Raw genomic sequence first — 57,671 nt, 5'->3', positions numbered from 1 at the left:
CGTGAACCCCTGCATGACTTCGGCTCGGTCGCTGAACGTGATCAACATCGCCGATTCGTGATCCTGCATCGACTCGACCCGTTCACCGATGCGTCTGCGGGCTTGCTCAAATCGAGTTTCGGAATGCCCATTGTCGGCATCTGCCGCAGGCGCCTGCATGCTCGCCGACGTATCAAGCAAGAACACAATCCGGCCGAGTGAACTGGTTTGACCGCGGACGCCTGGACGAAACAACGCCGCTGCCGCCAACAACACGGCCAACAATTGAAGCAACAACAGGATGCTGTTGCGAAGTCGCTGCAATAAACTATTGACGTGCAGATCTTCAATGGTCCGAGACCACAAATAGGTACTCGGGACCTCGATAGGTTCCCGCCGCAGTTTCAGAAAGTACATCAAGATGATGCCGATCGGGACGGCCGCCAGCAGCGCCCATGGCCACACACCCGTCAGGGCAGGAATCCAACTCAGAGCGGCGAGAGCACGGGGTACCGCGATCATCGGACAACTCCCCGGGAACGGAGATATCGTGTCATCACCGTTTCAACGGGCGTGTCGGTCGGTACCAAGACATGCATGATCGACCGCTGCGCACAATACTGCCGAGCGTCGTGCAGGAATGCCTGAAGTGTTTCGTGATATTTATCGATCACGTATTGATTGACGGTGATCTCAGCGGCTTCACCGTCTTCGGCGTCGATCAAGCGTCGATCACCCCGTACCGGAGGATCGAGCTCCTCTTGCGATAACACCTGCAGCACAAATACATCCATCTGTCGACCGATGAGCATCCGCAGGGCAGATTCGTAACCCGCCTTGTCCATCAAATCTGTAATCAGCACCACCACCCCTGTCGACACCCCCCGGAGCACAAAATCCTTGACGCCATCATGGAGTGATGTATTGGCCGACGGATCATGAGCCGGTGCAGGCACGAGACCATCGAGATACTGCAGCATTTTCCACAAACCACTGCGAGACCGGACAACGGGGGCGGACCTGCCCGCCCCACCCAAAGCCTGGACGCAAACGCGATCACCGCGGCACAGACCAATGTACCCGAGCGCGGCGGCGAGCTGCTTAGCCACGCGTAGCTTATTCGGGGTACCGAAATTCATCGATGCGCTGGTGTCAACGAGTGCATAAAAATGTAAGTCCTCCTCTTCCTGGAACAGCTTGAGGAACAACTGGTCCAATCTCGCATACAGATTCCAATCAATCAGTCGCAGGTCGTCGCCAGGCACGTAGTTGCGAAAATCGGCAAACTCGACGCTCTGCCCCTTTCGCCGACTGATCCGCTCTCCCTTCATCCTTCCGCGGAAAATTTTTCGCGACACGAGCTCGAGCCGTTCGAGTCGGTGCAAAAGTGCTGGAGACAACAACGGCTCAGCCCGGCCGGCAGAAACGCCTGGTGGTCCCGCCGCGGGGGAATCGGTCGTGAGATCGCTGGTATCAGACATGTTCAATAGGATAGCGGAAACTGCCGCCGCAGCGGCGCTGGCTGGAGCGTGAATGTCGCTGTGCTCCATCGGTGGGTGCGTCGTCCACGGCCGCGCCGGCTGAACGAGGAATGTGGGGCTACATCTCTGACCGCGCTGCCGCCGCCACGAACCCTGGCAGGGTGACCAGCTTCAAGTCGACGTTCATCATGAAGGACGAGTATGCCAGCGACGCGGCAAGCCTGCCAACGTCACGTGCCCAGGGCGGAACATAGCGGGGGCGCTGAAGAAACCCCGAATCGAAGTAGGGGCCTAGTGTGATCGTGTCGCTTAATGTCAGACGCCCGCGTGGCTAGTTCTGCGAAAACCGCGATCCCCTCCTGAGTCCGCGTCGTCCGAGGGGCTCCCAGTCCCAAGCTCCGGAGGTTGGTTTGTCGGCGACCATTGATTGCCGTCGCCACGTGAACGAGTGCCTCATGATGATAGAGTTGGTCGAAATCAAGGTCTGAAAATACTGCGGAACCCCGTATGCGAATTCTTGTAGTTCCGGCAATCGCCTTCGACGACAGCTCGTTGTCGACGACGACATCGATCGCATCGTCGACGAAATAGGCATCGATGGCCTGTTGCAGTCGTCCAGCAAACTGTTCGGCAGTCAAATTCGCGTCAGTGGGCTCGATACTGGCACCTCGGAGAAGATGATCGGTCTTCTCCAGCAGAAACGTCGCCGCGTCAACACCTGTGAATGACTGCGTGGCATACGCGTCGTCGGGCCGCCCGTACAAATGAATCGACCGCTCCGCAAATTCTGGCGTTCCCGCTGCCATGAGCATGCGTCCTGCCTCGGCATAGCTCCATGCCGTCCGCTGTAAAAACTGCATGATGGGATCGTCATCGTCACATTTCGCCACGAAATCGTCCAACGCTGCAATTTCATTGCCCCACTCTGGTACACGGAAGTCCACAACGGGCAACGTCGGATGTCCCATCCGCCAACCTTCGAGAAAGGTCTCTTCAATCGAATCCGGCCAATTCAGGAATTGGAGGACACGAATTGGCTTGACCAATTTGATCAAGCGGGAATCGAGTTCGGCAATCCGGCATTTCAGATCAGGTGACATTAGCGTGTTCTTCAGGGTGAGGACGAGTAGACTAAAATGCCCGCGTGCAGGCGTTTCAAAGCTGCGTTAATTCAATTAGGGACAGGCTGCCTCGTGGCGAGACCCACTGGCTGGCGAGATAGATTTTAATCCACTAGATTCTTGGGCAAGCCGTGCCGTGCCTCAGGTACTCAAGCTCACCAAGGAAATCGAATTGATTAGCGCTATCGCTGGGAAACTCAGCCACGTCGACGAAACAAGTGTCACGATCCAAGCGGGCCCGTTTGACTACGAGGTTTTTGTCGGCGATTTTACGCGTCGGCAATTGCAGCCGAAGATCAATGAAGAGGTTCGGTTGCACACCCTCGACTATATTGAGGGCAACACAGCGGGCGGCCGACTGACGCCTCGGTTGATCGGATTTCTGACCCTGCCGGAGCGACAGTTTTTTGATTTGTTCTGCAGCGTTGACGGGGTGGGTGCAAAAAAGGCGTTACGAGCGATGGTACGCCCGGTGCGGGAACTTGCCGTTCTGATTGAGGAACAGGACAGCAAAGCGCTGTCGGCGCTCCCAGGAATTGGTCCCGCGACGAGCGAACGAATCATTGCTAAGTTACGTCGAAAAATGCCCCGTTTCGCGCTGATGGTGGCCGGCGATGAGTTCAGTGGCGGGGCCGCGGAAACGTCACCTGTGATCGAGGAAACTTACGAGGCACTCGTGATGCTCGGCCACAGCGAAGCGGACGCACGACAGTTGATTGATGACGCGGTCGCCAGTGGCAAGAAGTTCAAAGATACCGAGTCGCTGTTAACTGCGATTTACCAGAAATCCAAGTAGCCAACTTGACTCCAGCGAACCTGATACAATCGTAGGAAATATCCGTCGTACCAGCGATTTTTGAACAGGACTCTGCTCGTGTGGAGCCTCCGCTAGACGATGTCGGTTTTCTGACCAAGTCAACTGCCTAGAATCGAATATGACCGAACCCACACTTGTCCTCGCTGTCGACGATAGCATGACCCAGGTGACTGGCATGCAACTCCTGTTGCAGCAGCACGGCTATGAGGTGATGACAGCAGCCAACGGTCAGCTGGCACTTGAGGCAGTCCGCCAGCGTCGTCCAGACTTGGTCGTCACGGATTTGCAGATGCCAGAGATGGATGGTTTGCAACTTGTCGCGGCGTTGAGGCAAGAATTCTCAGGCTTGCCAATCATCCTGACGACGGGGAAAGGCAGCGAGGAAATTGCTGCCAAGGCGCTGCGTTTAGGTGCCTCGAGCTACGTACCTAAACGAACACTCAACGAGGATTTGGTCCCTACGATCGAACGGATGATGTCGATGGTCGACGTCGCGGAGCACCGGACTCAGCAGTCCACGCTGCTGACGTCGATCCGACTCGAACTATCGCTAGGCAACGATGATATCCAGGTCCCTAACGTGATCGCGCGACTCGAGCAACCTCTGTCCGAACTGGGATTGCTCGACGACACGATGCAGATGCAGATTTCAACGGCCCTGGACGAAGCCCTGATCAATGCGATCATTCACGGTAATCTGGAGATCAGTACCGCCCAGCGTTACGAAGGCACCGACGAGCAGTTCCGCGAATTGGTTCGAGAGCGGCAGCGACAGGCACCATATCGCGACCGCAACGTCACCATTGCGATGGACGCCAATCGTGAGGAAGTGACCTTCAATATCCGCGATCAAGGTCCTGGATTCGACGTGAGCTCCCTGCCTGACCCCACCGATTTCAGCAACCTCGGCGAGTGTGGCGGTCGAGGTTTGCTGTTGATCAATGCCTTCATGGACAAAGTCATCCACCGAAACAACGGTAACGAGATTGTGATGTCTAAGAAGAAGGGGGACGCATCGCTGGAGAGTGATTGATTTCATCCAGATAACGCCGCGTGCAGCTATCAAGGTCATCGAGCATGGACGCGGCATTGCTGAGGTCACCGCTTTTCGCCTCCTGCTCAAGTCGTTGTCCCGCCTCGGCAACTCGCTCTGCCCCTAAACAGCCAGCTGCTCCCTTGAGAGTGTGAGCACTACGCTGCAGCAGTACCGCATCTTCGGCCTGGAGTTGATCTCGCATCGCCGGCAACAACTGCTCAGCCTCTTCCGCGAACGCCATGGCGAGTTGGGTCGCCATATCCTCGTCACCGCACGCCTTCCCCATGATGACTTCCCATGCGGAAACTGCCGCGTCACGATCGGGCTCGCGTTCGAGCTCGGGCTCACGATCGAGCTCGGGCTCGCTTTCGGGTTTCGACTCGCGCTCAGGTATTGACTCGCGCTCGGTCTCCGGCTCACCCGGCCCTGCCAGCGGAGCGGGACCTGGGTGCGTCGCGTCCTGAGTGGGTTCCTGCCCGTCCATGACTTTCTCGTGTTGGAGTTCGTGCTGCTCTGCGAAGGAGTTGAATTCGTCAGCCTCACTCGGGCTCGTTTTCTCCTCTGTCTCGAGCGTTTCAATCCCCTCGAGCTGGCATGCCGGCGATCGGTCGATGGCCCGCTGCAGATCGGCGGCATCGAATGGTTTGGACACGTAGTCATCCATGCCCGCAGCGATGCATGTTTCGCGATCGCCCTTCATTGCTTCCGCCGTCATGGCCACAATGAATTGATGTCGTTGCGTTCCCTGTTCTCGCTGGCGGATAATCTCCGTGGCTTCGTAGCCGTTCATCTCGGGCATTTGGATATCCATCAGCACCACATCAAACTCTTCGTGCTCAAGGATCTCGACCGCTTCGCGTCCGTTGAGAACGAGCGTGACTTGGTGCCCCCACTTGTGAAGAAATCCAAGTGCCACGCGTTGATTGACCAGACCATCTTCGACCAGCAATACTTTCCGTGGTTTGATTTTTGGAAGTGTGCTTCGCAAGGGCAGCTGAATTTTTTTCTCATGCTCGACCCCCATCACATCCAAGACAACGTCTCGCAGCTCGGACGCGATCACGGGTTTGGTTAGATAGCGATTGATACCGAGTTCTCGCATCTGCGGTGAACTCAATCCCGCGAAAGATGAGGAGAGCATCACGATGGGGCCGTGCTCAAGCTCGTCCTGCCGGGCAGCAAGCTGTTGGGCAAACCCAATCCCATCGAGGTAGGGCATGTGATAATCCAGAAGGATCAGTCCGAACGGGTCCTCATCTCGCATGGCTTGCGAGATCGTGTGAAGCGCCGCCTCACCGTCTTCGGCCATGACGGGTTTTAAATTCCAGAGTTGCAAGAGCTCTTGTAAGATTCGTCGATTGGTCGCATTGTCGTCAACGACCAAGACTCGCGTGCCGGCAATTTTGGAGAACGCCGCCGGACGACGTGGGGTTTGGTCCGGTGCAATCCCCAAGTGGACGTAGAAATGAAAAGTGGTGCCCACACCGAGCTCGCTCTCCACCCACACTCTCCCCTGCATCATCTGGATCAAGCGAGCGGAGATCGTTAGTCCCAGCCCGGTGCCACCGAATCGTCTTGTCGTGGATGCATCGGCTTGGGCAAACGCTTCAAAAATCTTCTGCTGTTTTTCCTTGGCAATGCCGATGCCGGTGTCGCGCACCGTGATATGAAGTACCGCCTCATCGCCTTCGAGCGTCTCCGGATTCACATCGACGACAACTTCGCCGCTGCTGGTGAATTTAATTGCGTTGCCGACGAAATTAACGACAATCTGCCGAAGACGTCCAGCATCCCCCATCAATTCGTTGGGGATTGCAGGATCAATCCGACCTGCTAACTCCAGTCCCTTCTCATTCGCTTTGAGGGTCAGCAGTTTAATGGCTTTGCCAATGCAGTCACGCAGGTTGAACGGCGCGTTGTCGAGTTCGAGACGACCGGCTTCGATCTTCGAAAAGTCGAGAATATCATTGAGCAGTCGCAGCAGCGAGTCGGCAGATTGTTGAACGAGACCCAAAAATTCCCGTTGCTCGCTTGTCATCTCCGTGCCCGCCAACAATTCGGTCATCCCCAGAATTCCGTTCATGGGCGTGCGGATTTCATGGCTCATGTTTGCCAAGAACTCGCTCTTAGCACGGTTGGCAGCATCAGCGAGTTCTTTGGCCGCCAGCAGTTCTTCGGCCGCCTGCTTGCGAGCCGTGATGTTGCGGCTGATCCCGACCATGCCCATCACTTTCCCATCGTTGCCATGCAGAGGGACCTTGGTCGTCAGCAACCAAATCGTTTTACCGTCAGCACGCTGGATGGTTTCTTCTTGGTCGATCAAGGGTTGCCCTGAGCGCATGACGTTTTGGTCATCAGCGACATAATTGCAGGCCATCTCGGGCGGTGAAAAGTCGTAGTCATTTTTGCCAACCACCTGTGACATTTCATCCACACCGAGCAGTCTCAACATCGATTCATTGGAGGTCAGGAATCGACTGTACCGATCCTTCACGTAGATGATGTCAGGAATGTTATTCATAATGGTTTTGAGCAGGTCACGCTCACGCGCCAATTCGGTTTCTGCCCGCACCTGCAACGTCACATCTCGCGAGATCCCAAAGGTGCCGATGATTTCACCACGATCATTTCGCAGCGGCATTTTAGTGGTGCTGCACCAAGTGTCGGGTTCTCCATCTCGGGTCTCCCGCTCAATTTTCCCGACGATCGATTCACCGGTACGGATGATCCTCCGCTCGTCCTCGAGTGCATCGCTAGCGTGCTCATCCCCGAAGAAATCTGCATCTGTTTTGCCGAGTGCATCCCGTGGATTGGACAATCCGAACATTCTCGCGTGAGCTTGACTGATGCGGACGAACCGGCTGCGGCGATCTTTGAAGTACACCGCATCGGGAATGTTGTTAAACCACGCATCCATGAGGAATCGAGCTTTCTTCAATTCCGCATCGGCGCGTTTCTGCTCCGTCACGTCCCAGCAAATCACTTCAACACCGACGACATCGCCATCGGGGCCGAAGGTGGGTAAGCGGATGACTTCGAGAAAGCAGGTGCCGTTGACGTCCCCTTTGAGCAGTTCGTCATCTTGCGCGTCGAGATCCCGAATGTCGCTGGCGAATGCCTCAATCACATGATCGGGCTGGCCGCAGGTCATCACGTGTTGTTCTAAAACCCAGTCCGCTTCGGCGACCTCGGAGGAGTACAACTCAAAATCGGTTTTTCCGACAACCTCCTCAGAACTCAACCCAACCGATTCGCAGAACATCTCATTGGCATAGAGAATATGCCCTTCGCGATCCTTGCGAACGACGCACAATTCGCGTCTTTCGTGCAGACTTTGTCGCGCACTGGCGGCTTTTTGATGCAGACTATGCGACACGCTTGGCTTGGACTTGTTCATAAATACCGGCTCAGGGGGATTCTTATCTACCCTTATTCTATCCTACGGATTGGGAAAAGACAGAAAACAATCCGCCACCGGCGTATTGTTCGGCAGGCCTCCAGCAACCCTAGTATCTTGAGCCAGGGGGTCTAGAATGGTGGCTCCGAACGATCTCAATCCGATGTGAACCACGACGATTGACCCTCGCCAAGTCCCTACTCACTTCGCTAGCCCCTACCTTCATCGCCATGCCTCTGCACCGACAAAAACTCGTCTCCGCATACCTCAGCTTCGCTGTCCTTTCGGGTGCCGTCGTTTCCCTGCCCGCGTCGGCTGACCAACCCAACGTGGCGACGGCCGTGGCCCAGCCGGCCGCGAACACGCCTGGAATCGCGAGCGACAAGCCGGCCACCGGCCCCTACGTCGCACTTGAGAATGGCACGTTCATGGTGCCGTACACCGAGCGCATCCCTGGAACGGACATTACCTTCGAAATGATTCCCGTCCCGGGCGGTGATTTCACCTTCGGAACGGCAGAAGATGCTCCCGACTTCGTCGAGGACGAAGGACCGGCGATCGCGATATCAACGAAGCCAATGTGGGTCGCCAAGACGGAGACTCGCTGGGAAATGTACAAAGAGTACATGCGGATGTACGGCGTCTTCAAAGACTTTGAATTCGAAGGCATTCGCCCCGTCAACGAGACCAATCTAGTCGATTCGGTGACCGCGCCAACCGAACTCTATGAGCCCTCCTATACGTTCGAATATGGTTCCGAACCGTCTCAGCCAGCCGTGACCATGACCCAGTATGCGGCTCAACAGTTCACCAAATGGTTATCCCGGATGACGAACACTCAATACCGTCTGCCCACCGAAGCGGAATGGGAATACGCTGCCCGGGGTGGCACGACGACTGCCTATAGCTGGGGTGACGACCCAGACGTCATCGACGACTACGCATGGCACTTCGACAACTCGCTCGAAGGCCCCGGTGACGTGGGCACGAAAAAGCCCAATCCCTTCGGTCTGTACGACATGCATGGCAACGCTGCAGAGTGGACGGTCAACGAGTATACCGAAGACGGTTATGGATGGATGCAAGACGAAGAGCCAAGCGATGCAACGGCGGCAACCCGGTGGCCTAAGAACCCCTATCCCTGTGTAGTCCGTGGAGGAAGCTGGGAAATGGAGCCACCGGAACTGCGGAGTGCTGCGAGATTGGCATCGGACGATGAAGAATGGAAAGCAGATGATCCGAATTTCCCACGCAGCCCTTGGTGGTTCACCAGTGACCCCGCCCGCGGAATTGGCTTTCGGCTGTTCCGCTCTCTCGAACCGCTGCCGCCGGCAACAATCTCTAAGTTCTGGGACACGTCCGTCGCCGAGACGCTCATGGACGTTGAAAGCCGCGTGAAAGAAGGCCGCGGCGGATATGGCTTCGTCGATGAGGGACTCGGTGAGGCGGCTAAGCAGAAATAGAATCCATGACCACTGATAAACCGTCCATCGGGTGGATTGGCACCGGTGTCATGGGCAGTTCCATGGCCGGTCACTTGCTCGATGCAGGCTTCCCGCTGACGCTAACCACGCGCACCCGAGAGAAAGCGAAGTCGCTGATCGAGCGGGGCGCGATATGGGCCGAGTCGCCCCGTGAGGTCGCCACGCAATCACAAATTGTCTTTGCGATTGTGGGGTATCCTGCCGACGTCCGCGAAGTGTTCCTCGATCCACAGCGCGGGGCTCTGGCGGGAATCGCCCGCGATGGAATCCTCGTTGATATGACCACCAGCGAACCAACGCTGGCGGTCGAAATCCAACGCCTTGCCAGCGAGCAGGGGGCCGATGCACTCGACGCGCCTGTCTCGGGTGGCGATTCCGGGGCCGCGGCCGGCACTCTGTCGATCATGATCGGCGGCAACGAAGAGACGGTACATCGGGTCATGCCCTGTCTTGAAATCATGGGCAAGACAATCGTACATCAAGGCGGGCCCGGCGCCGGACAGCACACCAAGATGGTTAACCAAACCCTGATTGCCAGCGGCATGATCGGTGTCTGTGAAGCGCTCGTCTACGCCGTCCGCGCGGGATTGGACCTACCGACCGTGTTGCAATCGGTCGGCTCGGGCGCAGCGGGCAGTTGGTCGTTGAGCAACCTGGGTCCTCGCATGATCGCGGGCGATTTTGAACCCGGTTTCTACGTCGAACACTTCGTGAAAGACATGGGCATCGCACTGGCCGAAGCGAAACAGATGAATCTTTGCTTGCCAGGATTAGCCCTGGCTGAACAACTCTACCAATCCGTGATCGCGAAGGGCGGCGGTCGCGCAGGGACGCAAGCACTCGTCAGCGCTGTCGCGGAGATGTCAGGGATGGAGTGGGATTGAACGGGCGAGCCCGCACTCGCCTCATTTTTTTGGCTTGCTTGGCTGCGGTCGTTCTCATCGTTCGTGGCGGCTTCATGCTGACCCATTACGAGTCACTTCAAGATGACCCCGATGCCTACCGAGTGATTGCCGAAACGCTGGCGAGAACGGGAGTGTTTGGTTTGCCCGTCGGAACCGAGGAAGCTCGGCCGACCGCATTTCGCCCTCCGCTATATCCCTGGCTACTTTCCTGGTTGGTCGACGGTGCAGGCACACTCTCGAATCCTTCGGTGGCCATCCTGCAGCTAGTCTTAGGGGGTCTGACGATCGGTTTTACGTGGGATATCGCCCGCCGCCTATTGTCGAAGTGGGCCGCCATCTGCGCGTCCGTGTTGGTATTGATCGATCCTATCCTGCTATGGCAATCGTCACTGGTGATGACCGAGACCATCGCGACGACGCTCGTGGTGGTGACGTGGTGGTGGTGGGTGGTGCGGATTGGTCGCACAGAAGATTGCGAGCCGAAAACAGCGAAGGGCGGCCTCACCCGGTCAGATGTTCTCGACGCCGTCGTTCTGGGCTCTCTGCTGACCCTGTGTATCCTTTGTCGACCGACCTTCCTCGTCTGGGCAGCAATGCTCGCAGCGTACCTGCCCGTCACTGGCCGGGTTACCAGCAGGGCCCGCGCGGCAATGTTCGTGATCACGCTCGCAATCATGGTAACGGGCGTGGGAGCGTGGACGATTCGCAATCTTTCCGCCGTCGGCCATCCCGTCTGGGGAACCACCCACGGCGGGTACACGCTCCTACTAGCCAACAATGATTCATTCTATGATTATTTAGAAAACAAGCCCACCGAGCCGCCCTGGCGTCGCCATGCGTGGGAGCCAGATGAGTTCTTTGCGGAGTACCAATCGCTGCCCCGGAGCGGCGATGAGTGGGCAGATGATCAAGTTGCCTATGCGGCGGCCAGGTCCACGATCGCGCGCCGTCCCGAGATGTTCTGGTATTCGTGTTGGGTGCGTATGACGCGACTATGGCAACCCTTCCCTCACGCGACCGCAGGGCGGTCGACGAGTCTGATTGTGATCGTCGGATTGCTACACAGTCTCGTGTATGCCCTGATCCTGGTTGCCGTCTGGCGACACGCTCGTCAACTTCATCCTCGTCATTGGCGACCTTGGATCGCGTGGTGGCCGGCTGTCGCGATCGTGATCACGCTCAGCGGCGTCCATGCGGTCTACTGGAGTAACCCACGAATGCGATCCCCCGCAATTCCCGTCCTTTCCATCGCCGCCGCAGCGGCGTTGGTGCGACGGCGCGATTGAGCGGCGCGCGGCCCACCTCCTTCAACGCATTCGAGGCGGAACACAACTCCGACCTCGCCATGGCAAACCCGACTTTCGATATTCACCCTTCAAAGACGACCACAGCATTTCATGGCTCAGCATTTTTCTCGTTGGGATCCCGAACAATGGGGACTCGTACGGAAAAGCCATCGCCTCGAAGAATAAACGCGGTTGGCGCTGACGACACCATATTCTGCAGCACATCTACGAAATAGATCTCGCCATCAGAAGTGACAACGATCAACTCGGCTGACTTGCCTTCCTCCGCTAACTGGCTCCACTTCTCAATCGGACCGGTTGCGGAAAACAATATCTCGGTGAATTTCGATGCGATGTTTCGAATGTCCCGCTCGGGTAGTTCTCGGCCGAGCTGACTGGATAAACTTTTGGACGGAAGTTCGGTCAGAACCACTCGCGAAACTGACTTGAGCGGAATGGCATCAGAAAGCTGGCGCCCCGTCCAACTGTTCCCTTTCGATATCGCGCGATAGTCAAACTGCTTCACACTGACCGAAGGCATGTCACTCGCCTCCGTCTCAGAGATCACGCACAAAGTGAGGCACATGGTCACAAGGAGGAATAAACGATTCACTACTGTCTCCCGAGGAAAAAATCTTTACAAGGCCTAGGTTACAGGGGTGGAAGGCCTCGGGTTAGAAACGGACGGCTCCGATCTGTGCTGGGAACCGTTCAGGGAGGCCTGCCACATCTCCTTTACCCCCAACTCAAGGGCAAACGTCCCTTGAGCATTTTCGCACTCAATCTGGGCAAATTCAACTCTGTGTGTGGTTACTTCATCACCAGCGACGGAAATTTATAAAAGAATCCATGTAAGTCCAAGGTTTGACGGGTGGGAGCCATTCGTTAAAAAACTGGCGACTCAAACCCGTGATCTGGGCAGCTTGCGGCTGCCCGTCACATTCGCTCCACCCACCAAACACATGGCGGACCGCTTTGAGCCGAGGAAGATAAAACAACCTCATCGAAAACATCATGACTACTTGCACGTTCACCGCCACGAAGCGAAACGCCAGATCCTGGCAGGACTTAGGAAATAACTACGTGCCATTCGCGGCCGACGCCGGAGTCACGGCAGTTCAACATTCTTACCGCGGATGGCGATTCACTGCGACCCGGTGATGCCTGTACGAATGCCGACTTCTTCATGACCCCAGCGATTGGGGACGCCGCTCATCAATCTGGACGTATTCGTTGCGGACGTGCGGCAAGCTTGGTTCAGGCCGGACGCTCGTCGACGCCCGACGTCTGTTGGTTTCGACGCGTGGCGTACATCCATTTTGGTGTTGAAGCATTTTTCTCGGGCAGCTGAGGCGCCGCTTGTCACACCGACAAACCCCAGCTCACTCGGATCTCGCGACTGCTCCGTCTTTTATTCCGCTAACAGGGCACGTCACGCGACGGCTCCGCACCTCAAGCTATCAGCAAGCGAGATTCAGGCGTTAGCCTTTGGGCCGGCTGGCGACCGAGTCCAGATTGGCAACTAAGAGTCGCGAAACTGCTCAGGCAGAAATGAAGTGTACCCAAAACTCTGGGTACACTTCAAAAGAAGAATCAACGTAAGTCGAGTACACCCGGAGGGATTCGAACCCCCAACCCTCGGTTCCGAAGACCGATGCGCTATCCAGTTGCGCCACGGGTGCGTATGTTGTTGGCGTGATGGTCGATATCGCCGACGTGCTCGTTGCCAAAACGGTATCATGAACTTTTTTGGGATGCTCGACAAGACCACCGGTTCGGAAATGAGGGCTTCGCTGGATATTTTCTATTTCGTGCGTGACGCGTACGGCCGTTGGCCGGAAGCTGGGGATTGGTTGTGAAGGTGATTCTCGCCGAAAAGCCCTCCGTGGGACGCGATCTCGCTTCGTTTTTGAAGGCGAACAGCCGGCGGGATGGATATCTCGAGGGCGGTGGGTATCAGGTCACGTGGGCTTTCGGGCACTTGGTCGAGCTCGTCGAACCGGGGGACTATGATCCGGCTCTGAAACGCTGGACGCTGGATTCACTGCCGTTCATTCCAGAAGAATTTGAGCTGCGGTTGCGTGGCGATGATGGTGCCAAGAAACAGTTCGCGATTATCAAACGGCTCTTCCGAGCAGCCGACTCGCTGATCTGTGCGACCGACGCAGGCCGCGAGGGCGAGCTGATTTTTCGCTACATCCTGTCGCTGACGCGTTGCGAGCGGAAACCGACTCAGCGACTGTGGCTCAGTTCGCTCACGCCCAGTGCGATCGGCGCGGCGTTTCGCTCGATCCGGCCACTGACCGATTATGACAACTTGTATGCGGCGGCCAAGTGTCGCAGCCAAGCGGACTGGGTCGTCGGACTCAATGCGACCCGTAACTACACGGTGCGCTACCGATCCCGCGGTGGAAACGCTGAGGGCGACTTATCCGGCGTGAAAGCCAAACGCGGCGTCAGGGGATTGCTGTGGAGTCTGGGACGCGTCCAGACCCCGGTGCTGGCCATGATCGTGCGGCGTGACGATGAGATCCGCACGTTCCGCCCAGAGCCGTTTTGGGAACTGCTGACGGCCTACCGAAAAGTTAACTTTCGCTACACCGGAGATCGGTTTACGAAACAAGCGGATGCGGAGCAACTGCGTTCCCGAGCCGCAGCCCACCCACTGCTGATTAAGCAGGTCCAGGGGCGGGGTGAGAAATCGCTGCCGCCGCAGTTGTACGACTTAACCGAGTTGCAGCGAGACATGAATCGTCGCTTTGGGATCTCCGCAGCCGATACGCTTGCGGCGGCTCAGTCGCTCTACGAATCCAAATTGATTACCTACCCACGGACTGATTCGCGTTACCTGACAGCGGACATGCGAAAAGAGGTCCCGTCCATTTTCCAGCAGCTCAGTAGTCTCAAACCGCACGAAATTGCTGAACTCGATCTCGGTGCGTTGCCGTTTTCAAACAGAATCGTTAACAGTGCAAAAGTCACCGATCACCATGCGATCATTCCCACAGGCTCACTACCGAGCGGTCTGAATGATCGCGCCGAGAAGGTATACGACGCCGTGGTGGTTCGCTTCATCGCCGCATTTTATCCCGCCTGTCAGAAAGAGGTGACCGTCGTCGATGCGGCCGCTGGTGATCTTCCGTTTCGGGCGCGAGGCGTGCGTGTCGTCGTACCGGGATGGACAGTGCTATACCCACGCAAACCGAAAAGTGCGGATGCCGACGAGACACAGACACTGCCCGCTTTCCAAACGGGTGAGAGCGGTCCGCACCAACCGTTCGTCAAAGCGGGCGAGACGGCCCCGCCGAAGCACTTCACTGAAAACACCTTGCTCGGGGCGATGGACACGGCGGGCAAGCTAGTTGACGAGGCTGAATTGCGTGAAGCTCTGAAGGAGAAAGGACTGGGCACGCCCGCGACGCGAGCGGCGACGATTGAAACGCTGCTGCAACGACAGTACATCGACCGGACCAAGAAAAACATAGTTGCCACAGATCTCGGCAGGTACCTCGTCGCGATCGTGAAGGATCGCAACTTAACCTCTCCCGAGTTGACGGGCGAATGGGAAGCGAAATTGAAACAGATCGAAGCCGGCCGGCTGTCACCCCATGTGTTCATGCAGGAGATCGCAGAGTACACCCGCGACATCGTGCGATCGGGCGATATCGATAGGCTCGATCACAGTACGTATGGCCCTTGCCCACGCTGTGGCCAGCCCGTCATCGCGGGCAAGCGGGCCTTTGGATGCTCGGGCTGGAAGGCGGGTTGCCCGTTTGTACTGCAACCGAATTACGGCGGTGAAGAACTATCGATGCACCAGATTCGGGAGCTTCTGCAACTTGGAGTCACCGAACAGCCGATCCAGCCAGCGGGCCGACAGCCATTTTTGCTGGGGATGTCGGCGTCGGGCGTCCTCGTCGAAATACCCGTCCCGCAAGGTGACGAACAGGAGCGAGAACGGGCGTCTAAGTCCAAGCCGGCTCGTCGCAAGTCGAGTCATGACGGAGAACCCGCAACCAGCGGAAAAACTCGCAGGTCGAAGGCCGCCCGCACAACCTCTGATGCTAAAGCCGACGGTGACCTGGGTGCTTGCCCGTTGTGCGGCAGCCCCGTCACCGAGACTGCCAAAGCCTACAGCTGCAGCCGCTGGCGAGAGGGCTGTAGTTTGACTATATGGAAAACGATCGCTGGCAAACGCATCAGCGCAGCGACGGCAAAGAAGCTGATACGTAACGGCCAAACCACGACGCTCAAGGGGTTCAAGTCCAAGGCGGGTAAAACGTTTGAGGCCAAGCTGAAGCTGGAGGGTGGGAAGGTTGGGTTTGAATTTTCGTAGGCTGTTCTACGGCAGGAATTCGTCTGTAAAGCAGTCCTCCGCCCGCACGGCATCTGGACCAATCACCTCGATCTCCTTCATCTGGTCTACGAGCTCTTGCCAGCGAGGTAGCGTCATTTCTCCGAGTTCGGTTGACTCGGTGGGGTACGCCAGCGGCCGCATCTGTTCGGCACCGAACTGCAGCACGTCAGCGGTCATGCCGTGCGTGTTGGCTTTCAAGATCGCTTCGTTGGCAAGCTGCGGCGAAGCTAGATAATCGGCCCAGCCGGTCTTCGTGGCGGCGACGAAGTCCCGCACCAGTTCTGGCGACTCTCGAATCAGGGTGCCCGTCGTCACCAACACGCTGGAATAGGGGTTCCATCCCAGGTCGCTGACCATGAGCGTGCGCACGTCCACACCTTGCTGGCGGGCGAGGATGGGCTCGGCAACTACGTACGCTTGAACGGCCATCTTCGGGTCGTCAACCATACCCGCGATGGAATTGAAGTAGGGTACCTCACGAACCTCGTCGAGGAATCCGCGTTTGCGTAGAAAGGGCAGGAACGCGCGGCCAGGTTGGCACTGCAGCGTGATGCCGGCCAGATCATCGAATCCCTCGACACCACTGTCAGCACGGACGAGCAGGCAACGGGGATTGTTTTGCGCCGCAGCGAATACGGCCACGATGTCTGCACCCTGCGCCCGGAACAGGACGACATCGTCCGCGTTCGTGATCGCGAACTGACTGCGACCGAGCAACAACTCCGGGGCAACGGGCGTCTCACGCCCACCAGGTTTGATCTCAACGGCCAGATTCCGGTCCTGGTAGGCACCATTGACGAGGGCTTCGTAGACACCTCCATGCTCAACCTCCGGGTACCAGTTCAGCTGCACACTGACAGGAGTCAACTGCAAACCGTCGGCACGTTCCAATTGCGTGTCGCTACGAGAGGAACATCCCTGGCCAGCCATCAGGAGAGCGGGGATTGCCAGTGCGAGGCGTGTTACTATTGAAAAATGAAAATTGAGCACGTCAGTAGTCATTGGGGAGAACGGTAGGTATTCGCTGCTGTGCTGGTGACGGCCTGCTGCGTTACTCATCCGACGCGACCGCCCGGGTCGTCCCTCGCTGGCGCGTCGGATCAGCATGTGCACAGCTTCACCGCGAAATTCAGTCGACCCGAGTGTAGCGACTCAAGAAGATTCGTCCGAGCCAGTCCACTGCGGAAAACAGCAACAGCCCTAAGAGTGTGGACATTCCCAAGGCGGCGATCAATGCGTCGGTTTGCAACAGACCTTGCCAGCGGGTCATCAACGCCCCCAGCCCCACGTAGTTAGCCCCATTGCTGACAAAAAACTCTGCGACGATTGCTCCAATTACCGCCAATCCGCTGCTAATTCGAGCCCCCAGCAGCAGATAGGGAATGGAATTGGGGATCTGTAACCGGACCAGCGTTTGCAAGCGGGAGGCACCATACAAGTGAAAGAGATCCTGATGTTCGACGCGCGTCGCTTGCAAGCCCATGGTCACGTTATTGACGATCGGAAACAGACAGATGATCACTGTCGCCATCACGGCTGTGCGAAACTCGTAGCCGCTCCAAATGATCAACAGCGGTGCGATGGCGACAATCGGAACGGTTTGCAGAAACACCACGTAAGGAAACAGTGCACGACGGAGCAATCGTGATTGGCTGAACAAGATTGACATTCCACTCCCCAGTAGAATTGCCACCAGCAGGCTCACCGCTGCGGTCATGAATGTCACGACGCTCGCTGAGATCAGTTCGTTTCGTCGCAACCAGCCCGCGCTGACGACTTGCCCGGGCGTCGGCAGCAGAATCTTAGGCAGTTCGAAAATCCGTACACTGAGATGCCAAATGAGCACGGCGAACACCGCGACCCCGACGACACTCAGGGCACTCACGATCGCTTCGTGGGTGGACTGTTTCATGGTCCCGCCGCCGCTCGCAAACGGTCAGTGATCACGCCGTAAAATTCGCCGAAGGCTGCGGTCCGTCGCACGTCGGACTCGCTGTCCGATGCCACATCGCTTGTCACGCTCGCGATCGGATTGTCAAAGACCGCCTCGATCCGGCCTGCGTGCATGATACAAATGCGATCACTCAGGGCGATTGCCTCGGCGATGTTGTGTGTCACCAGTACCATGGTGAACTGGTGGACGCGCCAGAGCTGGGTGACCAAGCTGCCCAGTTGCGTCCGCAGTAGGTCATCCAGCGCAGCGAATGGTTCATCGAGTAGCAGCAGATCAGGACGTGTCACAAGCGCCCGAGCGATGGAGACGCGCATTTTCATGCCCCCGGAGAGCTGATGAGGGAACCGATCGATGGCGTTACTCAGCTCCACCTCGGCGAGGGCGGCGAGGGCCAGTTGACGCGGTGACGGCGACGCCCCGCTATCTCGATGAGCAAGCCGCCTGCGAGCGTGGAGCTCCAGTGGGAGCGTGACGTTGTCGAGGACGCGCCGCCACGGTAATAACGCAGGTTGCTGAAATACGAAGGAGGTCGAATCGGTGCTGCGATGGCAATCGCCACTGGTGAGTCCTTGCAGCCCCGCGATCACTCTCAGCAGTGTCGTTTTGCCACAACCGCTTTGGCCCACGATCGCCAGTCGCTCCGCTCGCCGGACGTCCACATCGACCGATGCAACAGCCCGATGACCGCCCGCGAACTCGACGGTGCCGGAGCGAATCGATACGGCAGACTGGTGCGGCGTGGGAGCGATCGTGGTCGGCGTTGGGACTGGACTCACGGCGATGACGGGAGATACCGATTGATCAGGGCGTGGAAAAACATGAACACAACGAATCAGTGTAAATTGACGACTTCTACGGAATTCAACAACCTCCCTCGACCTCGCTACGCATGCAGCTTCATTGTCTCGGTACGGCCGGTTATCACCCCAACGAGACGCGGCACACGTCGTGTTACTTCCTCCCCGAATCAGGGCTGGTGCTCGATGCGGGGACAGGCATGTTTCGCCTGCCATCGCTGATCCAGACCGATACGATCGATATTCTGCTCTCACACGCCCATCTAGATCACATTGTGGGACTGACCTTTCTGCTCGGCATCGTATACCAACGCCCCGTCGAACGAGTCCGGGTGTGGGGGGAAGCCGAAAAACTCGCTGCGGTGCAAAACCTATTGGTCAATGAGTGCATTTTCCCAGCCCAGTTGCCGGTGACCTGGCATGCCATCGATGCGAATCAAGCCCTCGGCGAGCATCTGTCGTTGGATATTGCAGGAGCTCGGGTGACGTGGCGACCGCAAACTCACCCGGGTGGATCCGTCGCCTACCGCATCGATTGGCCCAGCCCCACGCCAGGCTCCGCGAGCGAACGCTCGCTCGTCTACGCGACCGATACCACGGGGGCCACCGATCCAGAGATTCTGCGGTGGATGCACGGCGCCGATGTTCTCCTGCATGAATGCAACTTCCACGATCACCAGCGGGATTGGGCAGTAAAAACGGGCCACAGCTACCCCGAGCGTGTCGCGGAAGTCAGTAGGTGTGTCCAGCCGTTACGGGTATTTTTAACCCACATCAGCCCAATTGACCCAATCTCCCTGGAGCAGCCTGACCCGCGGTTCTCGGTGCCCTGCGAAATTGTTGACGATAACCAGATCATCGAATTCTAAAGTGAAGCCACTGTGGGACGGGGTGGGGAAGCAATGCGGCGGGAGCGGGTCTCGATCACCCCGGGTTCGCAGCGTTTGACTCTCGCGGTGCGGTCCACTTTCCAATCATTCACGCACCGCGTATGATCTATAGACTCTTAGTCTCCTCGATCTATTTCTTTGTGAAAGTACCTATGTCCGTGTCTTCGCACTCGTCCGCACTCTCGCTTCGCGGAATTGTGCCGCCTTTGATCACTCCGCTGAGCGCCCGTGACGTGCTCGATCGTGAAGGGCTCGCCCGATTGCTCGACCACGTGATTGGCGGTGGGGCTGTGGGCGTGTTCATTTTGGGGACGACTGGCGAGGCACCGAGCTTGAGCTACCGACTGCGCCGCGAACTCATTGCGGAAACGATTCGTTTGGTAGACGGCCGAGTTCCCGTGCTGGTGGGCGTCACCGATACCGCTTTTGTCGAAACCGTGAACTTGGCGGAGTATGCCGCAGAGTGCGGTGCCGATGGGGCAGTTCTGACAACGCCATACTACTTTCCCGCTGGGCAGACCGAGTTGACGTCTTATGTGGAGAACATCCAACCGTTAATTCCGCTGCCGCTGATGCTTTACAACATGCCGCAGTTAACCAAGGTCTGGTTTGAGATCGAAACTCTGCGTCGACTTTCATCGCTCGAAGGTATCGTGGGGGTGAAGGATAGCAGCGGTGACATGGAATACTTCGCACGTCTGTGCGAGTTGAAGCAGGAGCGTCCGGATTGGTCCATTTTGCTCGGGCCGGAAGCCAAACTCGCCGAAGCTCACTCGCTCGGGGGCGATGGTGGCGTGTGTGGTGGTGCCAACGTCATGCCCGGTTTGTTCAACGATTGTTACGAGGCGTTGCGTGATGGCGATGCCGCCAAGCAGCAGTTGTCGCAGCGCAAGATCGATCGTTTCCAAGACATCTATGAGATTGGCAAATACGCCTCTCGGCATATCAAAGCGACCAAGGCGGCCGCGTCGTTAATCGGCATTTGCGGTGACCTACCGGCCGATCCGTTTCACGCTTTTGCTCAGCCCGAGCGAGACCGTGTGGCCGAAATCCTTCGCAGCGTGGAGAGCTTGTGATCGCCGCAACTTTTTTCACTGGCGTCGACTGGGCAGTCCTGCTGGGATACTTCGTTGGTATCCTTGGATTGGGACTGTATTTTTGGCGGCGTAACAACTCTGCGGAAGAGTTTAGTGCTGGCGGGCGAACGCTCTCGGGATGGCTGTGTGGCTTGTCGATCTTCGCCACCTATTTAAGCAGCATCAGCTATTTGGCACTGCCTGGCAAAGCCTTTGTCGATAACTGGAATGTGTTCGTGTATTCGCTGGCGTTGCCGTTGGCGGCGGCGATCGCGGTACGCTTTTTCGTGCCCCTGTATCGGCATTCTGGGGAGGTCTCGGCGTATTCGCTGTTGGAACGCCGCTTTGGATTGTGGGCTCGAATCTACGCGAGTTGTTTCTACCTGCTCTATCAGATCGCGCGGATTGGCGTCGTCATGTACCTGATGGCTCTCCCGATGGCGGTGCTATTTGGTTGGGACATTCGCACCGTCATTCTGTGTACCGGCGTGGCCGTGACGGTTTACTCGTTCGTCGGCGGCCTGGTCGCAGTCATCTGGGCTGACGCGATTCAGGCCGTGGTGTTATTAGCAGGGGCTTTGCTGGCTCTCGGAATTCTCCTGTGGGATATGCCGGGCGGACCATCCGAAGTCATCGAAGTTGCCGACGCCGCCAACAAATTCTCGCTATCCCCTGAAAACGCTACCTTTTGGGACATTTCAGAAAAGACGATCTGGGTGATCTTCGCCTATGGGATCTTTGATAACCTGCGAAATTTCGGTATCGACCAGAGTTATATCCAACGCTACATCGCAGCGCGAAGCGACCACGAAGCTGCGAAAAGCGTGTGGTTCGGCGCGCTGCTGTACGTTCCCGTGAGCGCTCTATTCCTATTCATCGGGTCGTCGTTGTACGCGTACTACGAAAGTCATCCGACTGATCTCCAGGAAGTCCGCGTCATTGTTGCTGAGCAGAAGCTGATGCAGGCGGGAATTCCTCTCGATGCACCGGATTATGATTTGCAGCTGTCCGAAACAGCCGCGGCTCTCTCCGAGCGGGACTTGGGTGATCGCGTCTTCCCGCACTTCATCGCATCCCATTTGCCCCAAGGGGCGCGAGGACTATTAATCGCGGCAATTTTCGCTGCTGCGATGAGCACGGTTTCGACCTCGCTCAACTCATCGGCAACGCTCGTCATGAGCGACTTTTTCAAGCGACTGATACGGCCCAACTCCACCGACGCGGAAGACGTCAGTGTGCTGCGACTTTCGACGATCGCATGGGGAGTGATGGGCACCATGATGGCGTTGGCTTTGATTCGCCTCACCGAAAGCGCCCTGGATGTGTGGTGGTTGTTGTCCGGCGTATTAGGGGCAGCGATCATCGGCCTGTTTTTACTGGGGGTATTGGTACCTGCGATTCGTAGTCCGGGTGCCATTGGAGCTTCCGCAGTCGGAGTGATGTTGGTCGCATGGATGGCGGCATCCCGCTCGGCGTACTGGCCCGAGTCGCTCTCGGGATGGGCGAGTCCATTCGAACCGCTGCTGGCGATTGTCTTTGGCCCGATCGTGATGGTGGGGATTGGCTGTATTGTCTCGCTGTTGGGAACCCCCGAACCCACCAAGTCGCCTGATGAGTGAGGCTGCAGGAAAGCATCTCGCTGACATCTCGATTGATCCCAGGGGCCGCCAACGGTGCTGGTGGTGTGGGGCCGACGCGATGTATCGCGACTACCACGACGATGAATGGGGACACCCGACCGCCGACGATCGACATCTTTTTGAAAAGATCTGCTTGGAAGGATTCCAGTGCGGCCTGTCGTGGTTGACGATCCTGCGTCGCCGTGAGGCTTTTCGCACTGCCTTCCACGACTTTCACATTGAGTCCGTTGCCGCCATGACCGCGGAGGATGTGCAGCGATTGGTCGCTGATGATACGATCATTCGTCATCGCGGTAAGATCGAAGCGACGATCCACAATGCGGCGCGGGCCCTCGAAATGCAAGCCACCGACGGTTCATTGGCAGCGTTCTTTTGGAGCTATGAACCTGAGAGCAGCCCCAAGGTGCTTACCCGCAACGATGTCCGCCCGGTAACGGATGAGTCACACGCGATGGCCAAGGAACTCAAACGCCGGGGCTGGAAGTTTATCGGTCCCACGACTTGCTACGCCTTCATGCAGTCGGTGGGAATGGTCAACGATCACTTGGCGGAATGTGACGATCACGCCCGCATCGAACAGCAGCGCAAGCGATTCACGCGGCCCCATTAGGCAAGCGCCGCCATGTGGATAGTTGCCTCCGCTTCGACACCGGCGGCAGGTCCTCCTGTTTGTCCTCTGGTGGATTACCCCCCGGATGCAGCGGACTAGGTTTCCGCCGGGCTTCGTATCAAGCTCGCCGGGCTTCGTATCAAGCTGTGGTGGGACCGATTTGGTTGACGCAGTAGCGATCCGCGTACTGGGTGCCTTAAGGCATTCGTCTGCCGAGAGATGACGGCCGAGCCACTTTGCTTAACCGGGCGTGGATGGGCAAGCCCGCTTACATCGATACGTCGGGGTCTTGGATCGGAGGTGGTGTTGATTTGGCGACCACGATTCCGAAGAGTAGCCCAGCGAGACTGACGGCGATGCCAGCCAATTCGTGAGGGATGGCCCACCCGAGCGGCCCCAGCCAGGGCTCGAAAAACATCTCCCAACCGCAGACAAAGTGAAGCATCCATACCGCGATGCCCCATCCCATGGCGAACCACGCCGCCTGCGGTGGCAGGCGTTTGTTGTGAATCCCAAAGACGAAGGGAACAAACAGACTGACCAACGCCATCGAGTAGGAAGCTTGCACGAGTTCATACGCGCCTTGCCCACTCAACGCCAGCACCGCCGATACGATCGTCACTGCCACGATTGCACCACGTTGCAGCAACAAGAGTTGGGATTGTGAGAGCGGTGCAGTCCGGCGTAGCCGCCAAGCGGGCTCGACCAAGTTGTGAGCCATCACCGCCGAGGGCGCCATCACGGCACTGACGATTGTCGACAATACCGCCGAAACAATCGCTAGGAAGAAAACCAGTAGTAACGCGGGATTGAGTAACTTAGCCGCAACCATCACGACGACGCCATCGAGTTCACCGTGTTCACGCGGTAGCAACAAATGGGCTGCCATGCCGGTACCGACAGGCAGGATCCCCATCAACAGGTACCCGCCGCTGGCTACCAAGCATGCCTTGACCGCCACCGCGTCGCTCCGCGCAGAAAAGATTCGCTGCATCAAATCTTGCATGGGTAGATTGCCCAACGCACCGATCGCGAGTGCGCTAACAGCCACCATCGTATCCCGCCAGAATGTTTCAGGATCCGCAATTCGCCAGCGGCTGTCGGCGATGTCAGTGCGCATGGTGGTGATCCCAGCAGCGACACTGCCATCCCCAAGATAGATCAAAATGGCGTGCCCCAGCACCAAGAGTCCGATCAGGATCAATCCCATCTGGATGGCATCGGTCCAGGTGATTGTCCACATCCCTCCCATCAGCGTGTAACCGGTGCCGACCGAAGCAACGAGAATGATCCCCACCTCCTTTGGCAGCCCAAAGAAAACTTCGAGGATTTGGGCCAGGGCGACGAACTGGGCCGCCACCCAACCGAAGTAACTGGGCACGATGATCAACGACGCCAACTTTTCGGCGGCGGTTCCGTACCGAACGCGAAAGAAATCCGAAACGGTGAGGATGCCCATTCGCCACATCGGTCCTGCGATGAACAGCCCAGCCAATAGCAAGCACAAGGCGATTCCGACGGGATCAAGCATGGCTTTACGAAGTCCCTCATTGCCAACTTCGTCGGCCGTTGTCATCAAAGACTCAGCACCGAACCAGGTGGCAATGATCGTGATCGCTGCCAGGGATGTCGGTAAGCGGCGGCCCGCCAGGACGAAGTCCTCGACATTTTGAATGCGGCGTTGGGCAAGCCAACCGATCAAGTACAAGCCAGCACAATAGACCAGCAACGCACCGAGAAAAACGCCGTACATTCCGGCTGGCAAATGTGTCGATTCGAGCATAGACGCGGAGCAAAAGCGGAAGAAACACAACAACTATTTTTGCGGCAGCAATTTAGCGAAATCGCTCCTGCCTGCGACGGCCAAAATGGCCAAAAAACAATTTTTGTTAGGCTCTCAGTGCCCGGTTTCACCGCGTCTTCGAATGGACGTGCTACCCGTGCGAGTGAATGTCAGTTCAGGCAGATTTCACGATGTGGATCGGGCGGCATCGATCCTGTTGTACGCCTCTTCAATCAACAATTTGCCGTACTCTCGCTCCAACCGGCGGACGGTGAAGTGAGCACGCGCCAATTCTTGGTAGTGATCGATGAAATAGCTGTTAATCAATGCACCACCCACCGCACCGATCACGGGAATTGCTTGAGCGGCCAGCTTTTCGCTGACCACCACTCCAAAGCGATGGCTGATCATCTGCAGGAGCTTGACGAGCGGCGGTGCGGCGGTCTCGCTGACACCGTATTTCAAGACGTATTTCGACGCGTCTGCGACCTGTTTGCTCATGGCTGCACGGACTGCGAAATAGCCGATTTCGGTATCGTCCCCGCCATCCCCCTCATCACCGCCATCGATCGCGAACACCTCCAAGCAAGCGAGCTGAGTCTTGACATCGGTTAGGTCTTCGCCTTGCGACCTCGCGATGTCAGCGACGCTACGGAGAATCAGCACGGTAGACACTGGCAGTTCGAGTGCGACGGTAGAGAGTCCAAACGCTCCCCCGGCAGCCCCTGATAGCCCCGCCATCAATTTATGACTGAACAACTTGGGTTTCCCATTGGGCGTCTCCTCACCGAGGGTCCGCAAGGCCACCTTGAGCGCTGCCTGCAATGATTTCTCCACAGCCGAGTGCAGGGCGTCCTCCGCGATGGACGGCAACAGCTTGATCGATGCCGTAATCGGTGCCCCCATCAGCTCGGTCAACCGCTCAGCAAGTCCGTGATGTTCGAGTGTCTCTTTTGCTTCCTGTAGCTCCACCAGCACGTCGTCGGGCAGTTCGCCTTGAATCCATTGATCTGTCATCGACCACAGTTCTCCTAATTAGAGCGTTCCGGCAGTAGGTTTAGCGTGTAACTCGTGCATCTCTCCCTGCGGCCAGACTTTTAATCTAGCCGAAACGCGCCAGCAATGGGTAACGAATCTGACCGCGAGAAATGGCGATGTGGCACGATAACATCATGACCTCGCTCGCCAATTGACAACGGTACCTAAGTTGCCAAACGGAACGAGAGTTGCTACAGATTGTCCATTAATGATCAACAGGGGCACAGCGAGGGGCACAGCGATCAGCAAGGGCGCAGGTCATCACTGATGTTCTCGACCCTGGGATGCCACCGTTGAGCTGATGCCCCATTTTAATTGCGAACTGAACACGGTGCCTTCATCGTAGTTCGATGTCATGCAATTGCTCAGCCCCACCGCATTGCCCCGCCCGCAGGTATCTGGAAACATGGACGAAAATTTGGTAGCGCCGCGATGCGTGATTGCCGACGACATCCGCAGCTCGCGGGAAATGCTTAAGCGATGGATGCGAGAAATTGGTGTGGAGACGTTCACCGGATCGAATGGGGGAGAGGCGTGGCAGCACCTTAAACGCGTTCCTTGCGACTTGCTTATCACGGATATCGAGATGCCCAGCATGAGTGGGTTGGATCTCATCCGCCAGCTCCGGAGCGACGGTGACCCGAAATGCAACCAGCTGCCGATCATCGTCATCACCAGTCTCTCCGACGAAAAGATGAGCGATCTTGCAGACGAGTTTCAAGCCACCACAATCGTAATCAAACCACTCGAGAAATCAGTTGTGCTGAGCGTCGCGGAAAAGCTTCTACGCGGCGACGCGGTTGAAAAGCTCTACCCATCTAGTCAGATTGGGGGCAGAGGAACCACCGGTATCTCGCCCTCGCTACGCAATCTGATCGAGCGGGCAAAATAGATCCGCCAGGCTGTGCCAGGGGCTAGCAACATGGCAGCCTACCATGGTGCCTTAAAAATCGGGTTCGGCCAGTCCGACGGTTCGGCCACGCTATGCTAAAATATCGCAGCCACGTCTGCTGCGAGAACCTGAGCCATGAATTTCACAAATCTGTCTGTAAAAGTCTCTGTATGGCTGTTGGTTTTGTTGACCATGGAGGCATCTCGGGCAGAGAGACTCTCAGAAAAGCTAAAAACTGAGTCCCCCCTGACACTCGCTGAGGACTCTCGCCAGCACGGCGACGCCGTACGAGGTTCCATTCTCTACACCAGCCCCAAGCTGGCCTGCACCCAGTGCCACGCAACTGGCGGTGTGGACCTCGCGGGCCCTAATTTGACACGTTTGGGCGAGCAGATCTCCGACGTCGACGTGGTTCGAGCGATCCTGACGCCCTCCTTGTCCATTCGGAAGGGATACGAATCGACGCGAATTTTGACGGTCGATGGCGAGGTTCTCACGGGGCGCATTGTTAGCTCAAAGGACGAAAGTCTGACCCTGCAAACGGCAACACCCGGTGCACCAGCGATCACACTGAAACTCGCCGACATCGAAGAGAGATTCCCGAGCAAGCAGTCAGCGATGCCTGATAACATTGTCGATCAATTGAAGAACCGTCGAGAGTTCTTAGATCTGGCTCGCTACGTCATGCAACTGACCGCCATGGATTCGACAGGGTCACCCAGTTCCGGCACCCCGCCGGTCACAACTCCGACGGCGGGCCAAACCTTGTCGCCGGAACTGCAGGGGGTCGTGCTGCTCAACGAATTTAATTGCGCCGCCTGCCATCGCGATGACTTGCCGTCCCATACCACCGTCGCCAAGCATGCGCCTGACTTGCGTTGGACTGCCGAGAACGTCGACCCACATCACTTGCTCGAGTTCATCGCCGCCCCTCACGTGACCAAAACAGGCACGCTGATGCCCGATGTGATGACAGAGCTCAGCAACGAAGATCGGCAGCTGGCGGCCAAGCAATTGACTCACTACATCGTGTCGCTTGGAGAGCGTGATTTCACGCGGCAAGACATTGACACCGATGCGGCCGAGCGAGGTGACAAACTGTTTCATTCGGTCGGCTGCGTTGCCTGTCATTCACCTCGCGACGAGTCAGGTCGCGAGACCTTACCAGGTGACTCGGTGCCCTTGGGACGCATTCCCGAAAAGTACAGCGTTGCGTCATTGGCGAGCTTTCTAGAAAACCCGCTTCAAGCTCGACCGTCGGAGCGAATGCCGAACATGCGTTTAACGCACTGGGAGGCGATCGACCTTGCGAGTTATCTCTGCTTGGATGCAACGAATGAATGGAACTACACGTTCGCCGTCGATCTTGAATTAGCAGCGCAGGGGCAGAAACGCCTACACGAACTCCGGTGCGTGAACTGCCATACCGAACAGCGTCTCACACCCCCAAACGATCCCGCGCCAACGGATCTATTGTCGTTGTCAGAAGTCAATCCCGAGCGTGGCTGCTTGTCGGATGCGAGGGGAACATGGCCGCAGTTTGACACGACCTCGGAGCAACGTGACCAGATGCGAGCGGCGATTTCTCGGCCTTCGAAGAAATTGAGCGATCGTGATCAGATTGCAGTCACGTTGACCGCGTTTCGCTGCTTGAATTGTCATCGTCGTGATGAACTCGGCGGTATCGCATCGGATCGCGATACCTATTTCCAAACGACCAATCCCAACCTGGGACCGCAGGGTCGTATACCACCGACATTGACTCAGGTCGGGGCTAAACTGAAACCGACATGGCTGCGCCAGGTGCTCGTCAGTGGACGAGCCATTCGGCCGTACATGCAGACGCGGATGCCACAGTATCACGCTGAAAACGTCGCGCATCTGGTCGACCAATTCGCGGCAGTCGACGAACTACCCGCCATTTCACATGGGACGTTTACCGACGAGAAAGCCACACGCCAAGTCGGGGCTCAGTTGGCTGGTACGGATGGATTGAACTGTATCGCCTGCCACACATTCCAACTCAAGCAATCCGCAAATATGCCTGCAGTCGATCTGACTGAGATGGCTGCACGATTGCAAAAGGATTGGTTTTATCACTACATGCTCGATCCTCAGCGGCTAAGTCCCAATACGGTGATGCCGACGTTTTGGCCCCAGGGACAAGCGATGAGAGACGATATCCTTGAAGGTGATGCCAACAATCAAGTCGAAGCGTTGTGGCTGTATTTGCTCGATGGACGGCAAGCGGCGACCCCGCGCGGCTTGGTTCAGGAGCCGATTCGGCTGCTGGCAACAGAGGAAGCCGTGATGCTCCGACGCGCCTACCCAGGTATCGGAAAACGAGGCATCGGGGTCGGTTATCCCGGCGGTCTTAACATCGCCTATGACGCCGAACAAATGCGGTTGGCGACCATCTGGAAGGGTGTGTTCGCAGACCCAGCGGGTGTGTGGCGGAGCCAGGGGCACGGCGTGGTGCGGCCGCTCGGTGACGATTTAGTGGAATTCGCGAAGGGCCCCGAACTGGGGAAACCGCAGTCGCCGTGGATAGTTGACGATGGACGCCCGCCCCATCATCAGTTCCGCGGCTACTCGCTCGACCATCTCCGCCGCCCCACTTTTCGGTACTCTCTCGGTGAGATCCACGTGAGCGATTACTTCGTGAACGAGCTCGACGCGACGAGTTCTGCGCCGATGTTACGCCGGACGATCACTTTTGTTTCCGACGAGAGTGAGGGGCAGGTCACCTTCCGTGTAGCCACCGGCAAGTCCATTGCGAGAACTGGTGAACGTGCCTTTGAAGTCGATGACGGGCTCCTAATACGACTCAGCGATGGACATCCAATCGATCTCGTTGCAAGCGTCCCAGGGCAACCATCTATCGAGGAACTCCGCGTCTCGTTGACGATATCGAAGTCGCCGACTGTACTGACCATTCAATACATCTGGGGAAACTAAATTTGCGTTATCTCATATTCCCATTGATCTTGATGCTCTCCCTGGTGAGGACGCACGCCGAGACGCTCGGCGAGTACTGGGGCACGGCTGAACAGGAGTCCAAGTACTACCGGATCGTCGAAGTCCCGCTGCCTGAAGATGCTGCGATTGAGGCAGGCTGTTTTGAAGTCATGCCCGAGGGCCAGCTCGCGATAGGTACGCGACGGGGCGATTTGTATATCGTCCGCGGTGCGTTTGCAGATAGCCCGCAGCCAGAGGTGTCGCTGTTCGCATCTGGCCTCGATGAATTGATGGGGATGTCGTACCGGGACGGTGCATTTACAGTCACACAGCAAGGGGAGGTGACACGCATCACGGATACCGATGGCGACGGTCGCGCCGACAACTTTGAGACGCTGAGCGACGTCTGGGGGTTTCGCAACTACCACGAATTTGCATTCGGTTCTAAGCCCGACGACCAAGGCGATACCTGGGTCGCACTCTGCCTGTCGGAGTCGTACAACTCCAAAGTGCCATTTCGAGGCTGGTGCCTCAAAGTCACGCCGGAGGGGAAAACGATCCCTGTCTGCAGCGGCATCCGCAGCCCCTGTGGCATCGGACCCAATGAGCATGGAGTGATGTTCTATGCCGAGAGCCAAGGTCCCTGGAATGGCTCGTGTTCGCTGAAAGTGCTGGAGCTCGGGGGCTTCATGGGGCATCCAATCAGTTTCAATTGGTATCCGCTGGCCAACGAATTGAGCGACGGACAAATGGGTGCGCCGCCGATCGTTCCCAACACGCCCTCCCGCTTGGAAATCGAACGAGAGCGGGTCAAAGAACTCGTTCCGTATGCGGTCGTGTTTCCCTACATCAAGATGGGACGTTCGATCTCCGGGTTTGTCGTTGATCGCAGCGGCGGCAAGTTCGGTCCGTTCGAGAACCAGATTTTCATCGGCGATTTCAGTTTGAGTGTTGTCATGCGGGCCACGACGGAGCAGATCAATGGAGTGTGGCAGGGGGCGTGCTATCCGTTTCGCGAGGGCTTGGCGACTGGTTTGCTGGCGTGCGCATTCACCCCGGAAGGTGATTTGATTGTGGGTGGCACCAACCGAGGATGGCCCGTGCGCGGACCGCGGCCATTCGCAGTTCAACGATTGGATTGGACCGGCGTTGTCCCGTTTGAGATCAAGGAAATCCAGGCCCGTCCCGATGGATTTGGAATTACGTTCACCCTGCCGGTTGACCGTGAGATTGCTGCTGATCCTCGTTCCTATGACCTGACGACTTATACCCATATGTATCGTCAAGCATATGGCAGCCCCGAAGTCGATCACACGACTCCCACGATTCTAGCTGCCGAAGTTTCTGAGGATGGTCTGCGAGTGAATCTGCGTGTCGAGGGACTCGTTCGAGGGCATGTTCACCAATTTGATCTCGATACGATTCGCTCCCGGGATGACGCAGAGCTCGTCCATACGAACGCGTATTACACCCTCAACGAGATCCCCCAGGAATGAACGAGGTTTGGCCATGGATGGTTCTGCGATCACCCGTTGGCGGAGTGAGCAGCGACGCGTGAGCCTCCAGGCAGTCGTTCGAATCCAAACTTCAATCTCGGCGAAGCACTACAGCTCATTGTTGGCTGCGGCAGCTCGTTGAGTCAGTTCGGTCAGGATGGACGGCGACCAGGCTGACTCGCTTTCATACCCCTTGGCTGCTGCACGACCAATGCCGCCCATTTTGGGAAGTACGCTCGCAGCCATCGCTAGGATGTCTTGAGTGATCTCAGGAAATGCATTTTGAAGAGCGATTGTGATGTTCAGCGGGCTGTGAATGAAGACTTCGCCGCGTCCCTGTTGGCAGGCATGCAAGATTTGTGCGGCAGCGGTTTCCGCATTCATCGACATGAGGGGTAGGGAGTCGCCAATACTGAACCACGCATATTCCTCGCGGTGTTGCGACTTGAAGATTGCATTGCGGGGGCTGCCGGTCCGCATCAGTCCGGGACAGGCTGTCGTGACGAAAATGTTTTCTTGCTTGAGTTCGGCACGCATCCCGTTGGACAACCCCACCAGAGCAAACTTGCTCGCCGCGTAGGGCAGCATATGGGGTACGGCACGCTTGCCGCCGAGCGACGCGACATTAACGATGCGGCCCCACCCCTGGTCTCGCATCGACGGCAAAACTCGCTGCGACATCCGCAGGGCCCCCCAACAGTTGGTTTGCATGGAGTCTTCGAAGTCGGCCATCGTCATTGAATCGAGTGGCCCGACGGAAATAATACCAGCCACATTCAGCAAGACATCCACACCTCCGAACCGCCCGGTAACCCCGTCGATGAAAGATCGAACCTCGTGATCGTCGCGCACGTCGCACGGCGCGGCAATTACCTCGGCCCCGCGATGTCTCAACTCAGCAGTGGCGGTTTCCAGGTCACTGCGGGAACGAGCACAGATCGCCAGTCGCGCTCCCTTGGCAGCCAACTGACGGGCAATCACTAAACCCAGTCCGCGGGACCCTCCGGTGATGACCACCCGCTTATTTCGCCAGTCAAAACTTCGCTGGCTCCAGATATACCTGCGGCCTAATTGCAGTGCTGTGTAGCCGGCCAACGCGCCGATGGCCACTTGAGATAAAACTTTCATGGCTTTGATAACTCACTCTCACTTTTGAGAACTTGGTCGCCGTCTTCTTGCTCAATCAGGTACGCGGGTTCTTGTTCGCTACCGTTTCGCGTTACCTCGGTGCCCTGAATCGTCTTCGTAACTTTCTCGACAAACGATTCCTTGATTTGGCCCCGTGCCACGTTGCCAGCGTAGTTCCAACTGACGTGCTGATGGATACGGAATTTTTGCGACACAAGACTCTCCTACGATCGGGCAAATGAACTGGCTCGGTAACGGATCCGACTGAGCAACGGAATTGGCTGGGTAACTGATCTATCTGGATACGGATTTATCCAAATAGTGACGAGCAAATTGCGGGCCACCCTTCGGCACAGCGAATGCTTGAGATGCTTGAGACTTGAGAGCTGAGAGCTGCCATGGGTCATCGTCCCAGTTTTGTATCCAAACGGTTTGCTGCCGCTTGGCAAACGGTGTGGCGCGGCGCCGTCGCCGGGTGTTAATATCCATACCTGCTTCACGGTTATCCGAGCCCCCACGCATTCGGACGCTCCGCCGTCCCCACCCGAGAAGCCGAGACGATATGGACGTTCGCGAGAAACTTGCCGTACTTGCCGATGCCGCGAAGTATGACGCGTCTTGCGCCAGTAGTGGCTCGAAGACCACGCGTCCGGGAGCGACTCTGGGCAGTACGGAAGGCATGGGCATTTGTCACAGCTATACCCCCGACGGCCGCTGTGTGTCGCTCCTCAAGGTGCTGCTGACGAACTATTGCATTTATGATTGTCAGTACTGCGTCAATCGCATCTCCAGCGATACTCCTCGTGCTCGTTTCACAGTCGATGAGGTCGTTGATCTGACATTGGAGTTCTACCGCCGCAACTACATCGAAGGGTTGTTTCTGAGCTCTGGGATCATACAGAACTCCGATTACACGATGGAACAGTTGACGGCTGTCGCTAAGAAGCTGCGCACCGATCATGGCTACGGCGGCTACATTCATCTCAAGACGATCCCAAATGCCACTCAGGCACTTATCGACGAGGCCGGTCGCTGGGCAGATCGCTTGAGCGTCAATATTGAATTGCCGACCGAGCAGGACTTGGTGCAACTCGCTCCTGAGAAAAAGAAGCCCGTGATCGAAGGAGCGATGAGCGGGATCCGCCAGAGAATCGAGGAATACAAGCAGGACACGAAAGCGGGATTCAAGCCGCCTCGATTTGCTCCGGCCGGGCAGAGCACCCAGATGATTGTGGGGGCAACGGGAACGCCAGACGCCGAGATTTTGCAAACCGCGTCCTCCCTGTATGCTGCCCAGCGTCTCCGGCGCGTGTACTACTCAGCGTACAGCCCGATCCCGCACGCGGATGCGAGGCTGCCGGGTCAATCACCTCCATTGGTACGAGAACACCGGCTCTATCAAGCGGATTGGCTAATTCGTTTCTACGGATTTGACGCGAATGAAATCGTAACGGAGGTGGATCAGAATCTGTCCCTGGAGATGGATCCGAAACTCGCTTGGGCAATTGCGAATCGGCATTTCTTTCCCGTCGACGTGAATCGCGCCAGCCGAGAAGAACTGCTACGTATTCCCGGGGTGGGTGTGCGTACCGTCGATCGCATCTTGAAAATTCGGCGACATCAGAGAGTCGCCGTGAGCGATATGAAAAAGCTCCGAGTTGCCTGGAAACGCGCCAAATCATTTGTGCTGACGAGCGACCACAATCCGGGGCTCGCCGATCTCGACAAGCTCGATCTTGGCAACAGAATCCGTCCAAAGACGCAGCAACTTTTGTTATTTGATGCCGCGTCGTCAGCAGTTTCGGGCGAAGTATGATGCAATTCGTCGAAGTTGACTCGTTCGAGCGGTGGCGGGCGGAGGCCCGGCGTTTGATATCCCACGGAATCCATCCCGCCGAAGTGCACTGGGGCACGGCATCGGAACAACCATCGCTGTTCGGGCTGGTACCGAGCCAGCGTACTGCTGGCGATGGAAACAAACCCGCGGCATCCACGGTGGAGTTCTCGGTACCACCGTCCTTTCTCGACCTCGCCCGACAGGTGGCATGTCATCGTGACGCAGGACGCTGGCAATTGCTGTATCGAGCGTTGTGGCGACTGAGGCACGGAGAACGCCAACTGCTGCACCTGACCACTGACGACGACGTGCATGCGCTCGGGCAGATGCGGAAGGCGGTCACGCGTGATGTGCACAAGATGAAAGCGTTTGTGCGTTTCCGTAAAGTTGCGGACGATCAAGGCAGCGAGAACTACATCGCATGGCATCGCCCCGACCATCGCATCGTGGGACTCGCAGCACCCTTCTTCGCCCGTCGATTCAAGGCCATGAATTGGTCGATCCTCACCCCGGATGAATCTGTGATGTGGGATGGAAAGGATCTCACTTATGGCCCTGGCGTCCCGGCGAGCGAGGCCCCCGACGAGGATGCGCTGGAAGATCTTTGGCGGACCTATTATGCCTCGATATTCAATCCGGCGCGTGTCAAAATCGCTGCCATGAAACGCGAGATGCCAGTGCGTCATTGGTCGACGTTGCCCGAAGCGATCCTCATCGACGACCTGCTGCGTGGGGCTCCCGCGCGCGTCGACGAGATGATCGAAAAGTCAGAAGGGCTCGCGGAGACCGCAATGAGTTTCATGCCCGCTGAGCTCGATCTCGATGCTTTGCGAGCGGCTGCCCGATGTTGCCAGGCCTGCCCTTTACACGGCCCAGCGACTCAGACGGTGTTCGGTCAGGGTTCACCGGACGCACGTTTGATGGTTATTGGCGAGCAACCGGGAGACCGTGAAGACATTGTCGGTCAGCCCTTCGTCGGGCCCGCAGGTAAGTTGCTCGACGAAGCTTTCCGGCACGCAGGCATTGACCGCTCCGAGATTTACATCACCAACGTCGTCAAGCATTTTAAGTTTGTGGAAACTGAATCGACAGGTGCATTAACAGGTGCGCCCCATCGACTACACAAGAAGCCTGACTCACGAGAGATCTTTGCTTGTCGGCCTTGGCTCGAAGCAGAAATTGCGGCGATCCGCCCTGCTGCAATCGTCTGCCTGGGGGCAACGGCAGCACAAGCTCTCTTCGGACGCGACTTTCGGATCACTCGCCGACGCGGTGACGTGATCCCAACGGAATGGTGCATGAGAACGCTCGCCACTTGGCACCCCGCCGCCATCCTGCGGATGACCGATGAGGTGCGGCGCGAGCAGATGCTGCAGCAACTGCGTCAAGATCTCAGCACCTTTGCAATCAGGGACGCGGGCTGACGATGCAGCAGCCAATTGACCGTAGATGATCGCGCAGCCTTCAATGCCCCGTCCCCAGGGAGGGCTAGACCTTTTCCAGAGGCTTCCCGCAGCACTCCAGCTTCGGTTCATGGTCCTGGCATTTACAGGCTGTTTTTACCTCGATTTCCATACCGCATTGTTTGCATTGGAGCTTATCGCCAGCTTGTGGTTTCGACATCGAATTGACCTTGTTCGAGTAGGGGAAACGGTTCAACAAAGTTGAAGTCAAAATGGTGGTGCAAAGCATGTTCCAAATTCAGCAACGCGTTTTGCCGTCGTCTGCACTGCGGCGAGTCGACGCGCGCAGCCGCTTTAGTTGGCATTGGCACTTTCGAGCCGCCCTTGCCAGAAATCTCGAGCTGAGCGGATGAAAGGTGCGTAGGCTTGCAAATCAACGGCGGGCTGGGAACGCAGATGTGTTTCGTAGTCAGCGAGCCACTGCTGGAAGACCTCGACGCTGCTGCGTGTAATGCGGGGCTTGCCATCAACCTCGAAGTACCAGGGCGCGGTCGTGGCGGCGCGAAAGTGATCCTCGTATAGGGTCACGACTCGGATCAGGGCCCAGCCGGATCGGGTGATGCGCAGGGGTGGAATCTTTCCGCCCGCCTTCGCATATTCGTCGAGTTTTGCGGAGTAGTGGATCTGGCCATTGTAGATCACCTCCAAATAGTCGACGGGGTCTTGAACGGTGAGTGTCAATTCAGCCTTCAGCAGAGCGGGGTTGCCGGAATCGACTTGAAAAACATGTCCCGGCAACTTTCCGTCGAGGTTGGCGATCAGTAGCGGCCCGTTGGTGGCGAAGCTACGTCCCGCCCACGCTCCTGACCACCACTGCGCTGCGGAATCAACGGGGCGAGGTTGCATTGTCGCGGAATCAGCGGTCTCGCCAGCTACATAGAGTCGGTTGTAACCGACTGGGTGCAGCCCGCCTTCATCACCGCTGCCGGCCAACGGGGCCAGGCGGAAGCCAGCGTCGAGGAGCTCCCAGGTGATCTGCTCAGCTTCGCGGCCGAGCGATTTCGAGTTGCGCGTTACTTTGGTGGGAAACGGCCTGCCGGTTTTCGACTGCAGCAGGGAACGATCCAGGCGCAACCAATCGCCGAGCACAAAAAAACCATCCACTTGGCCGCTGGCGAGGTAGACCGGTAGCGGCCATGCGAACGGATCTTCAATCGCGACTTTCCACGCCTCCGGTTCCTCGTCGGATGAACTGCGGCGCTGCGATGCCAGGCTGGCGAGTCGGTGCAACGCGGCCAAGTCCACATTAGTGTGCATGCGAGGATCTGCATCTGACCGCGGCGGCGTGTGATCGTCAGCGGCATAGAAGACCAAACCCGCTTGCGGTTGGGCATGTTGGCGAATCCACAAAGGATCGCTCAGCGGCGGTAGTTCATGTCGCTGGCGTTGGCCACGCAGCCCCGCGATTTCCTCGTCGGAATATTTATCGCTAGACGTACCCTGTGCCGTCGTAGCGGCAACATGTAGATCCTCGGCAGTCATGCGAATGGGTAAATTTTCTCGTGACGCCGGCACGAAGCAGTCACCGCTCGTCCACCCATACTGCTGCATGTCGAGGATCCGAGGCAGGGCGAAGGTGTGTTCGTCAGCACTTGTTTTCTCGATCGTCGAATTGCCTGAGATGACACGATATTCTGGGCCGCGGGAGACACGAAACTGGTATGCCCCCTCACTCAATTTCAGTTCAACGGGCCCGTCGATGACAAATCCGTATCCCGCCTCAACCGTGGTTCGTCCCGGCAACGGTTTGATTTTCCGCAAGCGTTTCATGCGGCTGGCTGGCCGACCGAGGCTGCTCTCAATCGTCGGGCGGGTCAACTCGATTCTCGCCACGATGGGCGTCCCCTCAGCCTCATCGACGGCGGAAACTGTCCATTTCCCCTCTGCTGCCCAGACCTGCGTCCATACCGAGAGCAACCCTAGAAGCACAAATGCGATCCCGGGGCGCTGGGTTGTTGGTTTGCATTTTGCTACAGTCATGCAGGCGATGGTGGCGGTGCCAATTTGACAGAGACGACCAAAGTCGCTCCATCGCCCGCTTTTTTCGCCCGTACGACGTTTCCTACCCTGTTGATGACACACTGTGGCTGAAGACCTTTATCAAACGCTTGGAGTCTCTCGCGACGCGGACAAGTCCGATCTGCAAAAAGCCTATCGCAAACTGGCCCGTAAATACCACCCGGACATGAACCCGGATGACAAAGCCGCTCAAGAAAAGTTTAAACGGGTCCAAGAAGCCTACGAGGTCTTGGGGGATGAGGAAAAGCGGTCAGCCTATGATCGGTACGGCGCCGATTTTGAAAAAATTCGTGGCGGGTATCCCTCTGGTTCAGGTGGCCCGGGTGGCGGAGCAGGGCCCTCGTTCGATGGCCTCGATCTAGAACAGATTTTCGGCGCAGCCGGGCGTCAAGGCGGAGGTGGCGGCGGGGGCGGTTTTGAAAATGGGTTCAACGATTTCTTTGAACAGATTCTCGGAGGCGGTGGGGCCGGCCATCGTGGCGGACCGGGTGCCGGTCCGGGGCGGTCGCGAGCAGCAGCCCCCCCCCAACGCGGTGCGAATGTACGATATGAACTAGCGATTCCTTTCGAAAAAGCCATCCTGGGCGGGAAAGCCGAGTTTTATCCCACTGGCACGGGCAAAAGCGAAAAACTTTCTGTCACCATTCCAGCAGGCGTCGAGGACGGTGCGAAGATTCGCTTACGGGAGCAAGGCCAAGCGAGCCCGGGGGGCCCCCCCGGCGACTTGATCCTCTTAATTAAAATTGATTCCCATCCCTATTTTGAACGCAAAGGGAAAAACCTTGAGCTCGAGCTGCCAATCACCGTCGGCGAAGCAGCGATGGGGGCGAAAGTTGACGTCCCAACGCCCAAGGGAACTGTTACGTTGTCGATCCCACCGCGCAGTCGCAGTGGCAAACGTTTGCGGCTGAAGGGGCATGGGGTACAATCGGCCAAAGGCGAGCCCGGCGACCTGATCGTCGAACTCCTCATTCAACTGCCCGACGCTATGTCCGATGAGGCCGTCGAACTACTGAAGCAATTCGAGAGCGTTGAGCCGTATGAGCCGCGTACCGGGCTGAAGTTTTAAGCGGGGGCGTCCTCGTTCCACCTGCCGACTGGTTGCCATGTTCCAGCGTATTCTTTTCGTTGCCCTCACGTTCCTCATTGCATTATCGTCACGCCTCTCAGCGGAGGCGACCGTTGCCATCGGGTATCAGCCCGGCTCGCGCGCAAACGCCACATTTCGGTTGCCGACCGTTCCCTCGCCGGTGCAGGGCGACGCGGCGTCACGGGGAAAGTGGTTGGTTATCTCGGGAACAGCCGATCCAGCGAGCGGCGGACTGGGCAAACTCAGCAATGATCAATTGCCGAGATCTGCCGATCAACCGGCTGAGAACTTCTTCTTCGCCCCGGCCACGCCGGGAGGGCGTCTGCGGCTCGAACTGGATCGATCAACTGAGATTGCGCAGATCCGGACTTATTCATGGCATCCCCGTGAGCGTGCTCCCCAGGTATACACCGTCTACGGATGCGATCAGCAAGAGGTGAGCTCGGGAGGAAAACTTCTCGAAAACGATGAGAGTGTGCAGCTCAAACCGTCGGGGACAATCGATCCCGCTTCCTGTGGCTGGACCAAGATTGCAACGGTCGATACTCGTCGGGATGGTATCGGACATGGTGGTCAGGTCGGTGTGGTCATCTCGGCGAGTGACCACTCGGTGAATGACCACTCGGTGAATGACCACTCGGTGAATGACCAAGCCATCGGTCATTACCGTTACTTGCTCTTCGACATCCACCCGACGCGGCCCGACGCTCGATTTTCCAATACGTTTTTCAGCGAGATTGACATTCTCGACGCTGACGCGGACGTCACGCCAGCGAAGCCGATCGCGACGCCGGACATAGTAACTTACGCCATCGAAGAAGGCGGATACGAGTTCACGCTCGACACCTCGGAGTGTCCCGACTTAACACGGTGGGCTGACCAAGAGCTCGCTCCGGTCGTGCAGCAGTGGTATCCCAAAATCGCTGAAATGCTCGCCAGTGACGATTACGAGGCTCCACACGACTTTCAAATTCGCATCAGTTCGTCGATGGACGGAGTGGCGGCGACAAGCGGGACTCAAGTTACCTGTTCGGCCAACTGGTACCGTCGGAATTTGCGGGGCGAAGCCAAGGGGGCAACGGTTCATGAACTCGTACACGTCGTCCAGCAATACGGGCAATCTCGCCGCACCAACCGCCGAGCGGCACGGACACCGGGGTGGGTTGTCGAGGGCATTGCCGATTACGTTCGGTGGCACCTGTATGAACCCGCATCCGCAGGTGGTGGGGTGGCGGGCCGACGTTCCAGGACTCTGCAATACGATGCCAGTTACCGTGACACCGCTGCATTTCTGGCATGGGTGATCACCAACGGAAACCCCGATCTACTGGCCAAACTCAATGCGGCGGCGCGATCGGGCACCTATTCCGCAGCATTCTGGAAAGCGGCCACCGGAAAAACCGTCGACGAATTAGCGACAGCCTGGCACGCCGATTTGGAAAACTAGCTGATCGAGCATGCAGGGGTTTGATCGCCGCGTGTGACGCGGGGTAGTAGTTGATGAATGCGGGGCAGCATCGCCCGTCGGGCTCGGCGGGACTGCCATCCTGGTTGACAGGACTCCACGGACAATGCTGAGTCGTATCAGCAGTCTAGGTCGTCTGTGTTAAACTTGATCGGGTTTGCGTCAGTTGCATCCTTGCATTGTCCAGCACCGACCGGTTCACCCTCCCCGACGGCGGGCGAATTCCGCGACGCCATCACCTAATTTTGCAATTCTCGGATTGCTCGCCTCGTCCCTTTTACTTGCCGATCATCATGAAGCGAATCCCTCTCACCTACTCGTCATTATCTGTCACTGCAATTGCCGCGAGCTCACTATTGCTGCTGTTCTGCACCGCCACACCGTCGCGCGGTCAGGACGCCGAAACCGATACCAAAGCTGACGCTGCAGCCGCTCAGACGCCCGCGTATCCCCTTGCTGTGGCTGTGGATGGCGACGCCATCTATACCGTCGACTTGGATTTGCCGGGGGTCTGGCGTAGCACCGAGGGCGATGACGCCAACACGCAGCTCTACGTCGCTGGATCCAAATTGCTTCGCAAACCACTCAATCGTCCTCGCTGCATCGTCCTGCATCCAGCAGGCGGCATCTTGGTGGGAGATTCGGCGACTCGCGAGGTTTACCACATCGCCGCTGAGGGGGGTGAACCTCAAGGGTTAACCGAAGGCAGAATTGGTATCCCCATGGCATTGGCACTCAGCCCCGACGGCAACACGCTCTACGTGGGTGACGCAGAAAAACGAGCGACCCTCAAGCTGCCCATCGGCGGTGGGAATCCCGAACTGGTAGCACGGGTCAACGCGCGCGGTCTCGCCTTTGACGAACAGGGCCGGCTATGGGCGGTCACCCCCGATGCAGATGCTGTGGTCACGATTGATGTCGAGACGGGCGATATTGAGAAGGTCGTCACGGGCCGGCCGTTCCAATATCCCAACGGGCTAGCGTGGGCGGGCAACGGCGCGGGCTACGTCACCGATGGTTATGGCCATGCAATCTGGAAGTTCACCGCCGACGGCAAAACGGAAAAGTGGCATGAGGGCGAGCCTCTGGTGGGCCCCGTCGGCATTGCCGTGACAGAGCAATCCATTTTCGTCGCAGATCCGAAACAAAAACAGGTTTACGAGTTTAACCTCGATAGCAAACAGGCCCAGCCACGACTGTAATGCGTCGGGCGTGAACCAAGTTCGATGTCTGCCATGGCGATCTCTACAGCGTCGTGCTGCTCTTGAGCACAGGAATCAGTAGGGCCATCACGACGGCCAGGACCATGATGGCCATGATCAGCAGCATGATGGGTTCGAGGAGCCGTACGAACAGATCCAAGCGGCGAAAGGTCCGCTTCTCTAACGAGTCAGCGATTTCCGGTAGGACGGTATCAAGTGTGTTGCTCTCTTCACCGACGCGAATCATCTCAACGACAGCCATCGGGAAATACCCAGAATCGCCGAACGGTTTCGCGAGGCTCTCACCGGCACGAATATTCTCAGTCGCATCACCGATCGATTGGCTGAGCAAGCGATTGCCCGTCGCGCTGCGGCTGATATCGAGTGACTTCAAAATAGGGACTCCGTTTCCGAGGAGCGTCCCCAATACACGGCAAAACCGTGCTACCGAAAGGTTCATCAGAATATCGCCGAGGACGGGAATTTTCAGTTTCCAACGATCCAGACGATCTTTGCCTGTGTCAGTCTGTAGGTGCATGCGAAATGCAACAAATGCGACCACCAATCCCAAGATAATGAAGATACCGTAGCTTTGCAGAGCATGACTGAAGACAAGCAACCACTCGGTGACCGCGGGCATTTCACCTTTCTTGCGAAGTCGGTCGAAGAGCATGTCGAACTTGGGAACAAAGAAGACGAGCAAACCGCTCACGACCACCGTTCCGACGACGAACAGGAAGGCCGGATATGCCATTGCACTGACCGTACGGCCCTTGAGATCCTCTTGCAATTCGGTGAACACGGCCACGCGATCGAGTGCATCTTCGAGAAATCCACCCTCAGTGCCGGCACGAACCATATTGATCGCCATGTCGCTGAACACGCCCGGATAGCGAGCCATGGCATCCCCCAGTGTTTCACCTTCCTCGACGCGTCCTTTGATTTCACCCATCACTTCGCCGAGCACCGGTGCGGACGATTGGTTACCGAGCAACGTCAGAGATCGGATCATCGGTACGCCACTGCGCAGCAACGAGGCGAGCTGGCTATAGACGGTAACCATGACCTGCCCGCTGACCTTCTTCTTCTTTCCTGAAAAGATCGAACGTCCGGACCCCGCCTGCTCGGTAATTTTGGTCGGAAAGAGGTCTTTGCCCGAAAGCAGCATCGAGGCTTCACGCGACGTGCCAGCTTCGATGGTGCCGGTGATACTTTTGCCAGCGAGATCGCGTGCGGTGTACTGGAAGGAAGGCATGAAGGCGAGAATTTAGAAGAAGGAGGGTTCAGGGAAGGAGGCAGGTTCATGGTTCAGCAATGGAAAAGGGTTCAGATTTTTCGTCTGAACCCCAGATCCTTCGCGCCTCTGAACTTTTCTTAGAGTGCTTCGCCCTTGGTGACACGGAGGACTTCATCGATACTAGTGACACCGACGAGTGTTTTGTCCCAGGCATCCATGCGTAGGGTTCGCATGCCTTCGGCGACAGCCGCCCGGCGAATATCCCAGCTGCTGGCCCGTTCTTGGGCGAGTTCGCGGATCGCTTCACTGGAGACCAATAACTCATAGATACCGAGACGGCCTGAATAGCCCACATTTCGGCATTCACGGCAACCCACGCTGCGGTACAGAGGTCGACCTTCGAGCTCCGCAAACGGGAAATCCTTCGGGAGTTCATCTTCGGTGGGTTGATACGATTCTTTGCAGTGTGGGCAGAGCCGCCGCAACAGCCGCTGGGCCATCACGGCTTCGACCGTCCCCGCGACCAGGAACGGTTCCACTCCCATATCGGCCATCCGGGTGAATGCACCGGCGGCGTCGTTGGTGTGGAGCGTGCTGAAAACCAAGTGCCCCGTAAGGGACGCCTGGGTGGCGTTCTCGGCGGTTTCCAAGTCACGAATTTCCCCCACCAGAACAACATCGGGGTCGTGCCGCAAGATGCTCCGCAGCGATGCGGCAAACGTCAATCCGATTTTGGCATGAACTTGGATTTGATTGATTCCATCGAGTTGATACTCGACTGGATCTTCCGTCGTGATGATTTTGTTTTCTGGGCTGCGGATCTCCAATAGACTGCTGTAAAGCGTCGTGGTTTTACCGCTACCGGTGGGGCCGGTTACTAGAACGATCCCGTGGGGCGTGCGAATCAATTGACTGAATCGATCGTAGATCGCTTCAGACATCCCGAGGCCCTTGAGGTCGAAGACCATCGACGACTTATCGAGCACCCGCATCACGAGCCCTTCGCCGTGGATCATTGGGATCACACTGAGGCGAATATCGACCTCGCGGCCATGGACGCGTAACCGGATGCGGCCGTCCTGAGGCAGCCTCTTTTCAGCGATATTCAGTCTCGCCATGATTTTCAGGCGGCTGATAATCGCGGCTTGAAATCGATTGATCTCCGGTGGCACCGGCTGTGGATGCAAGATACCGTCGATACGATAACGAACGACCAGTCCGTCAGACTGCGACTCGATGTGAATATCGCTAGCACGGGAATCGACCGCTTCGGTCAAAATCTCATTCACCAAGCGAACCACCGACGCTTCCTGAGCCATCTCGCTCAGTTCACTGCCGTCGGTCTCAATACTTTCGAGTAGTTCGATCTCTTCATCGCCAGCGGCCGCTACGAGGCCCTCGATGGTCTCGCTGCCGACACCGAGGTGCTTCTTAACGAGGCGATTGATTTCGGCGCGTTCGGCCACCACTGGCGTGACCGTCTTGCCCGTCGCGGCACAGGCTTCGTCGAGCGGGTAGAGGTCGAAGGGATCGGCAGTCGCCACCCGTAATTCGCCGTCAGCCCAACCGATTGGAAAGAGAGCGTGACGATAGATCAGTTTTTGCGGAAACCCCTCCAGCGCCGAGAGGTCAACGTCGTAGGTGCGTAGGTCGACGAAATCGAGACCGACTTCATCTGCGATCGCCGTGAGCGCCTCGCGAGCGGAGACGTATCCGAGCGAAACCGCCGTATCGACAATCGACGACGGGTCCCCATTGCGACTCTGTTCGAGTTGTTGCGGCGTTAACAAACCGCGTCGTCGTAATATTTCAGCTGCGTGCATAATCATCGTCCGCGCCCTCCTCCTCCGCCGCCGCCACCGCCGCGGGTTGAACCACCTCCTCGGGTACTACCTCCGCCGGTAGTGCCTCCCCGTCCGCCACGATCAGTGCCACCACGACCGCCGGTGTCACCACCGCCACCGCCACCGAAGCGCGAGCGAAAGAACTCGATCCGCCGCTGAATTTCTTCAGCCGAACTCGACGAGGGTGCCTCACTCGATCCGCTCGACGATGAAGTACTACTGCTCGAACTGGACTTCGACGATGTCGTCGTGGTGGGTGTTTTGCCGGTCACGGACTGCAGTGCTTGCAACATGATCTCGGGTCGCACCGATCCTCCCATGGCTACCACCTCGACCTTTTCCTCGGACTCCAGTCCTTGTTGATCGAGCGTCTCAACGAGATCTCGGATCGCTTGCAGGTCTTGAGGTATCGCGGTCACGACCAATGAATTGCTACGGGTGTCCACGGCAACAATAATCTTGGTCGCTTCACTCTTGGGTTTCGGTTGTGCGTTGCGACCACCACCGTCCCCGCCACGCATGGCACGAATGAAGTCTTGTGGGTTCGGTCCACCCCGGCCGCCGCCATCGCCACCACCGCCGCTGCTTTGTTTATCGTCGCCAATTTTCTCTGCAAACACGGCCGTGACAATTTTCGCGACCTCTGCCGCGTCCTGGTAGACCACTGGGATCAACGAGGGCCGAGCGATCGTTTGAATCAGTTCGGGACTTTCCTCGAGATCGATCGCTTTGAGGACGGTGCGAATAAAATCAACATCCGCAGGCGGTGCTTGCACGATCAGCGCGTTCAGCCGATTGTCGGGAACGATGTTAACACTACCGCGACTCGTTAAAATCGTCCGCGTTTCGGATTCACTGCCGCCACCACCTCCACCCATACCCAACAGACCACCGAGCATGCCACCACCGAGTCCGCCCATCACTGATTCGGTGAGTGAACCGGCAGAACCGCTGGCGTCTGCCCCACCGAGCACACCGGCAACGAGCTCAGCGGCAATGTCTGCTTTGAGATACCGCAGCCAAAAAATGGTTGGCAGGGCGGAACTGTCAGCGGACTCCGTACCCATCGAATTCATGAGCTGTTCGATCATGTCAAGCGCACGCTGATCGCGGGAGGCAATCACGAGCCCGGCGGGTGTCATTTGAATGACAATATCGTCACCGGCATAATCGTTTTCGGCTGATCCGACCGGTTCGGACGTGGCGGGCGATTCGTTTTGCCATACCAGGGTTTGAAATTGGGTTGCCGCCGAGTAGTTGGTGTCCTGCAAGTCTCGTGGCTCGTCAACAGGTGATCGTTGCGGTTGAATGGATCGATCCATGGGATTCGAGCGATCATTGCCGTCGGTGGACGATGAAGGCGTGATCACGCGAATTTGGTTGGTCCGGCCAGTCAGAGGCCAAAGGGTCTCGATTTGCTTCAGCGTCGCACTGGCGGTGGCACCCGTGAACGGGAGGATCCGGACGTTCTCGCCTAAGCCACCTGCAAAAGGATCATTTTCGAGTTCAGCAATCAATCGCTTGACCGATTCCACTTGGTCGACGGTGCCCCGCACCCACAACCGGCCCGTCGCTGGATCACCATCAACGATCGGTCCATTACCACCACCGCTCTCCGTAATCCCAAAGAACTTATTGATCGTCAACAGTGCCTGAGCGGGTTCGAGCCGCTTCAGATCGATGATCGTGAAATCGCGACCGCTACCTTCGAGCTCAGTGATTGTCGTGCGAATCTTCTGCTGCATGTCGGGCCGACCAAATGCGATGATCGCGCCTCGATTAGCGTCCATCGCCAAGCGAGCTTCGGGAGTACCGGCAATCATCGTCTGCAGCACGTCGTAGACGGTCTGCAGATTGGCCGACGCAACCGGATGGGTCCGCAGTTCGGGGGCTGCCACTTTTTCGTCGCTCTCTTCGCCAGCATTGGGCATGGCTCGATCGGCCTTCTCGATCACACTGCTGAGCAAGTCCAATTTCGATTGACTGCCGGTGGCAAAAATCCGATCACCGTACAGAGAAACCGACACACGGATTTCTTCATTGGCGTTGCTGCCAGCTTCCAGACCGAGCAGCGGTCGAGCGATTTCGAGCACCTCGTCAGCCGAGCGGTGTTGCAAGTTGATTTCAACGACACTCGACTGAGCCTTCGTGGCAGCCTGCAGCACTTCATTGATGACACGCAGCTTGCCCACCGTCTCAGTCACGATGACTTGGCGAGCTCCAGCGAGCACGTTAATTCGCCCCCACGGACCAATCACTTGAGATAACTCCTCGCGTGCCTGTTCAGGGGTGATCGCGCCGAGCGGAAACACGCAGCGAACGATGTCACTATTACCGCGTTCGTCGAAAGAATCAGGGGTGACCAGCTCAGCCATCTCACTGATCAGCTTTTCCGCGTTGTCAGCCTCCAAATCAACCAACAACAGCATCCGGCCTCGTCGCACTACCGCCCATCCGCGATCGAGCAGCAAGCGGTTGATTAAATCCAGCCCCTCGGAAATCGTGTAGAGCTTGTTCGGGTCTGAGAAATTCACGGTTCCCGCAGGCATCGTATCCATCTGCAGCGACAGATCCGCCTGCTCAGCGAACCACCGTAGCACTTCGCTCCACGGGGCGCCGGCAAAATTGAATCGCAACGCGTCAGGCGTGCCCGTGGCAGGTGTCGGTTCCGCTGGGGCGGGAACAGCTGACCGAGCAGGAGCTGGTGCGGGAGCGGCGACAGCAGCAGGGGCTTCAGCAGCAGCGGGAGTGGCTGCAGCGGTCGCGTCGGGTGCTGTGCTAAGCGGTGTCTCGGATTCGGTTTCTTGGGCGACGACAACCACGTTGCTGCTAGCAACCGCGAGGACCAAGAACACACCGGCGACAATCGGCATGACACGACAAGTGCGAGTAGAGGGCATGAATAGCATTTCGCGAAGCGATTTCAGAGAAGAGTGAAATGTTCAGCCCAGATGGGCGGGATGCGAGTTACCAGTTTAATCGGCGATCTAGTTTTCCCTAGAGAAAATGGTTAGCTCTGGATTGAAACACCAATTCGATGGGTAAGTTTCGCCGAACTTGCGGGTTAGTAAGGCACCTCCGCAGACGTCTGTGCCTAAACCGGCGTGAGCAACGCCCCCCATTTGCGCAGCGAAAGGAGCCCCCAAGGCTGAGATCCACACGCCACCGTAGCGAAAGCGGACGCGACGTGTCGCGTACGGCTGGTGAAGCGGATTCTTCCGGCGACGTCGTACCCGGAATCTGCCTTTTGCCATCGGGCGGAGGATGCAAGCCGGCTGACGGCGACAGGCGGTCTGCCCGAGTTTCACCCGTCAACGCACAAGTAATCGCGTTATAAAGCGATTCCACCCGTGGTCAGAACAAACGTGATCAGCATGCATACCCATACCACATCCAAAAAATGCCAGTACAAGGCAGCGAAATCGACGGGCCAGTGCCGTTCGTGGTCATAGTGTCCCATCGCCGTCCGCACACCCACAATTCCCAACGCCAGAATCCCGCCGGCGACATGCAACGCGTGTAGAAACGCCAGTACCACGACCATCCCGGCGACGCCCTTGCCGGTCCCCCCCGCCAGCGCCGGTCCGCCGAGGAGCTCCAACATCGAACGATACTGAATCACAATAAATACGACTGCCGCCACAGCGGCGATGGCGATGAAAAACACGGTTGCAAATCGTTGGCTGCGCCGCACCGTTCGTGTCGATGCATGCAGTACCACACTGATGCCAATCAAACAGACCGTGCTGGTCAGAAAACTGGTTGGCAGTTCCACCGCCGACTGTGGATCGCCCTGACGCGACTCTGCGTAAATCCCATACAGCAAAAGACTGGTGAGGAAAAACACCAACAGAGTGCACAAAAACAACCAACCGCCTTGGTGGTAGCGTATATCCGGCGGCAGGCGAGCAATGGAATTTGGCAAAGAGCGATCTTGGGTAATATCAGTCGTTAAGAACCAGAAATGGACATATATCATCGTAACAGCTCGCCCCTATTTTGCGCCGCACCGCTGGAACTGAACAGCCGCAGAGCGATCGGGCGAGTGGAACAGTTCGCGATTTCGTCGGACGTCCCCCGAACAGAGCGCCGGAGGTCTCTCGGGGACAGATCGGCGTGGAGCCTCGCATGATTCGTTCCCCGACTGCGAACCTTCACGCTCCTGAGGTTCACAGATCATCGCACGCGGGCCCCTACGAATCGCAGCGGGCCAGACTATTCTGCGACCGCGTTCGATAGCCGGGGACGAACCATGACAGTCAGATGATGTCTCGAAATTCACGCCGGTGTCCGTGAAGTCCGATTTCCCTAACTCGCCGGCTACTTCAGCTCGATCGCGAGCAGTTCGCCCTCGGTGGCCGAGATGGTTCTGCGGCAAAACAGCGTTCCACCGGCAAAGGCGGGTAGCGATCGGTAGATCCCTGCGGGCAGTTCGGCTTCGGCGAGGCTAAGGAATTCGTTCGATTCCGCTGCGAATAGGACGAGGCGGCCACCGACGCTCTGCGCCAACACTCGCTCGCCAGCACCGATCAAGTGAGCGGTTCCGAATCCTGGCTGATTCCAATTCACGGTGCCATCGGCCCATCGTGCGCACAGCAGCTCTCCCGTGCCGTAGTCTTCCCGTCCCGTGATCGCAAACAGCGACTCACCGATTCGCACGGGGGTCGCATATTGGCTGCTGATCACGTCCCGTGAATTCCAGAGATCGCTCGGCGGATTTGCGGACATGTCGAGCATCCGACAGCCGACGCCGTAGGCGGCCGTTACGAACAGTTCATCTTGACGGACCAGCGGCGTGGCAGCGTTCACGGTGGGGCCGCGTTTGCCGAACTCGAGTTCAGACAAGACCTCGCCGCTTGCCGGATCAAGCAGCACAATTTTTAGTCGCAGCACGGCGACCACACGCGTCTCGCCATTGATTTCCATGGTGATCGGAGACGCGTAGGCGGCTTCCTGATTGACGGCCGTCCACAGCGTCTTGCCATCGCGGACATCAACAGCAACGAGCCCCGCGTTCCGTTCGCCGCCCACGGGCACAATCAGCGATTGACCGACGAGCAGGGGCGATCCTCCCGCTCCAAAATATCCGTCATCGGCGTCATAATCCGATCGCAGCTGCCGCGACCACAGCGGTTTACCCTGCGTCGTGGACACCGCGTGTAGGTCGCCTGCCGCCCCATAGACAAAGACCCGCTCGTCGGTAACCAGTGGCACCGAACGAGGGCCTCGATCAGCATCGACGCCACCTCGATAGACCGCTGGAAACTCGGCCCGCCATACCCGTCGACCATCCGCCGAAGAAAGACAATCAAGCAGCTCAGAGTCGCGTTCGCGATGCCAGAGAAAAACATGATCTTTGGCAACAGCAACGCCAGAATAACCTGCGCCACATGTAACTCGCCAACGAATCGCAGGCGGCGTTTTCCAGGCTTCGATTGATTCGCCGACCGCCTGTCCATCACGATGCGGACCTAAAATCTGCGGCCAGTCGCCAGCGGTCGTGAATCGTGCGGCTCCCATCGTCAACGCGACTACGATCATCGCATGGACGAACGAAACAGGCTTTTGGCAACGGAATGGATGTTGATTCATTGCGAGCTCTCGGTGAGGTGGTGCCGAACTGGCGAGTGACCACGAACCTATCCGATAGGACGCCACCGAACCAGCAACCAGCATCCAACTGGCTGTGGATTTACTAACTCGGTGGGGCAGCGAGGCAGCCCAGCTCGTCGCTCGCTGGCGCTGCGGGGCGGTCGATGTGCATGCGGGCAGCGCAAGCAACTCACTCAACAGGCGTCCAGGTGCATCAGGCGGCTTGAGCTTCCTGACCAGGGGAGGTGTTGTGCTGCGTGTGGCATTGCTTGGCTTTGGCGAATCGTTTGGCGATGCGCGGTGGAGGCGTTCGCCAGCGGCGATGCAGCCACCAGTATTGCTCGGGCGCTATGTCGATGATTCGCTCGAGCTGTCGGTTGTACCAATGTGTTAATGACTCCACCGATTCACAGGCGACCCGGCTACGTTCATCAATATCGATGGCGAGCGGATCAACCATTTCGACAAGGGCCGACTCGAATTGGAGTGGGCGTCCGTCAACTCGCCGTGTGTACAACGCCAGCATCGGTGCTTGGTTGGTCAGCGAGAATAGTGCTAAGGCTTTGTGGCACGACGCTGGAACGCCACAGAAGTCAACCCACAATCCCTTATTGCCTGCGTGTTGATCAGCCAGGAGCGATAGCGCACCGCCCTCTCGCATGAATTGGTCGACGATCGGCGCGCACCCGTTCTTGTCGACAAGCAACTGTCCTTTGGCGCCACGAAACCGTTCGACCCAGCGATGCAGGTAGGCATTGTCCAATGTACGCGCGATCGCGAGCGTCCTCACTCCCATCAGCCCAAACGTGTAACTGCCAATTTCAAAGTTTCCAAAATGGCCACTGACGAGCACCGACGGACGTGATACCAAACTCGTAGCTAAAATCTCACGATTGCCTCGAAAGCGAATGTGATCAGTCCAGTTTGCCAGATGCAAGCGTCGCTGAGCCCAGGCGATTTCACAAATCATGAGCATCAAATGATGCCACATCGAGAGTGTCAGCTGGTGCTTTTGTGCGGCAGACGCGGTCGGGTACACATTCGCCAGTGTGTCGGCAATCACGCGGCGACGAATCGCCAGCGGGCCGGCTAACGCAACTGCGAGACCGCGACAGAGATGATCGCCCATGTCCATGGGCAGCACCTGAATGACCGCAACGACAACTCGGACAACGGCGTAGGTGAGCGCATCGGTGATCGCGGAACTTTGGGATCCCGATGACGCGGTATTTGGTGACACAGTACTCGCTGTCATTGCGGCCGCCCCTGGTTGGCGAGGGAGGCGTCGCATGGCTCTTGCGACATTAATTTACTTTTATCGGGGGAAGTATTTAGAGTCCGTCAAACAGGCTGCCAGCCTGTCAACGAGGTATCGCGCGACTGGAACCCAGCTCACCGCGTGGAGCCGATGGCCTCAGCATGGAAGCAGCTGGCGTCTGCGGCCAATTCTGACAAGATTCCGCTGATGGAGACCAGGGCGATTCGGGTAGGATCGGTCAGTTCGGTCGAAAAAACGCACTTGTGACAAGACGATCGAAAAAGTTAGGTTTGCATGTCGTCCTTTTCTTGCTGTCACTCCCATGATCCTATTCGAGCGCGAGCGACGTTATTATTGTGATTCGGTACCTACATAAAGACGTTTCTTCGCTGGAGACCACGTGCGGTTTCTTGACCAGGTTCACGCTGCTCCTGATCGGTGTGCTCGGGTCCGTTGCCGGACATGCCGACTCGACGGTCGTGTTGACGGCGCATCTCTCTGACCTCGCGGTTGTGTCCGCGGATGCCCCCAAGCAGTTGCCGACGATTGTGTCCGCTGAATCGGTCCCGCTGAGCGGGCAGGTCGTCGTGGCGCACGAGCCCGCTGCATCCCAAACGTCAGGTCCCGCCGGAGACGAGTCTACGTCCGAAAGCCTGCCCGCCGCCGATGCGGCGCCCAAGTTCAGCATCGTGGTCACGTCGATGTTTGATCAAAAGGTGATTGACCGTTGCGAACTGACACCTGGCCACGGCGAGAGCCCAACACCCCTGCTGGAGGATCCCGCAGCAGCAACGAAACGCTGGGGATTTCAATTGTCCCAGACACTCCCCAGTGGCGTTTACGAGCTAAAGTTGGTGCCTACCCTCACGGTATCCTCTCGCTTCCGAGAGTTGCTGCCGTGGGAACGTAACGGGTCGAAGGATCGCACTGGAGATATGATTCAAGCCCTCAGTGCGCAAGCATGGCCTTTAATCGTGCTTCCCAAAGTCGCTGCCGCAGAGCCCAACAATGACGCGACCACGGATACTGCGGCGATCGAGGGCGAGGCGACTCCGCGACAATTATTGGTACATTGGTCCGGTTTTGCTGAGATGGTTGCTGATGCCGAGTCACTCACTTCGCAATCGCAATCCAGCTCGCCGCTGAAATGGATCCTCAATGGATATGATCACCAGCGGCTGACTCCAGCTCAGCGGTGGGCCGAAATCATGCATCGCATCGATGAGCGACTCGATGCCATCGAGGCTACTGGAGCGACCGGAATCGTGGTCGATGCGGTCTCGGCTGAGGCGACGGCGGATACTAGAGTTCCGCAGATGATCTTGCTGCAGTGCCTGCACGCCAAAGCAACTCAATTCGATTTAGCCGTCTGGCAACATGCTTCTGCTGCTAAATCGGCGGATTCGCACCACGCCCACGACGGCACCAGCATGACGTCACTGCATCGCTTAGCCACCTTTTCGGCGGCCGAGGCATCGTCGCAGCAGCGACGCGTGGCCGCTTTTCGACGACCTCCCCCGGAAACCATTCGCGGCCAATTCCCCGCTGAATTAGACGCTGCCGCCACCGCAGATTTCCTCTGGTTTGGCTGTCAAAGGACGCCTGCTGTCAAACTGTCGCAAAATCCGCCCGCGAGCGATCAAGCCACCGTATCAGACCTCCACGCCTCGTTGTATCCGCTTGCCCAACAGAGCGAGACATTCCAGGCCGATGCGTGGCTGGCGGATTGGACGTCATGGTGCATCCGCTACTCCGATAAAGGACTCAGGCAGGGTTTGATCGTCGATGAGGCGTTGCTCAACAGCGCGCTGCTGAACAGGGACATGGTGTCCGGCTCGAGTAAGGTGGGCGATGCGGTTCGCGTATGGGAAACCTGTTGGTCCGACGCATCCCGTTGGCTGGCGGATTCCGTCCCACCGCAATCCGGCAATTCGAGCGGAACATCGGATCGATCGTTGGTCCAGGTCCGCCACGCCAACTTCGGCGATGGAACCGTCCTGGTCTGCCTCAACCAGGCTCCTTGGCCGATGCGTGTGCGATTACCACTGGCTAATTTGGTTCGTTGGCTAGACGTCGCCCCCGCTGAGCTCGGACCACTGGAACTGACTCAGCCCGCCGTGACCGAACTGGGATCGACAATTGTCATACCAGCCTCGTCAATGGTTGTTTGCTGTTCGGAGCAACGGATCTCGTCAACGATGAAGTATGCGGCGGAGACGGAAGACGCACGTCGGCGAATTGCTGAATTAACTCGCCAAGTCACCACGATTGTCGAAAACCTGGGCATCCTGGGGGAGCTCGCTGGGATGTCCACACGGACGAATTCAGGAGGACAGCGACTGGCAGGAAACCGACGCGCCAGCGCTGGCAATTCCATCGTTCGCCAGGCATCTGCGATCCGTCCGACCGCGCCGCCATCCTCAGGAGTGAGCCGAGCGTCGGGAACCCCCGCTGCGACGGCGGGGCATTCGTTCTGGTCGAGTGAGCGATGGGGATTAGGACGTGCCACGACAACCAGTTCCGACTCGACGGCGCAGTTAGTACATGCAGTTTCCACCACGTCACCAGCGCAGGAAGGGAGCGCGGACAGCGGTCGCCATCTAGCAGCGACCTCGCGTCGGCCCAATTCCGGCGCGGAGTATCGTAATTTGCTGGGCAATGGCGGGTTCGAACTCCCGCATGAAATTGGAGTTCCCGGCTGGATGCACGCACACCACCCTGCCGGCGCAGTCGAAATCGACACGCTCGTTAAAAGCGAGGGGCGGCAGTCGATTCGGTTAGCTGGCAAAACGGACGCGGGAGCCTCAGCATGGTTGATCAGTCGAGAAATCGGTCGACCGATCGCTGGCCGTCTCGGGATCTCGATGTCCTTGCGGGGTCAGGCACCCCAGCTTTCGATGGATACCGACGCTCCCGTCGAGCCGACCCCACCCGTGGAAATCCGGGTGGCGATTGAGGGGGAACGCCACGGCCAACCCATCCGCCATAGCCAAACGGTAGAACTGCCTCGGAATGGCAAATGGCACACCGGACGCTTCGTATTGGAATTGCTGGAGGTTGATTCACAACAGGATCGCAACCTCCATATCACCATCGACAATCTGTCAACAGCGACGGTTTGGATCGACGATATTGTGGTCACCGACTATTTTGCCAGTGCGGCGGAGCGATCTGATTTGCAAAGTCTTGCGTACTTAGCGGTGCAGGGTTTGCAGCACTCCGATTTGAGGCCCGCCGCGAAGTTGCTAAATAATTTTTGGGCCAGAGATTTGCTGCGAATCGCTAGCCTCCACACGATTTCGCACGAACATGACGCTGGTGGCATTGGAGTGGCCCGTGAGGAACCTCAACCTGAAAAAACATATGCTGAACGGATTGGGCCCAGGCCAATGTGGGGGGCGGACGCTGTGAGTGTGGATTCGTCCACGCGCACCGGTGACACCCATGAAAGCTGGCGGTCGACAGCTCACCTACCCGAACTCCCTGCGGCTACGACTGCATCGCAGGAATCAACGAAAACGGTTGCAGTCGACCCTACCGACGCAGAATCCTCGGCCTCGATTAGTGGTAAAATTCGACGTTGGCTGCCCGCACCCCTCAAATTTTAAAACTCTTACGAACGTTTCATGTAGGGTACGAACACCCTTTCGAATTTTTTGCTGTAACTCGTTTCACCCTTGTGGAGCACTGATGAGCCGAGCCAAGAAAATTATGAAGAGCCGTTGGCTGTGGGCTGGATTCAGCTTAGCCGCGGTGAGCGGCGTTGCGGTCTGTGGGGCCAGCTGGTGGGCGGTCGCCCAGTCACAGCAAGTTCCCGATTTCTACAAACGGGCGCGAAGCCAATCACAGGCGAACGTCGAGATTGCCAGGAATCAGTTCCAGCATGACGTCGAGCAGGTTCGCAAGCAATCTTTGCGGGGAGGGTTCTGGAAGGCCTCGTTCGGTGAGGATGAAATCAACGCGTGGGTGCAGAGCGAGTTCCCCGAACGGTTCGAGCGATTGCTGGCCCATGGTGTTACCGAACCAGCGATTGCGATTGAGAATGGTGAACTATTTGCCGCGGCCCGCTATGTTTCGAGCGGTTGGGATACCGTCATCTCCTGTCGATTGTCAGTCGAGATGACCGAAGAGCCCAATCTGTTAGCGATCGCTCTGTCGGACCTCAAGGCTGGCGCGCTACCGCTGCCGCTGGAACCTTTCGTGCGGAAGATCAGCAAAGAGGCCGCGATCGGTGACCTCGATATCCGTTGGGACTTCACGCAAGACGGTCCGATCGCCTTAGTCAAGATTCCTCAGGAAGATCCGAGGTTCGTGATCAAACCGCTGGTGATTGAGTCAATCAATCTGATCGCGGGCCAGTTGCAGTTGGACGGGCGGGGTGGGCAGGACGCTGCCAATGAGTATCAGCCTCGCGGTCCGCTGCACCGATTCGTTTCCTACCGAACACGCGAAATCCAATAACTCAATTGGATCCCAGGACGCCATTCTCATTCTCGACGATCTTTTGAAAATGGTCGATCAGGTTCGCGTCACCTAGCCGGACCAGATTCTCACGCAGAATGACATTCTCCAGGGTCATGACGAATCGTTCGTATTTGACGCGTTTCTCTTGCTCATCGAGCTGTCTCGATTCCGCTCGGCTCAGCTCCCGATACTTTGCATAGTCCGGGTGAGCCTCGATGGCGTGTATGAATTCCTCACTGCGCGAGGTCACCAATTCAATGCTGAGCGGGTTCATGAGATTCGCGAGTTCAGGCCAGCGTTGACGCAATTGTGATGAAATTTGCCGCCGCATACGATCGACGGGATCTTCTGGACGCCCGCGATAGCGACCTCGCGAGCGACCGCGTGAGCGGTTTTCGTTGACATGCGTTCCCGCCTCGCTCAACCGATCCTGACCCGTCAGTGAGAGTTGATCGGACAACCCTTCGAGAATGGCTCGCTCCGACGGAGTCGCAAGTTTCAGAATTTCATCGTAGGCCAAATCTCGCGGCAGAAGATCAGCATGCTTGTCGTCTTGGAACATGCTCTCGATACCGAGAAACTCCCCCGACGTGTTGATCGGCAAATCGATCGTGTCGCTGCTCAAAATGGTGTAAGCGTGAGCCTCATCAAACGAGATTCGACCGTCGTTATTGTAGTCTGGAGGCTCAATGGGTTGATTGACGCGATTGTGCCCAGCAATCGCTTCCCAGAAATAAGTGCTGTATTCGACGTAGGTCGCTTCATCGATTTCCGGCGTGCAACCGGCGGCGGGCCGATCGTGGACCGTCGCGAAGAATCCGCAGCGAGGCTGTTTGGATAGTCCTCGATCCGGGTTGCCCTCATTATAGATCAATCTCGCGAACCCACCGGCATGGCACTGCACCATGACCACGCATACCCGCACGCCGTCGGGAAGGGTGTCGAGCAACTTGGCGAGTTCGGCGACCTCCAATCGCTCGCCGTCCCACAGCGAAATGGAAGTGTTGTGCGGTTGATTCCGTGTCCGACTGTCATTCCCGTGGGACGTGACATATATGAGGAGTCGATCCCCGTTGTGGATCGACGGAGCCGCTTCGGCAAACCAATTCTGGATGTTCTTAACGCTCGTTTTGCCTATCACGTTGGGAATGCGGTGATTGCGATAGGACAACCCCAGATCGCTTTGACTGCCAAAGAACTCCGCCATCCATCGATTTGCTTTCGGAACAGATTTTCGGTCGATGACCTGAAGATCCTCGTCTGGGTCGTCCCCATCAGCAAAGAAGATGCTCTGCGAGCTGGCGGCGATCTCCTTTTCAGCCAACACGCGCTGCCAGAACAAAACGTTCCGTTCGAGCGAGGCTTGATTGCCTGATGGTGAGTATCCTCCGCCGATCACCAAGAAGTGATCTTTAGCACTTAACGGATCGGCCAAGGTGAATGAGAGCAACAGCAGCCCCGTCGTTGCTAGGATCCGATTCCGATTCATCCGGCGTTCTCTCTCTGCGAGGTGGTCGTGTCAAACTCTCTGGATAGTTTCGTATTCTAACTGATCTCAGATCGAAAAGCTGAATCGGCTTGCTTTTGCTTCGCAGCTACTCAGCAAGGAAGCGACTGAGACCTCGGAGGTTGTCAGTATTGATTTGGTCAACGCCTGCATCGCGGAGTACGCGCCACATGGCCGGATTGTCGGGGGTAGCCCAGAACCGAATCAGCCGGCCTCGCTCGTGGGCGTGCTCGACGATTCGCTTCAGCTTATCGCGTTCGGTCGCTGGAAAATCGCCTTTTCCTCGCCAGCTGAAGTAATGCGTCCAGTTGTCACTGAGCAGCGGCATCAAATCGGGGGCCATGTCACTGTCCAAATCCGAGAGTCGACCGTCAATGCCAGCGAACCGAGGAGATGCTGCCGTCATCATCTCGATGGGTCGGTTGCCGCTGATGATCGCAACGACCGGCCCGGGATGCAGCGTGCCGTCCTCCGACCAAGCAAACACGTCGCGATATTCACCAAGGAGTTGATTGATTGCTGTGAACGTTGCTTCCCCGTCTGTCTTGATATCAATCAACAGCGTGAT

The 57,671-nt window shown here is 57.4% G+C and carries 42 protein-coding genes and 1 tRNA gene (2 of these 43 cut by a window edge); 20 read left to right on the top strand and 23 right to left on the bottom strand.

Translation table 11 applies throughout. The features are described 5' to 3' along the window. The 4 genes in view from Poly21_RS14410 to Poly21_RS14400 are tightly spaced (at most 49 nt apart) and all read right to left on the bottom strand, a layout consistent with a single transcriptional unit that may run on beyond the window. Nucleotides 1-501, bottom strand: partial view of a vWA domain-containing protein gene (locus Poly21_RS14410; RefSeq protein WP_146407660.1) — the start only. The gene continues 1,602 nt to the left of window position 1, outside the view; only the first 501 of its 2,103 coding nucleotides appear in the window; its start codon is at nucleotides 499-501; the stop codon falls past the left edge of the window. Continuing rightward, nucleotides 498-1,529 carry a DUF58 domain-containing protein gene (locus tag Poly21_RS14405; RefSeq protein WP_146407659.1) on the bottom strand — a complete coding sequence of 344 codons (1,032 nt, stop codon included), beginning with the start codon at nucleotides 1,527-1,529 and terminating at the stop codon, nucleotides 498-500. The genes Poly21_RS14410 and Poly21_RS14405 overlap by 4 nt, the downstream gene beginning before the upstream one ends. A 49-nt stretch (nucleotides 1,530-1,578) precedes the next feature. Next, on the bottom strand, nucleotides 1,579-1,761 hold the full coding sequence (locus Poly21_RS28320) for a hypothetical protein (RefSeq protein ID WP_367302561.1): 183 nt from the start codon (nucleotides 1,759-1,761) through the stop codon (nucleotides 1,579-1,581). After that, the gene (locus Poly21_RS14400) at nucleotides 1,691-2,560 is read right to left on the bottom strand and encodes a tyrosine/phenylalanine carboxypeptidase domain-containing protein (protein ID WP_302118928.1); all 870 of its coding nucleotides are present in this window, start codon (nucleotides 2,558-2,560) and stop codon (nucleotides 1,691-1,693) included. The genes Poly21_RS28320 and Poly21_RS14400 overlap by 71 nt, the downstream gene beginning before the upstream one ends. A gap of 193 nt (nucleotides 2,561-2,753) precedes the next feature. On the opposite strand from Poly21_RS14400, the gene ruvA reads away from it, so the two are divergent. Next, complete coding sequence (gene ruvA / locus Poly21_RS14395) at nucleotides 2,754-3,377, top strand: Holliday junction branch migration protein RuvA (RefSeq protein WP_146408706.1); 624 nt, start codon at nucleotides 2,754-2,756, stop codon at nucleotides 3,375-3,377. A gap of 139 nt (nucleotides 3,378-3,516) precedes the next feature. Further along, the gene (locus Poly21_RS14390) at nucleotides 3,517-4,431 is read left to right on the top strand and encodes a response regulator (RefSeq protein WP_146407658.1); all 915 of its coding nucleotides are present in this window, start codon (nucleotides 3,517-3,519) and stop codon (nucleotides 4,429-4,431) included. Here Poly21_RS14390 and Poly21_RS14385 read toward each other — a convergent pair. Then, nucleotides 4,394-7,831 (bottom strand): PAS domain-containing protein, encoded by a 3,438-nt coding sequence (locus tag Poly21_RS14385; RefSeq protein ID WP_146407657.1) that lies wholly within the window; start codon nucleotides 7,829-7,831, stop codon nucleotides 4,394-4,396. The two genes, Poly21_RS14390 and Poly21_RS14385, sit on opposite strands and share 38 nt — an antisense overlap. Nucleotides 7,832-8,061: 230 nt before the next feature. On the opposite strand from Poly21_RS14385, the gene Poly21_RS14380 reads away from it, so the two are divergent. From Poly21_RS14380 to Poly21_RS14370, 3 genes are read left to right on the top strand one after another with little or no spacing between them, the layout of a single operon-like run. Further along, nucleotides 8,062-9,294: a formylglycine-generating enzyme family protein gene (locus Poly21_RS14380; RefSeq protein ID WP_146407656.1), complete on the top strand. Its 1,233-nt coding sequence runs from the start codon at nucleotides 8,062-8,064 to the stop codon at nucleotides 9,292-9,294. Between the two features lie 5 nt (nucleotides 9,295-9,299). After that, nucleotides 9,300-10,199 (top strand): NAD(P)-dependent oxidoreductase, encoded by a 900-nt coding sequence (locus Poly21_RS14375; RefSeq protein ID WP_146407655.1) that lies wholly within the window; start codon nucleotides 9,300-9,302, stop codon nucleotides 10,197-10,199. A gap of 29 nt (nucleotides 10,200-10,228) precedes the next feature. Beyond that, nucleotides 10,229-11,506 (top strand): glycosyltransferase family protein, encoded by a 1,278-nt coding sequence (locus tag Poly21_RS14370; RefSeq protein ID WP_302118927.1) that lies wholly within the window; start codon nucleotides 10,229-10,231, stop codon nucleotides 11,504-11,506. 109 nt (nucleotides 11,507-11,615) lie between these two features. On the opposite strand, the gene Poly21_RS14365 is transcribed toward Poly21_RS14370, so the two are convergent. Together Poly21_RS14365 and Poly21_RS14360 are read right to left on the bottom strand one after the other, a co-directional pair. Next, nucleotides 11,616-12,119: a hypothetical protein gene (locus Poly21_RS14365; protein ID WP_146407654.1), complete on the bottom strand. Its 504-nt coding sequence runs from the start codon at nucleotides 12,117-12,119 to the stop codon at nucleotides 11,616-11,618. 995 nt (nucleotides 12,120-13,114) lie between these two features. Continuing rightward, nucleotides 13,115-13,188: transfer RNA gene (locus tag Poly21_RS14360), tRNA-Arg, on the bottom strand. A 149-nt stretch (nucleotides 13,189-13,337) separates the two neighbouring features. Between Poly21_RS14360 and Poly21_RS14355 the strand changes: the two genes are divergently transcribed. After that, the gene (locus tag Poly21_RS14355) at nucleotides 13,338-15,842 is read left to right on the top strand and encodes a type IA DNA topoisomerase (protein ID WP_302118926.1); all 2,505 of its coding nucleotides are present in this window, start codon (nucleotides 13,338-13,340) and stop codon (nucleotides 15,840-15,842) included. A 6-nt stretch (nucleotides 15,843-15,848) separates the two neighbouring features. On the opposite strand, the gene Poly21_RS14350 is transcribed toward Poly21_RS14355, so the two are convergent. Genes Poly21_RS14350 through Poly21_RS14340 form a run of 3 tightly spaced genes read right to left on the bottom strand, consistent with a single transcriptional unit; the run spans nucleotide 15,849 to nucleotide 18,593 of the window. Beyond that, entirely contained in the window at nucleotides 15,849-16,970 is a 1,122-nt protein-coding gene (locus Poly21_RS14350; protein WP_436967499.1) for an ABC transporter substrate-binding protein, read from the bottom strand. Between the two features lie 22 nt (nucleotides 16,971-16,992). Continuing rightward, nucleotides 16,993-17,775, bottom strand: a complete 783-nt coding sequence (locus Poly21_RS14345; protein ID WP_146407653.1) for an ABC transporter permease — start codon at nucleotides 17,773-17,775, stop codon at nucleotides 16,993-16,995. Further along, the gene (locus Poly21_RS14340; RefSeq protein WP_302118925.1) at nucleotides 17,772-18,593 is read right to left on the bottom strand and encodes an ABC transporter ATP-binding protein; all 822 of its coding nucleotides are present in this window, start codon (nucleotides 18,591-18,593) and stop codon (nucleotides 17,772-17,774) included. The genes Poly21_RS14345 and Poly21_RS14340 overlap by 4 nt, the downstream gene beginning before the upstream one ends. 113 nt (nucleotides 18,594-18,706) lie before the next feature. Here Poly21_RS14340 and Poly21_RS14335 point away from each other — a divergent pair, with 113 nt between their 5' ends. The 4 genes from Poly21_RS14335 (at nucleotide 18,707) to Poly21_RS14320 (ending at nucleotide 22,830) form a co-directional block, all read left to right on the top strand. Beyond that, nucleotides 18,707-19,483, top strand: a complete 777-nt coding sequence (locus Poly21_RS14335; RefSeq protein WP_146407652.1) for an MBL fold metallo-hydrolase — start codon at nucleotides 18,707-18,709, stop codon at nucleotides 19,481-19,483. Between the two features lie 173 nt (nucleotides 19,484-19,656). Further along, nucleotides 19,657-20,580 carry a dihydrodipicolinate synthase family protein gene (locus tag Poly21_RS14330; RefSeq protein WP_146407651.1) on the top strand — a complete coding sequence of 308 codons (924 nt, stop codon included), beginning with the start codon at nucleotides 19,657-19,659 and terminating at the stop codon, nucleotides 20,578-20,580. After that, a complete protein-coding gene (locus tag Poly21_RS14325; protein WP_146407650.1) occupies nucleotides 20,577-22,199 on the top strand; it encodes a sodium:solute symporter family protein in 1,623 nt (540 codons plus the stop codon). Before Poly21_RS14330 ends, Poly21_RS14325 begins: the two co-directional genes overlap by 4 nt. Further along, the gene (locus tag Poly21_RS14320) at nucleotides 22,192-22,830 is read left to right on the top strand and encodes a DNA-3-methyladenine glycosylase I (protein ID WP_146407649.1); all 639 of its coding nucleotides are present in this window, start codon (nucleotides 22,192-22,194) and stop codon (nucleotides 22,828-22,830) included. The genes Poly21_RS14325 and Poly21_RS14320 overlap by 8 nt, the downstream gene beginning before the upstream one ends. A gap of 268 nt (nucleotides 22,831-23,098) precedes the next feature. On the opposite strand, the gene Poly21_RS14315 is transcribed toward Poly21_RS14320, so the two are convergent. Beyond that, nucleotides 23,099-24,613, bottom strand: coding sequence for a high affinity choline transporter 1 (locus tag Poly21_RS14315; RefSeq protein WP_146407648.1), 1,515 nt, complete (start codon nucleotides 24,611-24,613; stop codon nucleotides 23,099-23,101). A 186-nt stretch (nucleotides 24,614-24,799) separates the two neighbouring features. Continuing rightward, nucleotides 24,800-25,630, bottom strand: coding sequence for an EcsC family protein (locus Poly21_RS14310; RefSeq protein WP_146407647.1), 831 nt, complete (start codon nucleotides 25,628-25,630; stop codon nucleotides 24,800-24,802). Nucleotides 25,631-26,006: 376 nt separating this feature from the next. Between Poly21_RS14310 and Poly21_RS14305 the strand changes: the two genes are divergently transcribed. The 3 genes from Poly21_RS14305 (at nucleotide 26,007) to Poly21_RS14295 (ending at nucleotide 30,997) form a co-directional block, all read left to right on the top strand. After that, nucleotides 26,007-26,543 carry a response regulator gene (locus Poly21_RS14305; protein WP_302118924.1) on the top strand — a complete coding sequence of 179 codons (537 nt, stop codon included), beginning with the start codon at nucleotides 26,007-26,009 and terminating at the stop codon, nucleotides 26,541-26,543. A gap of 135 nt (nucleotides 26,544-26,678) precedes the next feature. Further along, nucleotides 26,679-29,501 (top strand): c-type cytochrome, encoded by a 2,823-nt coding sequence (locus tag Poly21_RS14300; protein ID WP_146407646.1) that lies wholly within the window; start codon nucleotides 26,679-26,681, stop codon nucleotides 29,499-29,501. 2 nt (nucleotides 29,502-29,503) lie between these two features. After that, entirely contained in the window at nucleotides 29,504-30,997 is a 1,494-nt protein-coding gene (locus tag Poly21_RS14295; protein WP_302118923.1) for a DUF7133 domain-containing protein, read from the top strand. A 108-nt stretch (nucleotides 30,998-31,105) separates the two neighbouring features. On the opposite strand, the gene Poly21_RS14290 is transcribed toward Poly21_RS14295, so the two are convergent. Continuing rightward, a complete protein-coding gene (locus tag Poly21_RS14290; protein ID WP_146407645.1) occupies nucleotides 31,106-32,125 on the bottom strand; it encodes an SDR family NAD(P)-dependent oxidoreductase in 1,020 nt (339 codons plus the stop codon). Beyond that, nucleotides 32,122-32,340 (bottom strand): hypervirulence associated TUDOR domain-containing protein, encoded by a 219-nt coding sequence (locus Poly21_RS14285; protein ID WP_146407644.1) that lies wholly within the window; start codon nucleotides 32,338-32,340, stop codon nucleotides 32,122-32,124. Before Poly21_RS14285 ends, Poly21_RS14290 begins: the two co-directional genes overlap by 4 nt. 347 nt (nucleotides 32,341-32,687) lie before the next feature. Here Poly21_RS14285 and Poly21_RS14280 point away from each other — a divergent pair, with 347 nt between their 5' ends. Continuing rightward, entirely contained in the window at nucleotides 32,688-33,941 is a 1,254-nt protein-coding gene (locus Poly21_RS14280) for a putative DNA modification/repair radical SAM protein (protein WP_146407643.1), read from the top strand. Beyond that, entirely contained in the window at nucleotides 33,938-35,386 is a 1,449-nt protein-coding gene (locus tag Poly21_RS14275; protein ID WP_146407642.1) for a UdgX family uracil-DNA binding protein, read from the top strand. Before Poly21_RS14280 ends, Poly21_RS14275 begins: the two co-directional genes overlap by 4 nt. 333 nt (nucleotides 35,387-35,719) lie before the next feature. On the opposite strand, the gene Poly21_RS14265 is transcribed toward Poly21_RS14275, so the two are convergent. Next, nucleotides 35,720-37,405: a CehA/McbA family metallohydrolase domain-containing protein gene (locus Poly21_RS14265; RefSeq protein WP_146407640.1), complete on the bottom strand. Its 1,686-nt coding sequence runs from the start codon at nucleotides 37,403-37,405 to the stop codon at nucleotides 35,720-35,722. A 103-nt stretch (nucleotides 37,406-37,508) separates the two neighbouring features. Between Poly21_RS14265 and Poly21_RS14260 the strand changes: the two genes are divergently transcribed. The 3 genes from Poly21_RS14260 (at nucleotide 37,509) to Poly21_RS14250 (ending at nucleotide 41,201) form a co-directional block, all read left to right on the top strand. Continuing rightward, entirely contained in the window at nucleotides 37,509-38,513 is a 1,005-nt protein-coding gene (locus Poly21_RS14260) for a DnaJ C-terminal domain-containing protein (RefSeq protein ID WP_146407639.1), read from the top strand. Between the two features lie 37 nt (nucleotides 38,514-38,550). Next, entirely contained in the window at nucleotides 38,551-39,981 is a 1,431-nt protein-coding gene (locus tag Poly21_RS14255; protein WP_146407638.1) for a basic secretory protein-like protein, read from the top strand. Nucleotides 39,982-40,292: 311 nt separating this feature from the next. After that, nucleotides 40,293-41,201, top strand: a complete 909-nt coding sequence (locus Poly21_RS14250) for a Vgb family protein (RefSeq protein ID WP_302118920.1) — start codon at nucleotides 40,293-40,295, stop codon at nucleotides 41,199-41,201. Nucleotides 41,202-41,244: 43 nt separating this feature from the next. Here the strand turns inward: Poly21_RS14250 and Poly21_RS14245 are convergent, their stop codons facing one another. From Poly21_RS14245 to Poly21_RS14220, 6 genes are all read right to left on the bottom strand, one after another. Beyond that, a complete protein-coding gene (locus Poly21_RS14245; RefSeq protein WP_146407637.1) occupies nucleotides 41,245-42,456 on the bottom strand; it encodes a type II secretion system F family protein in 1,212 nt (403 codons plus the stop codon). A gap of 119 nt (nucleotides 42,457-42,575) precedes the next feature. Next, the gene (locus Poly21_RS14240; RefSeq protein WP_146407636.1) at nucleotides 42,576-44,267 is read right to left on the bottom strand and encodes a GspE/PulE family protein; all 1,692 of its coding nucleotides are present in this window, start codon (nucleotides 44,265-44,267) and stop codon (nucleotides 42,576-42,578) included. Next, entirely contained in the window at nucleotides 44,264-47,182 is a 2,919-nt protein-coding gene (locus Poly21_RS14235; RefSeq protein WP_302118918.1) for a secretin N-terminal domain-containing protein, read from the bottom strand. The genes Poly21_RS14240 and Poly21_RS14235 overlap by 4 nt, the downstream gene beginning before the upstream one ends. 431 nt (nucleotides 47,183-47,613) lie before the next feature. Beyond that, nucleotides 47,614-48,207: a cytochrome c oxidase subunit 3 gene (locus Poly21_RS14230; protein WP_146408698.1), complete on the bottom strand. Its 594-nt coding sequence runs from the start codon at nucleotides 48,205-48,207 to the stop codon at nucleotides 47,614-47,616. A 395-nt stretch (nucleotides 48,208-48,602) separates the two neighbouring features. Next, the gene (locus Poly21_RS14225; protein ID WP_146407634.1) at nucleotides 48,603-49,874 is read right to left on the bottom strand and encodes a PQQ-binding-like beta-propeller repeat protein; all 1,272 of its coding nucleotides are present in this window, start codon (nucleotides 49,872-49,874) and stop codon (nucleotides 48,603-48,605) included. A gap of 214 nt (nucleotides 49,875-50,088) precedes the next feature. Then, nucleotides 50,089-51,165 carry a lysophospholipid acyltransferase family protein gene (locus Poly21_RS14220; protein WP_302118916.1) on the bottom strand — a complete coding sequence of 359 codons (1,077 nt, stop codon included), beginning with the start codon at nucleotides 51,163-51,165 and terminating at the stop codon, nucleotides 50,089-50,091. Between the two features lie 323 nt (nucleotides 51,166-51,488). On the opposite strand from Poly21_RS14220, the gene Poly21_RS14215 reads away from it, so the two are divergent. Beyond that, complete coding sequence (locus Poly21_RS14215; protein WP_302118915.1) at nucleotides 51,489-54,740, top strand: hypothetical protein; 3,252 nt, start codon at nucleotides 51,489-51,491, stop codon at nucleotides 54,738-54,740. Nucleotides 54,741-54,822: 82 nt separating this feature from the next. Continuing rightward, nucleotides 54,823-55,593: a hypothetical protein gene (locus Poly21_RS14210; RefSeq protein WP_146407632.1), complete on the top strand. Its 771-nt coding sequence runs from the start codon at nucleotides 54,823-54,825 to the stop codon at nucleotides 55,591-55,593. Between the two features lies 1 nt (nucleotide 55,594). Here Poly21_RS14210 and Poly21_RS14205 read toward each other — a convergent pair whose 3' ends face one another. Next, nucleotides 55,595-57,085, bottom strand: a complete 1,491-nt coding sequence (locus Poly21_RS14205) for a hypothetical protein (RefSeq protein WP_302118914.1) — start codon at nucleotides 57,083-57,085, stop codon at nucleotides 55,595-55,597. Between the two features lie 106 nt (nucleotides 57,086-57,191). Continuing rightward, nucleotides 57,192-57,671 carry the 3' portion of a phosphatidylinositol-specific phospholipase C/glycerophosphodiester phosphodiesterase family protein gene (locus Poly21_RS14200; RefSeq protein ID WP_146407631.1) on the bottom strand. 330 nt of this gene lie beyond the right edge of the window, so the window shows 480 of its 810 coding nt (coding positions 331-810); its start codon lies off the right edge, out of view; its stop codon occupies nucleotides 57,192-57,194.

The sequence above is a fragment of the Allorhodopirellula heiligendammensis genome (assembly GCF_007860105.1).
In the GTDB taxonomy this organism is placed as follows: Bacteria; Planctomycetota; Planctomycetia; order Pirellulales; family Pirellulaceae; genus Rhodopirellula; species Rhodopirellula heiligendammensis.
The sequence above is the reverse complement of the archived record's forward strand: the minus strand, read 5'-3'. Positions and strand labels throughout refer to the sequence as shown.

Bases quoted from the DNA above. Each gene is read 5' to 3' on its own strand.
- Poly21_RS14405 (WP_146407659.1), bottom strand. From the start codon at position 1,529: ATGGAGCACAGCGACATTCACGCTCCAGCCAGCGCCGCTGCGGCGGCA.
- Poly21_RS14400 (WP_302118928.1), bottom strand. From the start codon at position 2,560: ATGTCACCTGATCTGAAATGCCGGATTGCCGAACTCGATTCCCGCTTG.
- Poly21_RS14390 (WP_146407658.1), top strand. From the start codon at position 3,517: ATGACCGAACCCACACTTGTCCTCGCTGTCGACGATAGCATGACCCAG.
- Poly21_RS14385 (WP_146407657.1), bottom strand. From the start codon at position 7,831: ATGAACAAGTCCAAGCCAAGCGTGTCGCATAGTCTGCATCAAAAAGCC.
- Poly21_RS14380 (WP_146407656.1), top strand. From the start codon at position 8,062: ATGCCTCTGCACCGACAAAAACTCGTCTCCGCATACCTCAGCTTCGCT.
- Poly21_RS14375 (WP_146407655.1), top strand. From the start codon at position 9,300: ATGACCACTGATAAACCGTCCATCGGGTGGATTGGCACCGGTGTCATG.
- Poly21_RS14350 (WP_436967499.1), bottom strand. From the start codon at position 16,970: ATGCTGATCCGACGCGCCAGCGAGGGACGACCCGGGCGGTCGCGTCGG.
- Poly21_RS14345 (WP_146407653.1), bottom strand. From the start codon at position 17,775: ATGAAACAGTCCACCCACGAAGCGATCGTGAGTGCCCTGAGTGTCGTC.
- Poly21_RS14335 (WP_146407652.1), top strand. From the start codon at position 18,707: ATGCAGCTTCATTGTCTCGGTACGGCCGGTTATCACCCCAACGAGACG.
- Poly21_RS14330 (WP_146407651.1), top strand. From the start codon at position 19,657: ATGTCCGTGTCTTCGCACTCGTCCGCACTCTCGCTTCGCGGAATTGTG.
- Poly21_RS14320 (WP_146407649.1), top strand. From the start codon at position 22,192: ATGAGTGAGGCTGCAGGAAAGCATCTCGCTGACATCTCGATTGATCCC.
- Poly21_RS14315 (WP_146407648.1), bottom strand. From the start codon at position 24,613: ATGCTCGAATCGACACATTTGCCAGCCGGAATGTACGGCGTTTTTCTC.
- Poly21_RS14310 (WP_146407647.1), bottom strand. From the start codon at position 25,630: ATGACAGATCAATGGATTCAAGGCGAACTGCCCGACGACGTGCTGGTG.
- Poly21_RS14305 (WP_302118924.1), top strand. From the start codon at position 26,007: ATGCAATTGCTCAGCCCCACCGCATTGCCCCGCCCGCAGGTATCTGGA.
- Poly21_RS14300 (WP_146407646.1), top strand. From the start codon at position 26,679: ATGAATTTCACAAATCTGTCTGTAAAAGTCTCTGTATGGCTGTTGGTT.
- Poly21_RS14290 (WP_146407645.1), bottom strand. From the start codon at position 32,125: ATGAAAGTTTTATCTCAAGTGGCCATCGGCGCGTTGGCCGGCTACACA.
- Poly21_RS14280 (WP_146407643.1), top strand. From the start codon at position 32,688: ATGGACGTTCGCGAGAAACTTGCCGTACTTGCCGATGCCGCGAAGTAT.
- Poly21_RS14275 (WP_146407642.1), top strand. From the start codon at position 33,938: ATGATGCAATTCGTCGAAGTTGACTCGTTCGAGCGGTGGCGGGCGGAG.
- Poly21_RS14265 (WP_146407640.1), bottom strand. From the start codon at position 37,405: ATGACTGTAGCAAAATGCAAACCAACAACCCAGCGCCCCGGGATCGCA.
- Poly21_RS14255 (WP_146407638.1), top strand. From the start codon at position 38,551: ATGTTCCAGCGTATTCTTTTCGTTGCCCTCACGTTCCTCATTGCATTA.
- Poly21_RS14250 (WP_302118920.1), top strand. From the start codon at position 40,293: ATGAAGCGAATCCCTCTCACCTACTCGTCATTATCTGTCACTGCAATT.
- Poly21_RS14245 (WP_146407637.1), bottom strand. From the start codon at position 42,456: ATGCCTTCCTTCCAGTACACCGCACGCGATCTCGCTGGCAAAAGTATC.
- Poly21_RS14240 (WP_146407636.1), bottom strand. From the start codon at position 44,267: ATGATTATGCACGCAGCTGAAATATTACGACGACGCGGTTTGTTAACG.
- Poly21_RS14235 (WP_302118918.1), bottom strand. From the start codon at position 47,182: ATGCCCTCTACTCGCACTTGTCGTGTCATGCCGATTGTCGCCGGTGTG.
- Poly21_RS14225 (WP_146407634.1), bottom strand. From the start codon at position 49,874: ATGAATCAACATCCATTCCGTTGCCAAAAGCCTGTTTCGTTCGTCCAT.
- Poly21_RS14220 (WP_302118916.1), bottom strand. From the start codon at position 51,165: ATGCGACGCCTCCCTCGCCAACCAGGGGCGGCCGCAATGACAGCGAGT.
- Poly21_RS14210 (WP_146407632.1), top strand. From the start codon at position 54,823: ATGAGCCGAGCCAAGAAAATTATGAAGAGCCGTTGGCTGTGGGCTGGA.
- Poly21_RS14205 (WP_302118914.1), bottom strand. From the start codon at position 57,085: ATGAATCGGAATCGGATCCTAGCAACGACGGGGCTGCTGTTGCTCTCA.